This window comes from Microbacterium sp. MEJ108Y (assembly GCF_000834175.1).
Taxonomy (GTDB): Bacteria; Actinomycetota; Actinomycetes; order Actinomycetales; family Microbacteriaceae; genus Microbacterium; species Microbacterium forte.
The window spans coordinates 111629-158249 of sequence record NZ_JXQX01000007.1 but is presented as its reverse complement, the minus strand read 5'-3'; the positions used below and the strand labels follow the sequence as shown (position 1 = coordinate 158249).

The 46621-nt window shown below is 68.0% G+C and carries 44 protein-coding genes, 1 tRNA gene and 1 pseudogene (1 of these 46 only partly in view); 32 read left to right on the top strand and 14 right to left on the bottom strand.

The genetic code is table 11. From position 1 onward, the window contains the following. On the top strand, nucleotides 1–1197 hold a 1197-nt coding region (locus tag RU09_RS04095), incomplete at its 5' end, for an ATP-binding cassette domain-containing protein (RefSeq protein ID WP_042537740.1). On the opposite strand, the gene RU09_RS04090 is transcribed toward RU09_RS04095, so the two are convergent. Then, the gene (locus RU09_RS04090) at nucleotides 1187–1837 is read right to left on the bottom strand and encodes a pentapeptide repeat-containing protein (RefSeq protein WP_042537737.1); all 651 of its coding nucleotides are present in this window, start codon (nucleotides 1835–1837) and stop codon (nucleotides 1187–1189) included. The genes RU09_RS04095 and RU09_RS04090 overlap by 11 nt on opposite strands. Before the next feature lie 300 nt (nucleotides 1838–2137). On the opposite strand from RU09_RS04090, the gene ileS reads away from it, so the two are divergent. From ileS to ndk, 4 genes are read left to right on the top strand one after another with little or no spacing between them, the layout of a single operon-like run. Further along, on the top strand, nucleotides 2138–5503 hold the full coding sequence (ileS, locus tag RU09_RS04085; protein WP_042537735.1) for an isoleucine--tRNA ligase: 3366 nt from the start codon (nucleotides 2138–2140) through the stop codon (nucleotides 5501–5503). Further along, nucleotides 5500–6852: a bifunctional folylpolyglutamate synthase/dihydrofolate synthase gene (locus RU09_RS04080; RefSeq protein WP_042537733.1), complete on the top strand. Its 1353-nt coding sequence runs from the start codon at nucleotides 5500–5502 to the stop codon at nucleotides 6850–6852. Before ileS ends, RU09_RS04080 begins: the two co-directional genes overlap by 4 nt. Further along, nucleotides 6849–7262 carry a DUF4233 domain-containing protein gene (locus RU09_RS04075; protein ID WP_042537786.1) on the top strand — a complete coding sequence of 138 codons (414 nt, stop codon included), beginning with the start codon at nucleotides 6849–6851 and terminating at the stop codon, nucleotides 7260–7262. Before RU09_RS04080 ends, RU09_RS04075 begins: the two co-directional genes overlap by 4 nt. A 1-nt stretch (nucleotide 7263) precedes the next feature. After that, entirely contained in the window at nucleotides 7264–7680 is a 417-nt protein-coding gene (gene ndk / locus RU09_RS04070) for a nucleoside-diphosphate kinase (protein WP_042537730.1), read from the top strand. Nucleotides 7681–7752: 72 nt separating this feature from the next. Here ndk and RU09_RS04065 read toward each other — a convergent pair whose 3' ends face one another. Continuing rightward, a complete protein-coding gene (locus RU09_RS04065) occupies nucleotides 7753–8370 on the bottom strand; it encodes a vitamin K epoxide reductase family protein (protein WP_042537728.1) in 618 nt (205 codons plus the stop codon). Nucleotides 8371–8651: 281 nt separating this feature from the next. On the opposite strand from RU09_RS04065, the gene RU09_RS04060 reads away from it, so the two are divergent. After that, a complete protein-coding gene (locus RU09_RS04060) occupies nucleotides 8652–11222 on the top strand; it encodes an Rne/Rng family ribonuclease (RefSeq protein ID WP_042537725.1) in 2571 nt (856 codons plus the stop codon). Here RU09_RS04060 and RU09_RS04055 read toward each other — a convergent pair. Then, nucleotides 11187–11453, bottom strand: coding sequence for a DUF4031 domain-containing protein (locus RU09_RS04055; protein WP_042537723.1), 267 nt, complete (start codon nucleotides 11451–11453; stop codon nucleotides 11187–11189). The two genes, RU09_RS04060 and RU09_RS04055, sit on opposite strands and share 36 nt — an antisense overlap. A gap of 211 nt (nucleotides 11454–11664) precedes the next feature. Between RU09_RS04055 and rplU the strand changes: the two genes are divergently transcribed. The 11 genes from rplU to RU09_RS04000 all read left to right on the top strand — a co-directional run bounded on the left by rplU (nucleotide 11665) and on the right by RU09_RS04000 (nucleotide 19440). Next, nucleotides 11665–11973: a 50S ribosomal protein L21 gene (rplU, locus tag RU09_RS04050; RefSeq protein ID WP_072591411.1), complete on the top strand. Its 309-nt coding sequence runs from the start codon at nucleotides 11665–11667 to the stop codon at nucleotides 11971–11973. 18 nt (nucleotides 11974–11991) lie between these two features. Then, nucleotides 11992–12249 (top strand): 50S ribosomal protein L27, encoded by a 258-nt coding sequence (gene rpmA, locus RU09_RS04045; protein WP_028501603.1) that lies wholly within the window; start codon nucleotides 11992–11994, stop codon nucleotides 12247–12249. A gap of 140 nt (nucleotides 12250–12389) precedes the next feature. Beyond that, nucleotides 12390–13892: a GTPase ObgE gene (obgE, locus tag RU09_RS04040; RefSeq protein WP_042537716.1), complete on the top strand. Its 1503-nt coding sequence runs from the start codon at nucleotides 12390–12392 to the stop codon at nucleotides 13890–13892. Beyond that, the gene (gene proB / locus RU09_RS04035; protein ID WP_042537714.1) at nucleotides 13889–14674 is read left to right on the top strand and encodes a glutamate 5-kinase; all 786 of its coding nucleotides are present in this window, start codon (nucleotides 13889–13891) and stop codon (nucleotides 14672–14674) included. The genes obgE and proB overlap by 4 nt, the downstream gene beginning before the upstream one ends. A gap of 9 nt (nucleotides 14675–14683) precedes the next feature. Continuing rightward, a complete protein-coding gene (locus RU09_RS04030; protein WP_042537711.1) occupies nucleotides 14684–15937 on the top strand; it encodes a glutamate-5-semialdehyde dehydrogenase in 1254 nt (417 codons plus the stop codon). 66 nt (nucleotides 15938–16003) lie between these two features. Next, nucleotides 16004–16228 (top strand): hypothetical protein, encoded by a 225-nt coding sequence (locus tag RU09_RS04025; protein ID WP_042537709.1) that lies wholly within the window; start codon nucleotides 16004–16006, stop codon nucleotides 16226–16228. A gap of 6 nt (nucleotides 16229–16234) precedes the next feature. Continuing rightward, a complete protein-coding gene (nadD, locus tag RU09_RS04020; protein ID WP_042537707.1) occupies nucleotides 16235–16837 on the top strand; it encodes a nicotinate-nucleotide adenylyltransferase in 603 nt (200 codons plus the stop codon). Continuing rightward, nucleotides 16834–17979: a hypothetical protein gene (locus RU09_RS04015; RefSeq protein WP_042537706.1), complete on the top strand. Its 1146-nt coding sequence runs from the start codon at nucleotides 16834–16836 to the stop codon at nucleotides 17977–17979. The genes nadD and RU09_RS04015 overlap by 4 nt, the downstream gene beginning before the upstream one ends. Continuing rightward, a complete protein-coding gene (rsfS, locus tag RU09_RS04010; protein ID WP_042537705.1) occupies nucleotides 17979–18362 on the top strand; it encodes a ribosome silencing factor in 384 nt (127 codons plus the stop codon). The genes RU09_RS04015 and rsfS overlap by 1 nt, the downstream gene beginning before the upstream one ends. A 1-nt stretch (nucleotide 18363) precedes the next feature. Continuing rightward, nucleotides 18364–19053: an SDR family oxidoreductase gene (locus RU09_RS04005; protein ID WP_042537702.1), complete on the top strand. Its 690-nt coding sequence runs from the start codon at nucleotides 18364–18366 to the stop codon at nucleotides 19051–19053. A gap of 201 nt (nucleotides 19054–19254) precedes the next feature. Continuing rightward, nucleotides 19255–19440: a hypothetical protein gene (locus tag RU09_RS04000; RefSeq protein ID WP_228385526.1), complete on the top strand. Its 186-nt coding sequence runs from the start codon at nucleotides 19255–19257 to the stop codon at nucleotides 19438–19440. 59 nt (nucleotides 19441–19499) lie between these two features. On the opposite strand, the gene RU09_RS03995 is transcribed toward RU09_RS04000, so the two are convergent. The 3 genes from RU09_RS03995 to RU09_RS03985 all read right to left on the bottom strand — a co-directional run bounded on the left by RU09_RS03995 (nucleotide 19500) and on the right by RU09_RS03985 (nucleotide 21226). Next, nucleotides 19500–19682 (bottom strand): hypothetical protein, encoded by a 183-nt coding sequence (locus RU09_RS03995; protein ID WP_042537784.1) that lies wholly within the window; start codon nucleotides 19680–19682, stop codon nucleotides 19500–19502. A gap of 123 nt (nucleotides 19683–19805) precedes the next feature. Continuing rightward, on the bottom strand, nucleotides 19806–20921 hold the full coding sequence (locus RU09_RS03990; RefSeq protein WP_042537782.1) for an AI-2E family transporter: 1116 nt from the start codon (nucleotides 20919–20921) through the stop codon (nucleotides 19806–19808). A gap of 232 nt (nucleotides 20922–21153) precedes the next feature. Beyond that, nucleotides 21154–21226: transfer RNA gene (locus tag RU09_RS03985), tRNA-Ala, on the bottom strand. Nucleotides 21227–21319: 93 nt separating this feature from the next. On the opposite strand from RU09_RS03985, the pseudogene RU09_RS03980 reads away from it, so the two are divergent. The 6 genes and pseudogenes from RU09_RS03980 to RU09_RS03955 form a co-directional block, all read left to right on the top strand. Beyond that, nucleotides 21320–21775, top strand: a pseudogene (locus RU09_RS03980) (GNAT family N-acetyltransferase); the annotation flags it as partial. 42 nt (nucleotides 21776–21817) lie between these two features. After that, nucleotides 21818–22882, top strand: a complete 1065-nt coding sequence (locus RU09_RS03975) for an NAD(P)-binding domain-containing protein (RefSeq protein WP_042537694.1) — start codon at nucleotides 21818–21820, stop codon at nucleotides 22880–22882. 66 nt (nucleotides 22883–22948) lie between these two features. Then, the gene (locus RU09_RS03970) at nucleotides 22949–23740 is read left to right on the top strand and encodes a hypothetical protein (protein WP_042537692.1); all 792 of its coding nucleotides are present in this window, start codon (nucleotides 22949–22951) and stop codon (nucleotides 23738–23740) included. Then, a complete protein-coding gene (locus RU09_RS03965; protein WP_042537690.1) occupies nucleotides 23737–24264 on the top strand; it encodes a hypothetical protein in 528 nt (175 codons plus the stop codon). The genes RU09_RS03970 and RU09_RS03965 overlap by 4 nt, the downstream gene beginning before the upstream one ends. A gap of 45 nt (nucleotides 24265–24309) precedes the next feature. Continuing rightward, nucleotides 24310–24966, top strand: coding sequence for an SDR family oxidoreductase (locus RU09_RS03960; protein ID WP_042537688.1), 657 nt, complete (start codon nucleotides 24310–24312; stop codon nucleotides 24964–24966). A 172-nt stretch (nucleotides 24967–25138) separates the two neighbouring features. After that, complete coding sequence (locus tag RU09_RS03955) at nucleotides 25139–26158, top strand: glycoside hydrolase family 3 N-terminal domain-containing protein (RefSeq protein ID WP_082041031.1); 1020 nt, start codon at nucleotides 25139–25141, stop codon at nucleotides 26156–26158. Nucleotides 26159–26162: 4 nt separating this feature from the next. Here the strand turns inward: RU09_RS03955 and RU09_RS03950 are convergent, their stop codons facing one another. From RU09_RS03950 to RU09_RS03940, 3 genes are read right to left on the bottom strand one after another with little or no spacing between them, the layout of a single operon-like run. Then, nucleotides 26163–27038, bottom strand: coding sequence for a hypothetical protein (locus tag RU09_RS03950; RefSeq protein WP_042537683.1), 876 nt, complete (start codon nucleotides 27036–27038; stop codon nucleotides 26163–26165). A 1-nt stretch (nucleotide 27039) separates the two neighbouring features. Continuing rightward, nucleotides 27040–28065, bottom strand: coding sequence for an App1 family protein (locus RU09_RS03945; RefSeq protein WP_042537681.1), 1026 nt, complete (start codon nucleotides 28063–28065; stop codon nucleotides 27040–27042). Nucleotides 28066–28069: 4 nt separating this feature from the next. Further along, nucleotides 28070–28741, bottom strand: a complete 672-nt coding sequence (locus RU09_RS03940) for a DedA family protein (RefSeq protein WP_042537680.1) — start codon at nucleotides 28739–28741, stop codon at nucleotides 28070–28072. Nucleotides 28742–28782: 41 nt separating this feature from the next. Here RU09_RS03940 and RU09_RS03935 point away from each other — a divergent pair, with 41 nt between their 5' ends. From RU09_RS03935 to RU09_RS03915, 5 genes are all read left to right on the top strand, one after another. Continuing rightward, a complete protein-coding gene (locus RU09_RS03935; RefSeq protein WP_052492850.1) occupies nucleotides 28783–30108 on the top strand; it encodes an anthranilate synthase component I family protein in 1326 nt (441 codons plus the stop codon). A gap of 33 nt (nucleotides 30109–30141) precedes the next feature. After that, nucleotides 30142–32718 (top strand): leucine--tRNA ligase, encoded by a 2577-nt coding sequence (gene leuS, locus RU09_RS03930; protein WP_042537777.1) that lies wholly within the window; start codon nucleotides 30142–30144, stop codon nucleotides 32716–32718. A gap of 117 nt (nucleotides 32719–32835) precedes the next feature. Further along, nucleotides 32836–33435: a ComEA family DNA-binding protein gene (locus RU09_RS03925; protein ID WP_042537679.1), complete on the top strand. Its 600-nt coding sequence runs from the start codon at nucleotides 32836–32838 to the stop codon at nucleotides 33433–33435. Nucleotides 33436–33545: 110 nt separating this feature from the next. Beyond that, nucleotides 33546–33875, top strand: a complete 330-nt coding sequence (locus RU09_RS03920) for a hypothetical protein (RefSeq protein ID WP_042537678.1) — start codon at nucleotides 33546–33548, stop codon at nucleotides 33873–33875. Continuing rightward, on the top strand, nucleotides 33872–34441 hold the full coding sequence (locus RU09_RS03915; protein ID WP_042537677.1) for a hypothetical protein: 570 nt from the start codon (nucleotides 33872–33874) through the stop codon (nucleotides 34439–34441). Before RU09_RS03920 ends, RU09_RS03915 begins: the two co-directional genes overlap by 4 nt. A gap of 25 nt (nucleotides 34442–34466) precedes the next feature. On the opposite strand, the gene RU09_RS03910 is transcribed toward RU09_RS03915, so the two are convergent. Continuing rightward, the gene (locus RU09_RS03910; RefSeq protein WP_042537676.1) at nucleotides 34467–35744 is read right to left on the bottom strand and encodes an FAD-dependent oxidoreductase; all 1278 of its coding nucleotides are present in this window, start codon (nucleotides 35742–35744) and stop codon (nucleotides 34467–34469) included. 266 nt (nucleotides 35745–36010) lie between these two features. Here RU09_RS03910 and RU09_RS03905 point away from each other — a divergent pair, with 266 nt between their 5' ends. The 3 genes from RU09_RS03905 (at nucleotide 36011) to holA (ending at nucleotide 41071) form a co-directional block, all read left to right on the top strand. After that, on the top strand, nucleotides 36011–37378 hold the full coding sequence (locus tag RU09_RS03905) for a D-alanyl-D-alanine carboxypeptidase family protein (protein WP_042537675.1): 1368 nt from the start codon (nucleotides 36011–36013) through the stop codon (nucleotides 37376–37378). A gap of 341 nt (nucleotides 37379–37719) precedes the next feature. Next, the gene (locus tag RU09_RS03900; RefSeq protein ID WP_052492849.1) at nucleotides 37720–39993 is read left to right on the top strand and encodes a ComEC/Rec2 family competence protein; all 2274 of its coding nucleotides are present in this window, start codon (nucleotides 37720–37722) and stop codon (nucleotides 39991–39993) included. 40 nt (nucleotides 39994–40033) lie between these two features. Next, nucleotides 40034–41071: a DNA polymerase III subunit delta gene (gene holA, locus RU09_RS03895; RefSeq protein ID WP_042537674.1), complete on the top strand. Its 1038-nt coding sequence runs from the start codon at nucleotides 40034–40036 to the stop codon at nucleotides 41069–41071. Nucleotides 41072–41237: 166 nt separating this feature from the next. Here holA and rpsT read toward each other — a convergent pair whose 3' ends face one another. Then, nucleotides 41238–41498, bottom strand: a complete 261-nt coding sequence (gene rpsT / locus RU09_RS03890) for a 30S ribosomal protein S20 (protein ID WP_042537672.1) — start codon at nucleotides 41496–41498, stop codon at nucleotides 41238–41240. Nucleotides 41499–41736: 238 nt separating this feature from the next. On the opposite strand from rpsT, the gene RU09_RS03885 reads away from it, so the two are divergent. Then, nucleotides 41737–43002 carry an MFS transporter gene (locus tag RU09_RS03885; RefSeq protein WP_042537670.1) on the top strand — a complete coding sequence of 422 codons (1266 nt, stop codon included), beginning with the start codon at nucleotides 41737–41739 and terminating at the stop codon, nucleotides 43000–43002. Here the strand turns inward: RU09_RS03885 and RU09_RS03880 are convergent. The 3 genes from RU09_RS03880 to RU09_RS03870 all read right to left on the bottom strand — a co-directional run. Then, nucleotides 42953–43720 carry an alpha/beta fold hydrolase gene (locus RU09_RS03880; protein ID WP_042537667.1) on the bottom strand — a complete coding sequence of 256 codons (768 nt, stop codon included), beginning with the start codon at nucleotides 43718–43720 and terminating at the stop codon, nucleotides 42953–42955. The two genes, RU09_RS03885 and RU09_RS03880, sit on opposite strands and share 50 nt — an antisense overlap. Before the next feature lie 83 nt (nucleotides 43721–43803). Beyond that, nucleotides 43804–45516 (bottom strand): ABC transporter family substrate-binding protein, encoded by a 1713-nt coding sequence (locus RU09_RS03875; protein ID WP_042537665.1) that lies wholly within the window; start codon nucleotides 45514–45516, stop codon nucleotides 43804–43806. Between the two features lie 117 nt (nucleotides 45517–45633). After that, nucleotides 45634–46621, bottom strand: the 3' portion of a protein-coding gene (locus RU09_RS03870) for an ABC transporter ATP-binding protein (protein WP_042537662.1). 944 nt of this gene lie beyond the right edge of the window; only the last 988 of its 1932 coding nucleotides appear in the window; its start codon lies beyond the right edge, outside the window; its stop codon occupies nucleotides 45634–45636.

Below are 46621 nucleotides of genomic sequence, written 5' to 3'. Positions count from 1 at the left end.
GTGGGCTCGGAGATCGCCGAGCCGCTTCGTCTGCACGGACTCGCGACCGGGCGGGCCGCGTTGCGCGAAAAGGTGCAGGACCTGCTGCACCGGGTCTGGATGCCCGACGCTGCCCGGCGGGCACGCCAGTATCCGCATCAGCTCTCCGGAGGGCTCCGGCAGAGAGCGCTGATCGCCTCGGCCATCGCGGCCGAACCCGCAGTCCTCGTCGCCGACGAGCCGACCACTGCGCTCGATGCCACCGTGCAGGCGAGGATCCTCGGGCTGTTGCGAGACATCGCCGATGCGGGCACCGCCATCGTGTTCATCAGTCACGACTTCGCGGCCGTGCGCAGAATCGCGGATCGGGTGCTGGTGATGCGCAACGGCATCGTCGTCGAGTCAGGGCCCGTCGATGAGGTGCTCGAGAAGCCGCAGCACGAGTACACCCGTCAGCTCATCGCCGCCACGATCCACGAGCCTCGCGCAGAGCGTGAAGGCACGGCCGAGCCCGTGCTCGTCGCCGCCGGGGTCACGAAGGCGTTCGGCGATCTCGTCGCGGTGCAGAACGCGTCGTTCTCCGTGGCCGCCGGACGCACACTCGGCATCGTCGGGGAATCGGGATCGGGCAAGACGACGCTGGCGCGAATGATCGTGGGCGTCGAGGATGCGGACGACGGAGGCCTGCGGTGGATCGGACAGCACCGGGTGCAGCTCGTGCACCAGAATCCTCTCGGTGCCTTCGACCCGCGATGGACGATCGGGAGATCGCTGAGAGAGGCGCTCGCCGCCGGGGGTGTGCCTCGTCAGCAGCGAGCGGCTCGAGTGGTGGAGCTTCTCGCCGAGGTCGATCTCGACCCGACGCTCGCGAGCCGCAGACCCATCGCCCTGTCGGGCGGGCAGCGTCAGCGCGCGGCGATCGCGCGGGCGCTCGCCGCAGAGCCCGAGGTGCTGGTTCTCGACGAGCCGGTATCGGCTCTCGACCCTTCGGTGCGTGAGAAGGTGCTGCAGCTCCTGCTGCGCCTCCAGCGCGAACGGGAGCTGACGATGATCTTCGTGTCGCACGACCTCGATGTCGTCGGCGCGGTGGCCGACGAGGTGCTCGTGATGCAGGACGGCGTGATCGTCGAGCAGGGAGCGGTCACCGACGTGTTCGCCGCGCCGCAGCATCCGTTCACCCGGGAGCTGCTCGAGGCGAACCGGCCCGTCAGTCCATGACCTGGATGCCGATCCCCGCCGCGAGCAGCGGCGCGAGCTGCTGCACCTGGAAACCGGTGAGCGTCGTGCCTCGCAGGCTGTTCGCATCGAGGAACGCAGAGGCGTCGAGTCCGCGGAGGTCGACGTGCCTGGCCCGCATCGCCCGGGTGTCGACCTCGTCAGAACGACTGCCGGTGAAGCCCACGCGCGTGAGTTCGGCCTGAGGCATGTCGAGGGTGCGGATGCCACAGTCGCGGATCTCGATGTCGGTGGCCTTCGCCGCCCCGAGATTGAGATAGTCGATGCGCACGTCGCTGAGCAGCAGCTCGTCGATGCGAGCGCTGCTCAGATCGAGCGTGCCGATGCGGCCCCCACTGATGCGCACGCGGCGGATGCTCGCATCCCGCATCTTGAGCGATGCGATCCGCACGCCGGTGAGGTCGACGTCGATGAGCGTGGCACCTGTCAGGTCGACCGCGTCGGCATCGGCGGCGACCGTGCACTGCTCGAGCGAGGCATGGGCGAGGTCGACCGTGCCCTCGAGATCGAGACTCGCTGCGATCAGATCGGCGCTGCGATGTGCTGCGGCGGGCGTGAACTCCCGCGGAAGGTCGGGCGGCGAGACGCGGGGAGCCACGGGGGATTCGGGGGAGCGGGCCATGCTTCGAGGGTAGGGGGTGGGTGCGACAGCGCCCAGAGTGCTCAGGAGGCGCACCCCCGCCGCCGCGCGTACAATGGAGACACGAGCATCGATCCGGACATCACCGGGGAGCTCTCGGAAGAACGGTCGGGCTCGCACGGGTCGACTCAGTAGAACCGAGCGGGGCAGGCCCGTCACAGCCGCAGTGAGAGTGGCTCCGCCGTGAGGCGCGGCACGCGAGGTGGTACCGCGGTTCCCCGGGATGAGATTCCGGACGGATCGTCCTCGCAGCAGCATCCGCCACGACTCCTGCGAGACGACATGACCTACCCGCGTTCCTCCTTCGGCCCCGCCGCCGACCAGGCTGCCTCCGTCGCACCGAGCCCTCGGTTCCCCCAGATCGAGCGCGAAGTGCTCGACTTCTGGGAGACCGACCAGACCTTCCGCGCCTCGATCGAGCAGCGCGAGGGCAACGACGAGTGGGTCTTCTACGACGGCCCGCCGTTCGCCAACGGCCTGCCGCACTACGGGCACCTGCTCACCGGGTACGCCAAGGATGTGTTCCCCCGCTTCCAGACCATGATCGGCAAGAAGGTCGATCGCGTCTTCGGCTGGGACACGCACGGTCTGCCCGCTGAGCTCGAGGCCATGAAGCAGCTCGGCATCACCGAGAAGAGCCAGATCGAAGAGATGGGCATCGACGTCTTCAACGCGAAAGCGAAGGACTCGGTGCTGAAGTACACGCACGAGTGGCAGGACTACGTCACGCGTCAGGCTCGCTGGGTCGACTTCGAGCGCGGGTACAAGACGCTCGACCTCGGCTACATGGAGAGCGTGCTCTGGGCGTTCAAGACGCTGTTCGACAAGGGGCTCGCCTACGAGGGCTACCGGGTGCTGCCGTACTGCTGGCGCGATGAGACCCCGCTGTCGGCGCACGAGCTGCGCATGGACGACGACGTCTACCAGAACCGTCAGGACCCGTCGGTCACCGTCACGTTCCCGCTGACAGGCGCGAAGGCCGAGGCCCTCGGACTCACCGCCGTGCGCGCGCTCGCCTGGACGACCACGCCCTGGACCCTCCCCACCAACCTCGCGCTCGCCGTGGGACCCGACATCGAGTACGTCGTGCTCCCGGCAGGTCCCGGTGGAGCGGCGGACGTGCACCAGATCGCCGGAACGGCGGATGCCGCAGTCGAGGCGTCCTCTCATCGCTACCTCCTCGCACGCGAGCTGCTCGGCGGCTACGTCAAGGACCTCGGCTACGAGAGCCTCGACGACGCGCTCGCCGCTGTCGACGCGACGGTGCGAGGAGCCGACCTGGAGGACGTCACCTACGACCGACTCTTCGACTACTACGCCGACGCCGAGACCTACGGCACCGAGAACGCCTGGCGCATCCTGGTCGACGACTACGTCACCGTCAGTGACGGCACCGGCATCGTCCACCAGGCTCCGGCCTACGGTGAGGACGACCAGCGGGTCGCCGGTGCCGCCGGCATCCCGACGATCCTGTCGCTCGACGACGGCGGGCGCTTCCTGCCGAACGTCACAGACGTCGCCGGCCAGCTCTGGATGGATGCGAACACGCCGCTCATCCGTCTGCTCCGCGCCGAGGGACGACTGCTGCGCGAGCAGAGCTACGTGCACTCGTACCCGCACTGCTGGCGCTGCCGGAACCCCCTGATCTACAAGGCCGTGTCGAGCTGGTTCATCCGTGTCACCGACATCAAGGACGACCTGCTCGCGAACAACGAGCAGATCACCTGGGTGCCCGAGAACGTCAAGCACGGCCAGTTCGGCAAGTGGCTCGAGGGGGCGCGCGACTGGTCGATCAGCCGCAACCGCTACTGGGGCTCGCCGATCCCGATCTGGAAGAGCGACGACCCGGAGTACCCGCGCATCGACGCATACGGCTCTCTCGAAGAGATGGAGCGCGACTTCGGCACGCTGCCGCGCAACCCCGAGGGCGAGATCGACCTGCACCGCCCCTACATCGACGACCTCACGCGTCCGAACCCCGACGACCCCACCGGCAAGAGCACGATGCGCCGCATCGAGGACGTGTTCGACGTGTGGTTCGACTCGGGTTCGATGCCGTACGCGCAGGTGCACTATCCGTTCGAGAACCAGGAGTGGTTCGACACGCACGCACCCGCCGACTTCATCGTCGAGTACATCGGGCAGACGCGTGGCTGGTTCTACGTCATGCATGTGCTGTCGACCGCGCTCTTCGATCGTCCGGCCTTCACCGGTGTCAGCTGCCACGGCATCGTGCTGGGCAACGACGGCTACAAGATGTCGAAGTCGCTGCGCAACTATCCGGATGTCTCCGAGGTGCTCGACCGCGACGGCTCCGACGCGATGCGCTGGTTCCTCATGTCGAGCTCCGTGCTGCGCGGTGGCAACCTCGCGGTCACCGAAGAGGGCATCCGCTCGGGCGTCCGCGAGTTCCTGCTTCCGCTGTGGAACTCGTGGTACTTCTTCGCGACGTATGCGAACGCGGCCAAGCCGGGCGGCTACGAGGCGACCTGGCGCACGGACTCGACCGACGTGCTCGACAGGTACATCCTGGCTCGGCTCGGCGACCTCGTGCGCGACGTGCGGGCGGACCTCGAGGGACTCGACTCGACGACGGCGTCCGCTCGTCTGCGCGACTTCGCCGAGGTTCTCACCAACTGGTACATCCGCCGCTCGCGCGACCGGTTCTGGGAGGGCTCGAACACCGAGGCCTTCGACACGCTCTACACCGTGCTCGAGACCCTGACCCGCGTCGCGGCTCCGCTCGTGCCGCTCGTCAGCGAGCGCGTCTGGCAGGGGCTCACAGGCGGACGCAGCGTGCACCTGCAGGACTGGCCTGACGCCACCGCATTCCCCGCCGCCGACGAGATCCGGAATGCCATGGATGCCGTCCGCGAGCTCTCGAGCGTCGGCAACGCGTTGCGCAAGAAGGAGAAGCTGCGCGTGCGTCTGCCGCTCGCCCGCCTCACGGTCGTGTCACCGCTGGCAGGGACGCTCGGCCAGTTCGAGGACATCCTCCGCGAGGAGCTCAACGTCAAGTCGGTCGAGCTCGTCCCGCAGTCGGAGACGACTGCTGCGGACTACGGCATCAGCCACCGGCTCAGCGTCAACGCGCGTGCCGCTGGCCCGCGGCTCGGCAAGAACGTGCAGACCGTGATCAAAGCCGCGAAGGCAGGCGACTGGTCGGAGAGCGACGGCGTCGTCACCGCGGGCGGTATCGCTCTCGAGCCGTCGGAGTACGAGCTCGCACTCGAGACCGCCGGTCGTCCGGAGGGCGAGGCTCTCGCCCTCGTGCCGACGGGGGGCGTCGTGCTGCTCGATACGCAGACGACACCCGAGCTCGAGGCGGAGGGACTCGCCCGCGACGCGATCCGCGTCGTGCAGGAGGCCCGCAAGAACGCTGACCTCGACGTGAGCGATCGCATCGTGCTCGCGCTCAACGTGAGCCCGGACGACGCCGAGGCGCTGCAGGCGCATGCGGAGCTGATCGCAGGGGAGACCCTGGCCGTGGCGTTCGCTGTGCAGGCCACCGACGAGATGAACGCTCTCGTGCAGGACGTCACCAGCCCGGGAGGCGGCGTGTTCCGCAGCGGGGCGACCGCGCTGGGCGCCGACAAGCGTCCGATCATCGTCACGATCGACACGAACATCGAGGAGCCGAGCGCATGAGCGCACGTGACAGGGCGGATGCCGTCTACGAGACGCTGCTGAGCCGCGCGGGGGAGCGCTGGGTGCAGCCGCGCAAGGAGCGCACCGCGCGCATCCTCACATACCTCGACGACCCGCAGCGCACCTATCGCGTCGTGCACATCACGGGGACCAACGGGAAGACGTCGACGGCTCGGATGATCGAGACTCTGCTTCGGGCGCACGGGCTGCGCACCGGGCTGTTCACGAGTCCTCATCTCGAGCGCTTCACCGAGCGGATCATGATCGACGGCGAGCCGATCGAGGATGCCGCCGTCGCCGACGCGTGGGATGAGATCGAGCCCTTCGTCGAGATCGTCGACGCCGAGCTCGAGGCCGCAGGGGAGGAGCCGCTCACGTTCTTCGAGCTGCTCACCGTGCTCGCCTTCGTGGCCGTGGCCGATGCCCCTGTCGACGTGCTCGTGCTCGAGGTGGGCATGGGGGGCGAGTGGGACTCGACCAACACGGCGGACGGCGACGTGGCGGTCTTCGCGCCCATCGACATCGACCACGCGGATCGTCTCGGAGGCACGATCGCCGAGATCGCGACGGTCAAGGCGGGGATCATCAAGGAAGGCGCGGCCGTCGTCTCGGCGCAGCAGCCCGCAGAGGCCGCTGAAGTGCTGCGTCGCGTCGCCGCCGAGAAGAACGCCACGATCGCGTTCGAGGGTGAGGAGTTCGGACTCGCCGACCAGAAGCTCGCCGTCGGTGGACAGCTGTTGACCATCCGCGGACTCGCCGGCGCCTATGTCGAGGAGTATCTGCCGCAGTACGGTGCTCACCAGGGGCACAACGCCGCCCTCGCGGTCGCCGCCGTGGAGTCGCTGATCGGAGGCGCCGAGCAGCCGATCGCCGCCGACATCATCTCCGAGGGGCTCCAGGGAGCGACCTCGCCCGGACGTCTTCAGCTGCTGGGGATCGCTCCGACGGTGATCGTCGATGCCGCGCACAACCCGCACGGCGCCGCCGCGCTCGTTCTCGCGATGGACGACAGCTTCGACTTCGACGAGTGGGGCGTCGTGCTGGGTGTGCTCGCCGACAAGGACGCCGCCGGCATCGTCGCGAAGCTCGCACCTGCAGCAGCGCACGTCTTCGCCACCGCGCCGGAGTCCGACCGCGCGAGCGACGCGGATCTCATCGCCGACCTCGTCGAGGCGACGGGACAGCGTGCGACCGTCCATCCGACCCTCGCTGAGGCTGCTGATGCCGCACGGGAATGGGCGGCATCGTCCGATCGCCGAGCCGTCGTGATCGCCGGGTCGGTCGTGCTCGCGGGCGAGGCGATCGCCCTCGCCGAGGCAGAGGACTGGAAGTCCGGGTGGCGCGCATGACCGCCGTCTCCCCGTCTGCGCGTCCTCCGCGTCCGCCCCGCACGCTCGTGCAGAAGCTGGCGCCGATCGTGCTCGGGTTCGAGTCGATCGTCGTCTTCCTCGCGGGTCTCACGGTCTTCGGTCTCAAGTCGCTGCCTGCCGGCATCCCGCAGTGGTGGGGGATCGTCGGCGGTGCGGTCGTGGGACTCGCCTGCATCGCCGTCGCCGGGATGGTCACGAAGCCCTGGGCGATCACCGCAGGGTGGATCCTGCAGGTCGTCATCGCGCTGGCGGCTATCCTGGTGCCCGCGATCCTGCTCGTCGTCGTGGTTTTCGGCGGCATGTGGGGGTATGCGACGATCATGGGGGCCCGATTGGACGCACGACGTCCTGACGGGCCCACGACCGAGACTCAGACAGAGAGTGAATGACATGGCCACCGAAGAAACCCTCGTCCTCGTAAAGCCCGATGGTGTCGCCCGCGGCCTCACCGGCACGATCCTGGCTCGCATCGAAGCGAAGGGATACTCCCTCGTCGACATCCGCCTGGTCGAGCCCGACCGCGACCTGCTGGCCGAGCACTATGCCGAGCACGAGGGCAAGCCGTTCTACGAGCCGCTCCTCGAGTTCATGCTCTCAGGGCCGTCCGTCGCGATCCGCCTCGCGGGCAACCGCGTGATCGAGGGCTTCCGGTCGCTCGCCGGCACGACCGACCCCACCACCGCCGCACCCGGTACGATCCGTGGCGACTTCGGTCGCGACTGGGGCCTCAAGGTGCAGCAGAACCTCGTGCACGGCTCGGACAGCCCCGAGTCGGCCGCACGCGAGCTCGGCATCTGGTTCGACTGACCGATCCGCTCACGACGAAGCCCGCCGCACGAGATCGTGCGGCGGGCTTCGTCGATTCAGGGGTGAGAGGAATCAGAAGATGATGCGCGCCATCTCGCCGAGGAAGTCGAGACCCTGCAGCTGAGCCATCACGATGATGATCGCGTAGGCCAGGATGGTCGCCAGCGGAACCCAGACCATGAGCTTGTCCGCACGCGACTGGGCCTTCTCGCTCTTGGTGAACGTGCCGTTCCGAGTGAGATGCAGCATGGTCGCGAAGAACGTCGGGATGGTCACGGCCCAGGTCACCATGCACCACGGGCACAGCACTCCGAGGTTCGATGCATACAGGCTCTGGCCGATCAGCCAGCAGACGAGTCCGAATGCGAACGTGATGCCGGCACCGAACGCAGCCCAGAACCAGCGGGGAAAGCGGGCTCCAGCGAGGATCGCGACCCCGACGACCAACGGCGCCATCCACCCGGTCAGTCCGAGCAGCGGGTTGGGGAAGCCGAAGATCTCGCCCTGCCACGAGCCCAGGTTCTTGCTGCACTGGATGAAGGGGCTGACGTCGCAGGCCAGGGCATCGGTCGGGTTCTCGAGAAGCACGAACTTCTCGACCGTGAGCTGGAAGGCGGCGAACCAGCCGATGACGCTCGCGATGATCAACCACACGGCATAGACGACGGGGCGGGTGCGCTGCTCGCTCATGTCTGGATTCTCTCAGCGATCGCTATGTATCGGGCGTGAGCGCGCCGGAGAAAACGACTCAGTGCCCCGACGATGCCGCGAACCGGCGCACTTGGTGCGATAATGGCCTGTGATGCATCGCTCGACCCTGTCGCGGCGGGCATCGACGCAGACTTCGGGGCCGTATGCCCCTCGTGATCAGAGCCATGAGCCGGTCGCACACCGAATGAGTTCGCGGCACCTGCGGGTGCCGCATGAGAGTTAGCGGAACACGAAGTGTCCGCGCGAGGAGCAAGCCAGAGATGGCCGATGACAACAATGACTACGACGCCCCTACCCTCGACTTCTCTGCGGATGCTGACGCACCCGCAGAGGTAGTCGCCGACGCTCCGGAGGCCGACGGCACGTCCGATGCTTCGGAGGACGGCGCGGGTTCGACCGCTGAGCCCTCTCCGGCGGAGGAGACTCCTGCTGCGGATGCTCCTGCTGAGGATGCTCCTGCTGCGGATGCTCCTGCTGAGGACGCACCTCCTGCGGAGGCTTCCGCCGAGGCAGCTCCTGACGCTGAGGCTCCTACTCCTGCCGCTGAGGCTCCTGCCGCTGACGCTCCTGCCGCTGAGGCTCCTACTCCTGCCGCTGACGCTCCTGCTGCTGACGCTCCTGCTGCTGACGCTCCTGCCGTCGACGCTCCCGCGGCCGAAGCCTCTTCTGAAGAGACCGCTGCTGAGCCTGCCCAGGAGAAGCCCGAGGCGCCCCAGCCCCTCACGGCCGTGTCGCTGGGGCTGCTGCCCGAGGTCTTCGTCTCTCAGGTATCGACGCAGCTGCACTTCTACGCTCCCGAGGTCCTTCCGCTCCCGGCCCGTCCGGGCCGCGAGCGCGTGTTCGACCGCATCGCCGAGCGGGAGCCGGAGGAGCCGGCCGGCCGCCGTGGCCGCCGCCGTCGCGGTGGTTCCGACGATGTCGAGCAGCGCGAGCCGCGTGAGCAGCGTGACGAACCTCGCCAGCCCCGCCAGCGCGTCGTCGAGTACATCACCGAGCCCAAGGCGATCAAGGGTTCCACGCGCCTCGAGGCGAAGAAGCAGCGCCGTCGCGACGGACGGGATGCCGGTCGTCGGCGTCCGGTCGTCACCGAGGCGGAGTTCCTCGCGCGTCGTGAGTCGGTCGACCGCAAGATGGTCGTCCGTTCCAAGAACGGCCGGACGCAGATCGGTGTCCTCGAAGACGGCGTGCTCGTCGAGCACTATGTCGCGCGCAACCAGGACGCCTCGCTGATCGGCAACGTCTACCTCGGCCGCGTGCAGAACGTGCTGCCGAGCATGGAGGCCGCGTTCGTCGACATCGGCCGTGGCCGCAACGCCGTGCTCTACTCCGGCGAGGTCGACTGGGATGGCGTCGAGACCGGCAACCAGCCGCGTCGTATCGAACTCGCGCTCAAGGCGGGCGACCGCGTCCTGGTGCAGGTCACCAAGGATCCGATCGGCCACAAGGGTGCCCGTCTGACCAGCCAGATCTCGCTTCCGGGTCGCTACCTCGTGTATGTGCCCGGCGGATCGATGAACGGCATCAGCCGCAAGCTGCCCGACAACGAGCGCACGCGCCTGAAGCGCATCCTCAAGGAGGTTCTCCCCGAGTCCTCCGGGGTGATCGTCCGCACGGCGGCCGAAGGTGCCACCGAAGACCAGCTCACTCGCGATGTTCAGCGGCTCACCAGCCAGTGGGAGCACATCCGCAAGCAGGTCGAGAGCCAGCAGGCGCCGGCGCTGCTGCACGCCGAGCCCGACCTTCTGGTCAAGATCGTCCGCGACGTCTTCAACGAGGACTTCACGAAGATGCTGATCCAGGGCGAGGACGCGCAGCGCACCATCCGCGCCTACCTCGAGAGCGTCGCACCCGATCTGCTCGAGCGCGTCGAGTCGTACGAGGACGAGAGTGATCCGTTCGATGTGTTCCGGATCACGGAGCAGATCGAGAAGGCGCTCGATCGCAAGGTCTGGCTGCCGTCCGGTGGCTCGCTGGTCATCGACCGCACCGAGGCCATGACGGTCGTCGACGTCAACACCGGAAAGTTCGTCGGCTCGGGCGGAAACCTCGAAGAGACGGTCACCAAGAACAACCTCGAGGCCGCGGAGGAGATCGTCCGCCAGTTGCGTCTGCGCGATATCGGCGGCATCATCGTCGTCGACTTCATCGACATGGTGCTCGAATCGAACCGCGACCTCGTGCTGCGCCGCCTGATCGAGTGCCTCAGCCGTGACCGGACGAAGCACCAGGTCGCCGAGGTCACTTCGCTCGGCCTCGTGCAGATGACCCGCAAGAAGCTCGGCCTCGGCCTGCTCGAGACGTTCAGCGAGGCGTGCGACGTGTGCGCCGGTCGTGGCGTCATCGTGCACCACGACCCGGTCGTGAAGCACCGCTCGAGCAGCAATGGCAATGGCAACGGCAACTCGCAGTCCAACCGTCGCCAGCGCGGCGGCAACGGCCAGTCGCAGAACTCGGCGCCCGCCGCGGTGACGACGCACAGCATCCCCGAGGGGGCGAAGTCCGCGCTCGCGCAGATCGCGGCCTCGACGCGCGTTCCGAACGCCGACGAGCCGACGGAGGTCGCCGCTCCCGCCGCGGAGACGACGACGGAAGCCCCCGCCACGCAGGAGCGAGCCAAGAAGCCCCGCAAGAAGCGCGGATCCGACCGCAAGTCGCCCAAGTCCCCGGCTGAGGCGCTGCTCGATTCCGTGCTCGATGCGCTTCCCGAGCCGAAGGCTCCGGGGCAGGGACGCGGTCGTCGCCGTGTCTCCACCGCCGCGCTCACCGGCACGCCCATCTCCGTGAACTCGGAGCCGTCAGCGCCGGTCGCGGGCGGGGACTCGCAGTCCTGAGGCGATCAGTCGCCTGACCAGCTCCTTGCCGCCGACATGCTGTGCGCCGGCGGCGAGGAGCCGGGGGATGAGGTCTTCGGGGACGTCGTAGTGGTCGAGGTCGAAGGCGCGTGCAGGAACGTCGTGCGACCTCGCGAAGGCGTGCAGCTCCTGCAGGCTGTCGTCGCTGACGAGATGGGCCCACAGGCGCCCGTGTGCGGGCCAGATGGGGTCATCGACGAGAACGGTCATTCGTTCAGCCTATGACCGGACACACCAGGCGGCGCGTTTTGCCACAGTGTCCTGCATCCGGTAAAGTAGTCCCTTGGTGCGTATGCCGCGTCGTCCTGGACGGTCGAAGCGGAGAGTCTTGCGTTCGTGCCCGTCGCCCAGCGTCGCATGCAAGCAACAGTCTTCCCGTGAGATATCGGAGCCGCGAGCTCCCCAACGAAACAGGTATGAAGTGGTTTACGCAGTAGTGCGCGCCGGTGGGCGGCAGGAGAAGGTCGAGGTCGGCACGATCGTTCAGCTCGACCGTGTCAAGGCTGCCCAGGGCGAGAAGATCGAGCTGGCCGCAGTGCTGCTCGTCGACGGCGCCTCGGTGACCACCGACGCCGACTCGCTGGCGAAGGTCAAGGTCACGGCAGAGGTCATCGGCAACCTCCGCGGCCCGAAGATCATCATCCAGAAGTACAAGAACAAGACCGGCTACAAGAAGCGCCAGGGCCACCGTCAGGAGCTCACGCGCGTCAAGATCACCGGCATCAAGTAAGACCGAGGAGACCAGGACATGGCACATAAAAAGGGCGCAAGCTCCACCCGTAACGGTCGTGACTCCAACGCTCAGCGACTTGGCGTCAAGCGCTTCGGTGGACAGCAGGTTCTCGCCGGCGAGATCATCGTCCGCCAGCGCGGCACGCACTTCCACCCCGGCGTGAACGTCGGCCGCGGTGGCGACGACACCCTGTTCGCTCTGGCCGCCGGTGCGGTGCAGTTCGGCGCGAAGGGCGGCCGCAAGGTCGTCAACATCGTCGCCGCTGCTGAGTGATCACAGCACGACAGTAGTCATGCGATTCGGGGCGGGCTTCGGCCCGTCCCGAATTTGCGTTTTCGGCGGGACATGTGCTCCCGGCCGAATCGCCGGCCGAACTCTCGGTTCCGGCCGAGTTCTTTATTGAGGAGAGAGACATGGTCAGTTTCGTCGACACCGTGACGCTTCACCTGCGTGCGGGCAAGGGCGGCAACGGCTGTGTCTCGGTGCACCGCGAGAAGTTCAAGCCGCTCGGCGGCCCCGATGGAGGCAACGGCGGTGACGGCGGCGACATCGTTCTCATCGCCGACACCCAGACGGGCACGCTTCTCTCGTACCACCACTCGCCTCACCGCAGCTCCGGCAACGGCGGACCCGGCATGGGCGACCACCGTGCAGGGTTCATGGGTGAGGACCTCGAGCTTCCCGTTCCCGTCGGCACCGTGGTCAGGAACGCGGCCGGCGATGTTCTGATCGACATGATCGAGCCCGGCGAGCGATTCGTCGTCGCGAAGGGCGGCCATGGCGGACTCGGCAACGCCGCGCTGGCGACGCCGAAGCGCAAGGCGCCCGGATTCGCGCTTCTGGGCACCCCGGGAGACGAGGGCGATGTCGTCCTCGAGCTCAAGACCGTCGCAGACGTGGCTCTCGTCGGCTATCCCTCTGCAGGCAAGTCCAGCCTGATCGGTGCGATCTCGGCGGCCCGCCCCAAGATCGCCGAGTACCCGTTCACCACGCTCCACCCGAACCTCGGTGTCGTGCAGGCGGGGGAGTCGCGCTACACCGTCGCCGATGTCCCCGGACTCATCGAGGGAGCGAGCGAGGGGCGTGGTCTCGGACTGGAGTTCCTCCGCCACGTCGAACGCTGCACCGCACTGCTGCATGTGCTCGACTGCGCGACGCTGGAGCCCGGTCGTGACCCGATCTCCGACCTCGACGTCATCCTCGGCGAACTGGCCGCGTACGAGGTCCCCGAGGGGCAGACTCCGCTGCTCGAGCGACCCCAGCTCATCGCGCTGAACAAGATCGACGTGCCGGAGGCCCGCGACCTCGCCGATCTCGTGCGTCCGGACCTCGAGGCTCGCGGATTCCGCGTCTTCGACATCTCCACCATCTCGCACGAGGGCCTGCGCCAGTTGACCTATGCGCTCGGCGATATCGTCGACGCACACCGCGCAGAGCTCGCCGCGACCGAGGTCCCGCGTGAGCGCGTTGTGCTTCGCCCGCGCGGCCCCAAGAAGGGCTTCGAGATCCGGGTCGAGGGTGGCAGCTACGGCAACATCTATCGCATCCTGGGCGAGAAGCCCGTCCGATGGGTTCAGCAGACCGACTTCCAGAACGAGGAGGCCGTGGGTTATCTCGCGGATCGCCTCGAGAAGCTGGGCGTCGAAGACGAGCTCTTCCGCCTCGGTGCAGTGCAGGGATCCACGGTCGTCATCGGCGAAGGCGAGAGCATCGTCTTCGACTGGGAGCCCACCATGACGTCTGCGGCCGAACTCATGACGGCGCCCCGCGGAACCGATCCGCGCCTGGCGCCCAACGCCCGTCGCACCACCTCCGAGCGTCGTGAGAACTACTACGAGCGCATGGATGCCAAGGCCGAGGCTCGCGCCGAGGTCGAGGCTCAGCGGCTCGCGGCCTACCGCGAGGACGGGGAGTGACCGCTCGCACGAGGGCGGATCTCGCCACAGCCTCGCGGATCGTCGTCAAAGTCGGGTCCTCATCGATCAGCGGTGAGTCGTCATGGCGGATCCCCGTTCTGGTCGAGGCGCTGGCCGCGGCGCACGCGCGCGGAGCAGAGGTGATCCTCGTCTCCTCCGGAGCGATCGCCACAGGCATTCCGTTCCTGCGTCTCGACGCCCGCCCGACCGACCTGGCCACGCAGCAGGCCGCGGCCGCGGTCGGACAGAACATCCTGGTCTACCGCTATCAGGAGTCTCTGCGTCGCTTCGACATCGTCGCGGGGCAGGTGCTGCTCACGACGGGCGACCTCGAGAACCCGACCTCGCGCAGCAATGCTCGGCGGGCCATGGAGCGACTTCTCGGTCTGCGCATCCTGCCGATCGTGAACGAGAACGACACGGTCGCGACGCAGGAGATCCGCTTCGGCGACAACGACCGACTCGGAGCGCTCGTCGCGCAGCTGATCGAGGCCGACGCTCTGGTCCTGCTGAGCGACATCGAGTCGCTCTACACCAAGCCGCCGTCCGACCCGACAGCCGAGCCCATCGACGTCGTCGCCCCCGATGCCGATCTGTCGGGACTCGAGTTCGGATCGACCGTCGTCAACAGCGTCGGCACCGGAGGAGCCGCGACCAAGGTCTCGGCCGCTCGCCTGGCTGCCGCGTCCGGGATCGGCGTGCTCGTGACGAGTGCCGACCTGGTCGACAAGGCCCTGTCCGGGGCCGACATAGGGACCTGGTTCGAACCCGCGCTCTCCTAGACTGGGCGGATGACCGACCAGACCCCCCAGACGCGCCTGGAGCTCGCCAAAGAGGCGTCCCGCGCCACGGCCAGGCTGACCAGCGATGACAAGGCCCGGGCTCTCGAGGCCATCGCGGTGGCTCTCGAGCAGAATGCTGCCGCGATCATCGCGGCCAACGGTCGAGACATCGAGCGAGGTCGGTCCGACGGCATCGGGGAATCGCTGATCGACCGGCTGCGCCTCGACGAGAAGCGCGTCGCCGCTCTCGCCGCGGCAGTCCGCCAGGTCGCGGCCCTGCCCGACCCCGTCGGTCGCGTCGTCGGAGGGCATCGGATGCCCAACGGCGTGGCACTGGAGCAGGTGCGGGTGCCCTTCGGAGTGGTCGGCGCGATCTACGAGGCGCGTCCGAACGTCACCGTCGACATCGCCGCGCTCGCGCTGCGCTCGGGCAACTCCGTGGTCCTGCGCGGTGGCAGCGCCGCACGAGAGTCGAACACCGTGCTCGTCGAGATCATGCGCGGCGCGCTGCAGGCTGCGGGCGTCACGCCGGAAGCGGTGCAGACGGTCGACGACTTCGGTCGAGACGGCGCCACGGCATTGATGCACGGACGCGGGTTCATCGACGTGCTCGTGCCCCGGGGCAGCGCGGGCCTGATCGAGACCGTCGTGACCGAGGCCACCGTCCCCGTGATCGAGACAGGCGCAGGCAATGTGCACATCGTGCTCGACGAGAGCGCTCCTGACGACTGGGCGCAGGACATCGTGGTGAACGCGAAAGTGCAGCGTCCCAGTGTCTGCAACGCCGTCGAGACGGTGCTCGTGCTCCGTCAAGCCGCACCGCGGCTCGTGCCGCTCGTCGCGAGCGCACTGCAGAGCGAGGGAGTCGCGATCCACGGTGACGACATGGTGGCGGGGCTCGTCTCGAACGTGATCCCGGCGACGGAAGACGACTGGGCGACGGAGTACCTCAGTCTCGACATCGCGATCAAGGTCGTCGACACCCTCGACGATGCGCTCGACCACATCCGTCGCTACAGCACCGGGCACACGGAGTCGATCATCACCACCGATTCGCGCAACGCTGAGCGATTCCTGGCCGAGGTCGACTCGGCGGTCGTGATGGTGAACACGTCCACTCGGTTCACTGACGGGGGAGAGTTCGGGTTCGGCGCCGAGGTCGGCATCTCGACGCAGAAGCTGCACGCGCGAGGACCGATGGGGCTTTCCGAGCTGACCAGCACGAAATGGCTGGCGCGTGGGGCAGGGCAGACGCGCGGCTGAGGGCTAGACTAGGGGGCGCTGTGGCTCTTCGTGAGTCATGCCCGCCAGCCACGAAACGGAGTCAGGATGAATCTCGTCGCACAGATCGCGATGGTCGCTGCCGAAACCGAGCACCACGGCAATGTGCAGCTCGAGACGCTGATCTTCGGCGTGATCGCCATCATCGTCTTCGCCTTCCTCGGCCTGGTCACGCTGTCGTACAAGAACGTCGCCAACCGCCACTCCGCCAAGGCCGACGCCTGGGCGGCGAAGCACGGCAAGGACGGCCACGAGGCAGGGCACGGCCACTAGGCCCGTATGAACGACACGACCTCGCGTCCTGCGCGCATCGGTGTGATGGGCGGCACCTTCGACCCCATCCACCATGGCCACCTGGTCGCCGCGAGCGAGGTCGCCCACTCCTTCGATCTCGACGAGGTCGTCTTCGTCCCCACCGGACACCCATGGCAGAAGTCGGATGTCACCCCCAGCGAGCATCGCTACCTGATGACGGTGATCGCCACTGCATCCAACCCGCAGTTCACGGTGAGCAGGGTGGACATCGACCGTGAGGGGCCGACCTATACGATCGACACCCTTCGCGACCTGAAGGAGAAGCGCCCCGACGCAGAGCTCTTCTTCATCACCGGTGCCGACGCCGTGGCGCAAATTCTCAGTTGGAGGGACCATGATGAACTGTGGGAGTTGGCCCACTTCGTCGCGGTCTCGCGTCCAGGACACGTTCTGAGCACTGACGGCCTCCCCAGCGACAACGTCAGCCAACTGGAGGTGCCGGCGCTGTCCATCTCGTCGACGGCCTGCCGCGTGCGGGTCCGCGACGACGAGCCGGTCTGGTACCTCGTCCCCGACGGAGTCGTTCAATACATCGCGAAGCATCATCTGTATCGGAGCAAGGCATGAGTACATCGGATCAGCAGGGTCACGGTCCGCTGACGCGAAAGCAGCTGCGTGAGATCCGGCTGACGGGTTCCACGCCGGTCATCTCGGTGGAGGAGGCTGCAGCTGCGGCTGCCGTCGCGGCTCCACCCGTGCCGCCGAAGCCAGAGGCGCCCGAGTCGACCACGGTCGAGCCCACCCCGCCGGCCCGGTCAGGCGCGAGCGACACCGAGGGGGAGACCTCCCACGGGACTGTGGGGCTGACACGTCGACAGGTTCGCGAGCGCGAGCGCGCCGCGACGGGATCGGTTCCTGTCGACGAGTCCGATGCTCCTGAGGGATCGGCCCCCGAGAATGCGGCCGAAGAGACGCAGCCCGTCGAGCCCGCATCCGAGCCGAAGACCGAGACTCCCGCGTCCTCTGCATCCGATGATGATGACGAAGACGATGACGACACTGCTGTCGAGGGCCTCCCCGCTCCCGTCAGTGCTTCGACGTCCGTCGAGGCCACGGATGACGACGCTCAGACCGCTCCCGAAGCGGGCGACACCTCTGCGGCCGTGGCCGAACTCGGCATCGACGCAGATCCGGCCGATGCGAACGACGACGTCCTGGCCGATGTGGCCGAGTCCGATGACGTCGACATCGCCGAAGGGGAGCGCCCGACGGTGAACTCCGCCTTCGGGCAGGAGCTGCTCACCGACGGCGCAGAGACCCGCAAGCCCTTCTCACCGTCGTTCGACGAGCTTCTGACCGTCGGTGACTCGACCGGATCGCAGCATCTGGCTCCGAACACGCTCATCTTCAACCCCTCCCCGGGAGACGGGTCGCTGTCTGGCCCGGTCGCCTCCACGGGGGAGATCCTCGTGACCGGCTCGTACGAACTGCCCAAGGGCCTCGGTTCGCAGGGTCACGCGCACGGCACCACAGACGGCAAGGATGTGGACGCCGTGCTGATCGACGGCGAGCTGCCTCCGGCATCGTCGCCCACGCCGATCGCCGCCAGTGCGGCCGTCAGCACCATCAAGCCCGCCGGTGAGGTCATCCGCCCACCCGCCCCCGAAAAGGGCAACAAACTCATGCTCATCCTCGCGATCGTGGCGGGTGGTCTTGCGCTCGCGCTGGGCGTTTCCCTGATCGTCGCCTTCAACTCGAATGTGTTCTAATGCAGTCACCTGAAACCGCCGAAGAGATGCTCCAGCTCGCGGCCGACGCCGCCGTCTCGAAGGGCGGTGAAGATCTCGTCGCCCTCAACGTGTCGGAGCCTCTTCCGCTCGTCGACATCTTCCTGCTCGTCACCGGAAACAGCGAGCGGAACGTCGCCGCCATCGCCGATGAGATCGAGGACAAGCTCATCGAAGCCGGCCACAAGCGGGTCCGCCGTGAGGGTCGTGCGGAGGCCCGCTGGGTGCTCCTCGACTTCGGCGACCTGATCGTGCACGTCTTCCACCAGGAGGAGCGGGTCTACTACGGCCTCGAGCGCCTGTGGAAGGACTGCCCTGTGGTGCCGTTCGAGCTCGCAGACTCCGCTGCAGCAGACCGCGACTGACATGAGCGTCCACCTGATCACCGGTGCCGGTTCCGGCATCGGCTCCGTCGTCGCGCGCCGACTGCTCGATCGGGGCGATCAGGTCGTCGTGCTGGCCCGTGATGCGGGGCGCGCCAAGGAGATCACCGCGGCGCTTCCGGGCGCATCGGCGATCGTCGGTGACCTGGCACAGCCCGGAAGACTGTCATGGGCGCTGTCGAAGCAGGCGCTTCCCGAACGAATCGACTCGCTGATCCATGCAGCGGGCGTCGTCGACCTCGGGCCGGTGGCCGACCTGGCGGCGAACCTGTGGGAGCGTCAGCTCGCCGTGAACCTCGTGGGGCCCGCAGAGCTGACACGCCTGCTGCTGCCGCTGCTGCGTGTCTCCGGTGCTCGAGTGGTGTTCGTCAACTCCGGCGCGGGGCTTCACGCGCACGCAGGCTGGTCGGCGTACGCCGCGTCGAAGCACGGGCTCAAGGCTCTCGCCGACTCCCTGCGGGCCGAGGAGGCCGAGCACGGGGTGCGGGTCACCTCGATCTATCCCGGTCGCACAGCGACGCCCATGCAGGAGCGCGTGCACCAGCAGGAGGGGCGCGACTACGATCCGGAGCGCTTCATCACGGCTGACTCGGTCGCGACGACGATCCTCACCGCACTCGACCTCCCGGACGACGCCGCTCTCACCGACCTGACGATCCGCCCTCGCGGCTGATCCCCTTCCCTGCAGTCTCTCTCGCAGCTGTCAAGCCCCTGTGGGCCTGGGGCGGCACCGTGGATGATGTGCAGTGGGGGAGAAAGTCGTGGAGGGAATCACATGTCCGGAGATCCAGATCCTAGATACGTATTGCATCGTGTCACGCCATCGGAATGGGTGATCAACGACCGACGGTACGAGTCGCACGATCCGCGGCACGTGGTGGCGAGTGTGTACGAATACGCCGACACCGAGGTCGAGGTCGTGTGGCTTCGTGATCTTCCTCTGGCAGTGCGATACGCCACCGCCACCGAAGTCCTCGAAGAGGTCACTCGGGTGCAGGATTCGAGTCGGGCGACGAGGCCCATCGCGATCCCGCACCTGCCACCCCTTCTCTCGAACTGAACAGAGTGCGCGGCAGGTCCCGGGGAGGGACCTGCCGCGCACTTCTGCGCCAAGGGGACTCAGGAGTCCTCGCCGAGCGGTCTTTCTGCGGCCAGGCGGTCGGCGGCAGCACCGTCGACCTGGTCGGCATCGGCGTCCGTGTCGAGCACGGGCTCCCCATCGACTTCGCGGTGGGGGACACCGTCGATCTCTCCGTCATCGTCCGGCCGCGGGACGAGCGGGGGTATCGGATTGTTCGTCATCATCGACTCCTCTCGTGGGATGTGAGGGCCACGGTAGGGCGGCTCCTCGTCTGAGAGGGAGCGGGTTGACGGATGCAGTCCCGGGGGAGTACCGGGCGCCGCTGCCGGCCTTCACAGGCGGACTCAGACCGTCTCGGGGCGCTTCTTGCGGAACGGCTTCGCGGGCGTGTGCGGTCCGTCCCACACGGTGATGATGCCCCAGGCGACGGCAGCGATGGGCACCGAGAGGACCGCTCCCACGATCCCACCCAGGATCGTCCCGGTGGTCAGAGCGAGCAGGATCACGAGGGCGTGCAGCTTGAGTGAGCGAGCCATCACGACCGGTTGCAGGAAGTTGCCCTCGAGCTGGTTCACGAGCACGACGATGCCGACCACGATGAGGGCAGCCACCGGTCCGTGTGTGACGAGTGCCACGAGTGCCGCGAGGATCCCTGCCGCGGTCGCGCCGACGAGCGGGATGAACGCTGTGAGGAAGACGATCACGGCGAGGGGCAGGGCGAGCGGGATCTGGAGGATCGCCAGACCGATGCCGATGCCGAGGGCGTCGGCCGCCGCGACGATCGAGGTCCCGCGGATGTAGCCCCCGAACACATCGACCGTCTTGTCGCCGATGCGGCGGGCGCGGTCGTAGCTGGCTCCGGTGAAGGGACGCAGCAGGAACTCCCAGATGCGCGGTCCGTCCTTGAGGAAGAAGAACAGCACGACGATCATCAGCGCGAGGCCGGTGAAGAAGCTCGCGGTGGCTGAGACGCCGGCCAGCGCTCCGCGTCCGAACGATGCGCTCGTCAGGAAGCCTCCGACGCCGGCCCACACCTCATCGAGGTCGAACGACGCGAGGTTGAACGGCAGGGTGTCGAGCCAGGCCGTCACCTGGGTGATGCCGTCGGTGGCCGAGTCGATGAGGTCGTCCCACTGCGAGCGGACCGTCAGGACGATCACCCAGACGATTCCGCCGAGAATCGCGAGGATCCCGATCAGTGCGATCCACGTCGCCAGGATCGACGGCACCCCGCGACGGCGCATGAGAGCGACGAGCGGGTGGATGGCCGAGGCGAGGATCAGCGCGATCGTCACCGGGATGAACACCAGCGAGAGCTGCGTGATCACCAGGACGCCGACGGCGACCAGGGCGAGCACCGACAGCGTCTGCAGGCTTCGGGTGGCGGCGAGTCCGACACCGCGTGACCAGAGGCCGGGTTCTGCGATCGGCCGCGGGCCGTCTGATGGCGGGGACGACATGATCCCCTGTCGTCGGAACAGTCCCAGCACGTGCGTCCTCCACCTCGTCGAAGACCGTCTCACTGACGAGGACGGCCTGGCCTTTCTATCCGGAGCAGCAGGCGATGGCAAGTCCCTGGCGCTCCGCCGCGTGATGACCCGTCTATGACACGCGTTCGCCGAGCCTCCACCGACGCTGAGCAGGGGCAGACGAAAAGAAGGCCCCGCGATCTCTCGCGGGGCCTTCTGTATGTGGACCTGGGGGGACTCGAACCCCCGACCCCCTGCATGCCATGCAGGTGCGCTACCAGCTGCGCCACAGGCCCAGAACTGCTTCCTCAGTGCTCGAAGCAACTTGAACAGAGTACTACACGGATCGCGCGCAACACCAATCGACGAGGGCCTCCCGGGCGCGTCGCGTTAGGCTCGACGGCATGACGACGATCAACGCGATCACACAGGCGGACTTCGACGAATGGTCGGGTCTGTGGCGCGGATATCTGACGTTCTACGGCACCCAGCTCTCGGACGAGATCACGGCTGACACGTTCCGGCGGCTCGTCGAGGATGGGGAGCTGCACGGCGCCGTCGCCCGCGACGACGCCGGACGCGCTATCGGCATCGTGCACTGGCTCACCCACCCGGCGACGTGGAGCAGATCTGCCTACTGTTACCTCGAGGATCTCTATGTCGATACGGCATCGCGAGGCTCCGGAACGGGGCGGCTGCTGATCGCGCACGTGCGGGGCTGGGCCGCGGAGCACGGATGCGAGAAGGTCTACTGGCTGACTCAGGAGACCAACATGACGGCTCGCGCGCTCTACGACAGCGTGGCGACGCACACGGGGTACACCCACTACCAGATCGCACTCTGAGGCCTGCGGAACAACGGCGCGATCGCGGGTGTTGTCACCAGCGTGAGCATCCTGGACAGCGTCGTGATCGGCGCCGGTCAGGCCGGTCTGTCGGCCTCCTTCCATTTGACCCGTCTGGGCATCTCCCACGTCGTGCTCGACTCGGATTCCGAGCCAGGGGGCGCGTGGCGACACCGGTGGGATGCGTTGACGATGCGCGACGTGCACGGAGTGGCCGAGCTGCCGGGGGAGTCACCTCCTCCGCGTGACGGACAACGCGCCAACGTCGCCGTCCCGGCATATTTCGCCGCCTACGAGCATGCTCACGGTCTACCGGTGATCCGACCTGTCCGCGTCGACCGGGTGATCGACGACGACGGGTTCCTGGTGGTCCATGCCGGCGACCGGCAATGGCGCACCCGCACCCTCGTCAACGCCACCGGCACCTGGACGCATCCGTTCCTGCCGCACTACCCGGGCATGGAGACGTTCCTCGGCGAGCAGCTGCACACGGTCGACTATCCGGGACCGGAGCACTTCGTGGGCAAGCGGGTCCTGGTCGTGGGCGGCGGTGCGTCGGCCGTCCAGTTCCTCGGAGCCCTCGCACCCCTCACCGACACGCTCTGGGTCACGCGTCGCGAGCCGGTGTGGCGCGCCGATGACTTCACTCCCGAGGCCGGGGCAGCGGCGGTCGCTCTCGTCGAACAGCGAGTCGCACAGGGGCTGCCTCCGCAGAGCGTCGTGAGCGTGACCGGACTCATGCTGCGACCGCAGGAGCGCGAGGCCGAGCGTCTCGGGGCGTACGCCGCACGCCGTCCGATGTTCGCTCGCATCGAACCGGACGGCGTCCGCTGGGCCGACGGCTCGTTCGAGCGCGTCGACGTGATCCTGTGGGCGACAGGATTCCGACCCGCCATCGCGCACCTCGCCCCGCTGCATCTGAGCAGTGCGGCCGGCGGCATCCAACTCGACCGTGGAGGCCGCGGCACGACGGCGGTGCAGGATCCGCGGGTCCAACTCGTCGGCTACGGCCCATCGGCGAGCACGATCGGTGCGAACCGGGCGGGGCGCTCGGCGGCGAAGGGCGTGCAACGCGCGCTGGCGAGGGAATCCCTGCGCACCTCGTAGAACGGCCGGGACGGGACCGTCTCCCGGGCGCGTGATCGAGCGACACCCCGTCGCTACGCTGAGGGCATGATCCGCATCGTGCTCCTGGTCGTCTGGCTGCTGCTGTCGGCCTGGCTCGTCATCTGGACCGGAGAGGGTCTCTTCGGTGTGAACCAGCGGGAGTCGATCCTCCCGTTCTCGGGAGAGGACACCCTCGGAGGGCCGATCTTCATCGGGGTCGCATGGGGACTGCTCCTCACCTTCGGAGGCACGATGTCGGGCTTCGGTCGCCGCCGGAAGGTGAGGGGCGAGTCGCAGATCGGCGTGGGCCGCCTCGTCGAGATCTCCAGAACCGGTCTGACGGTGAACGATGTGCCCCAGTACGACCTGTTCATCCGAGTCACTCCAGGAGTGGGCGAGGACTTCGTCGGGCAGCTGCGGATGCTGGTCGATCACAGCGAGATCGGGGCCCTGCAGGTCGGGCAGCCGATCCCGGTCCGATACAGCCTCAGCGATCAGGACACGGTCGAGCTCGCCGACATCACCGACCCCGCGGTGCGAGACGCGATGCTGCAGTGGCGGATCGAACGGGGTCTGATCGACCCTCGTCTGGTGAGAGCGCGAACGAGTGGCACGCAGGTGCCGGCATCCGTGCTCGAGGTGCGCCCCACCGGACGCCGCCTCGAGGGGCAGAGCGAGCTGGCGCTCAAGGTGCTCATGGCTCCGGAGGGCGCCGCGACCTGGGAGGCCGATACGACGGTGTTCGCCTTTCCCGAGGCGATCTCGCGATTCCAGGTCGGCGCGCCGATCTGGGCCTTCTATCGACGCGAGGATCCGCACACCGTGGCCGTGACGATCGAGAAGGAGGCCGGACGATGAACGTTCTCGACACTCTGATCTGGCTGATCAACTTCCCGGCCTCGCACGGATACGCGATGGTGTTCATCGCCGGGTTCTCGATCCTCGGACTGTTCGCGGTGTCCGCACCCGGTGCAGCGCCCGGCGTCGCGCTCCGACGCCTCCGCGAGCGTGAGGGGCTGCTGCACGGTGAGAACGCGGCGCGGGGGAGGGCAGGCGGCACGGCCCTGCGGATCGTGTTCCGGATCCTCGCGTTCGTGATGGTCGCGAACCTCGTGATCGGCATCCTGAGCCTCACCGGCGTCCCCATCACGCGTGCGTACATCCATGGGCACGGTCAGCCGACCACCGGGACCATCGATGGCGACTGGGTCACCTTCACGACCTCCTCGGGCATCGAGTACACGATCGAGAGCAACTTCTTCACTCCTGCGGTCTATCCTGATCGCGACGCGTACCTGCCCTCCGGCGAGCCGGTCGTCGTCCGGTATCTTCCCGGGCACCCTCAGGCGTTCGTCATCGACAGCTCGCAGGGGCCGCGCTGAGCGCATGCCCGAGCCGACGTCGGCGCAGGCGCGTAGGGTGAAGACATGTCGCGAATCATCGTCTTCGGCGGCCACGGCCGCATCGCACTCCTCCTCGCCCCGATCCTCGTCGCCCGCGGCGACGAGGTGACCTCGGTCATCCGCAATCCCGACCATGTCTCAGAGGTCGAAGCGACGGGGGCGCACGCGCTCGTCGCGGACGTCGAGACCCTCGACACCGATGCGCTGGCGGAGATCATCCGCGGACACGACGCCGTGGTCTGGTCGGCGGGGGCCGGTGGCGGCTCTCCTGAGCGCACCTACGCCGTCGACCGCGACGCCGCGATCCGCACCATGGATGCCGCCGAGGCTGCCGGTGTGAAGCGCTATGTCATGGTCTCCTGGCTCGGCTCCAAGGCCGACCACGGAGTGCCCGAGAGCGACGGCTTCTTCGCCTACGCCGATGCGAAGTGGGCGGCAGACGAGCACCTGCGATCGACAGACCTCGACGGCACGATCCTCGGCCCCGGCACGCTCACGTTCGACGAGCCCACGGGTCGCGTCGTCCTCGATCCCGAGGGCAAGGGAGAGGTCGCCCGCGCCGATGTGGCAGCCGTGATCGCCGAGGTCGTCGGCAACCCGTCGACCTTCGGCCGCACCATCAGATTCGGAAACGGCACGGACGACACGGCGGTGCCCATCGTCGACGCCCTCAGCGCCTGAGGCCATGCGGCGGCGTCGCTTCGGGGCGGTCGGAGCGGCGGTGATCGCCGGCCTGGCTCTGGCATCCGCACCCGCGTCCGCATCGACGCACGACACAGTACGTGTCGGCGACGTCCGGTCGGCTGCCTCCTCTTCGGGGACGATTGACCACGCAGCGGCCCTCGTCTCGGAGATGACGACGGCCGAACAGGCGGCGAGCATCGTGATGGGGCACATTCCTACGACGGATGCCGCAGCCCTCCACGCGTACATGCAGCAGGGCCTCGGCGGATTCATCCTGATGGGAGCGAACATCCCCGCGACGGATGACGAGCTGCGAGCTCTCACGGCCGCTCTCACCGTCGATCCTGCACTGCCGCCGCTCGTCGCGATCGATCAGGAGGGCGGGATCGTGTCGCGCCTCGGCAGCGACGTGTTCCCGGCCTCGACCGGTCTCAAGTCGCAGCCGTTCGCGGACGCAGAGGCGGCCTTCTCCGCACGGGCCGCGCTGGTGGCGAAGGCCGGGATCACCGTGAACTTCGGCACGGTCGCAGACATCACGGCCGATTCGACCTCGTTCATCTACGGTCGCGCACTCGGAACCGATCCTCAGACTGCCGCAGAGCGGGTCGTGGCCGCCACGGAGGCGCAGGAGCAGGTCATCGCATCCACGCTGAAGCACTTCCCCGGTCACGGTGCGGCGCCGGGCGACTCCCATCAGGCGATCCCGACGACCGGTGAGACCCTTGACGAATGGCGTGCGATCGATGCGGTGCCGTTCGTCGCCGGTGTGGACGCCGGTGCCTCACTGCTCATGTTCGGTCACCTTGCCTACACGTCGGTGGATCCGGCCCCTGCGTCCCTCTCGGCGCGCTGGCACGAGATCGCCCGGGAGGAGCTGGGCTTCGACGGAGTGATCGTGACAGACGACCTCGGAATGCTGCAGTCCTCGGGGATTCCGGAGTACTCCGACCCGGTGCGCAACGCGGTGTCGGCGGTCGTCGCCGGAACCGATCTCGTGCTCATGATCGCGGGCTCCACGCCCGACACCGCCGGCCAGATCGTGCAGGGGCTCACTGCGGCGGTCGATGCAGGCTCGCTCCCCGCCGATCGCCTCGCCGAGGCGGCGACACGGGTGATGTCGCTGCGCCTGCAGTCGATGTCGGCGACGACGGACTGGGCGCTGTGCCCGGAGTGCGAGCCGGTGGGCTGACGCGTCAGCTCGCGACTGCGGCGGGCTCACCCGAGCCGAGCCACGCGTGCAGGAGTTCGCTGCGAAGACGCGTGCCTCGCTCGGCGAAGACGCGCTGCTGACGCACGTAGTCCGCTTTGCCCTCGGCGGTCTCGATCGGCACGGGCACGATGCCCCACGGTGCCAGATCATAGGGAGCGGCCTGCATGTCGAGAAGGCGGATGTCCCTCGCGAGCTCGAACGCATCGAGCAGCAGATCGCCCGGCACCAGAGGGCCGAGCTTGACCGCCCATTTGTACAGGTCCATGCCGGCGTGCAGACAACCCGGCTGCTCGAACAGAGGCTGGTCGTCGCGGGTCAGCTCTGTGCGGTTGCGCGGCACCGCTTCGGGCGTGAAGAACCGAAAGGCATCGAAATGCGTGCACCTGAGGTCGTGACTCTCGACGACGAGATCGGTGCCCGCCTGTCCGAGACGCAAGGGCACCGGATGCCTGTGTTCGTCGGCACGGTAGACCATCGCCCACTCGTGCAGCCCGAAGCATCCGAACTGACCGGGGCGCGAGGCGGTGCGGCGCAGCATCCGCTCTACCAGATCGGCGAGGTCCGCCTTCTCGCGCGCGAACACGGCGGCATCCGCGATCGCACCGTCTTCGGTCCTGCCGGGGGAGTACCAGCGCCACGTCAGCCGCTCGGGGGCCTGCTCCAGCTCGATCCCGGCGCCCGGGTGCCACCGACGCAGCTGCGCAGGCTTGTAGCTGTAATAGGTGAAGAGGAAGTCCCACACCGGGTGCTTCTCGCCTCGGGCAGCCCGCTCCCTGTGCTCTGCCGTGAGCGCGTCGGCTCTCGCCTGGTGCGCTCGCTCACGCTCCAGCCAGTCGGTCCGCGGAAGCGACGTGATCATGTCAGCGGAGGATGCCGGCTTTGCCGAGCAGGTCACGGAGTCCCGCGCCGTCTTCGGCGCTGACCCACGGGGCGACGCCTTCGGCATGCTGCTCGTGACCGGCGCGTCCACCCGCGAGAACCGCCTCGGCCGGCAGCAGTCGACGGATGGCGACGCCGGCGATCGAATCGGGGTGCTCGTCCATGAACTCCGAATAGATGGACTCGTCGTGCTGGCCGTCGTCGCCGATCAGCAGCCACTTCACGTGCGGGAACTCGGTGGCCAGGCGACGCAGGTTGGTGAGCTTGTGCTCTCGGCCGCTGCGGAACCAACGGTCGTGCGTGGGACCCCAGTCGGTGAGGAGCATGGAGCCTGCAGGGAAGAGGTGGCGCCCGAGGAAGCGCCGGAGCGTGGGGGCCACATTCCAGGCGCCGGTCGACAGGTAGACCATCGGGGCGCCCGGGTACTCGCGCAGCACCTGATCGAGAAGCACGGCCATACCCGGGACGGGGATGCGCGCGTGCTCGTCGACGACGAACGAGTTCCAGGCGGCGATGAACGGACGGGGGAGAGCCGTCACCATCACGGTGTCGTCGACGTCGGAGACCACGCCGAAGTGCGTCGACTCGGCGACGATGAACGCGGTCGTCTCGACCGGATCCTGTCCCTCGACGGAGAACGTGAACGTCTGCCACCCGGGCTCGAGGTCGGCGTGCACGACCGAGTCGATCACCCCGCCTCGGTCAGCGACGACGTAGTGCGTCGAGTCGCCGATCTGCACGGCGACCTTCGCGAAGCTCACCGGGATGCCGACGAAGCTCCGCCAGCCGCGGACGCTCGCCGGCTCGCCGTCTTTCGTGCTCCGCGCGGGCGGGACGATGAGCACGCGTCCGACGACTCGTACCCACCCGGGCCCGCCGTAACCGGGGAAGGGGAGGATGGTCGCGGTACGACCGCGACGGCGCGCTCGTCCCTCGCGCCACACGTGGAGGCGGTGTTCGAGGCGCGCGAACCAGTGGATCCGGGGCGCCGGAGGTGACGAAGCCATTGCTTCAGTCTTTCACGTCGGTCGAGTCCTTCGTGTCGGAGATGTCGAGGTGACGCGACTCGAGGCGCGAGATCACCTTCTTGCCGACGAATACAGCGATGAGGAAGAGCGCGATGATGCCGACGAAGATGTACCCCGCGTAGTGCACCCGGTCGGCGAGCTCATCGAAGCTGCCGGCGGCGAGCGACGTGATGCTCACGTAGGCCGTCGCCCAGAGCAGGCAGGCGGGCGCCGTCCACGCGAGGAACCGGCGGTACGAATAGTGACTCATGCCCACTGTCAGGGGCACGAGAGAATGCAGCACGGGCAGGAAGCGCGAGAGGAAGATCGCGATGCCCCCGCGGCGCGCGAGGTACCGCTCGGCGCGCACCCAGTTCTCCTCACCGACCCGACGACCGACCCAGGAGGCGCGGATGTGGGGGCCGATCCATCGCCCCAGCCAGAAACCGATGCTCTCGCCGATCAACGCGCCGAGCACGACGGAGACGACCATCGCCACGGCCTGAGGGAGGCTGGTGATGCCGATGGATGCGACGAGCACGACCGTGTCGCCGGGGAAGACGAGACCGATCAGAACGCTGGTCTCGAGCATCACGGCGAGCCCCGCGACGAGCGTGCGGGCGACCGGGTCGATGGACCGCATGAAGTCGATCAGCCACGGCACGAACTCGTCCACTCCTTGAGAATACGGGACTCGCCGCGGCCTAGGCTGAGAACGTGCCCGAACCTCTGAGCGCCCGCGTCCTCGGCGACCGGGTGGCGCCCGAAGCGCTCTTCCTCGCGCTCGAGCGTGAGTGCGCAGACGTGTTCTGGCTCGACGCCGGGGCCGATGCGTCCGAAGGATGGAGCTTCATCGGAACCGGCCTTGCGTCGTCATTCCCCGGGGACGTCCGACTGGACGTCGGCACTGCTGCTTCCGACGCGGGCCCGCTGCTGCGGGGAGGGTGGGTCGGGTGGTGCGATTACGAGAGCGGCGCCCGAGCAGCGGGAGCCCCCGTCTCGGAGGCGGCCGACGTGCCGGGCGGGGCCTGGCTGCGGATCTCCCGGCTGGCCGCGTTCGACCATGCGACCGGTGACGTCTGGGTGGCCGCGGCCGAGACGGATCTCGAGGAGTGGGGCGTCTTCGTGACGTACGCCGCGGCGATGACGGCACTCGACGGCGAACCGGCCCTGCATGATGGCGCGTCGAGGCACGTCGAGGCGCGGCACACTCCGACCGAGTACGCCGCACTCATCGAGCGCTGCCGCGAGCTGATCCGGGCGGGAATCGCCTACCAGCTGTGCCTGACCACGCGCTTCACCGTCCCCGGGGTGCACGACGGCGTCGCGGTCTATCGACGACTCCGCGCGGCCACCCCGGCGCATCACGGCGGTTTCATCCGCATCGGCGGTCGCTCGCTGCTCAGTGCCAGCCCAGAGCAGTTCCTCCATGCGGAAGACGGAGTCATCCGCACGCGTCCGATCAAGGGGACGCGACCCCGTGGCCGCGATGACGCGCACGACGCCGCACTCGCGTCCGAGCTCGCCGTCGATGCGAAGGAGCGCGCCGAGAACGTCATGATCGTCGATCTGATGCGCAACGACCTGTCGAGGGTCTGCGAACCGGGGTCGATCCGTGTCGACGCGCTGTGGGCGGTCGAGACCTATCCGGCGGTGCATCAGCTCGTCAGCACTGTCAGCGGCACCGCGGCCGCAGGCACGACGGCGAGTGCCCTCCTCGAGGCATCCTTTCCTGCCGGCAGCATGACAGGCGCGCCGAAGCTCTCGGCGATGACGCGTCTGCACGACCTGGAGGGCGCGCCGCGGGGTGTGTATGCCGGATGCTTCGGGTATATCGGCGATGACGGGGCACTCGATCTCGCGATGGTCATCCGCAGCATCGTCCTTGACGGTGCAGAGGCGGTCGTCGGTGCGGGCGGCGGGATCACGTGGCGATCGGTCGCCGCATCCGAGGTCGCAGAGGTCGCGACGAAGGCGCGCGCACCCCTCTCGGCGCTGGGAGCGGAAATGCCTGCGGCCTGGGCTTCCGATATCCTGAACTGATCCCCTTTTCCCTTCAGATTGGTCGTGCGTTCGTTGTCTGAGAACCTGTCCACCTCTCCCGTCGACGAGGAGACCTCCTCGGCGCACGCTATCCAGGCCAAGTGGCAGAAGTACTGGGCGGAGAACGAGACGTTCCTCACCGGCGGCGATGACGACAAGCGGCCCCGCCGCTACGTGCTGGCGATGTTCCCGTACCCCTCGGGCGACCTGCACATGGGTCACGCCGAGAACTACCTCTACTCCGACATCGTGGCCCGGTTCTGGCGCCACCGCGGGCACAACGTGCTCAACCCGATCGGCTGGGACTCCTTCGGTCTGCCGGCCGAGAACGCGGCGATCCGCCAGGGAGCCGACCCGCGCGAGTGGACGTACCAGAACATCGCCCAGCAGAAGCAGGCGTTCCAGAACTACGGCGTCTCGTTCGACTGGTCGCGCGTGCTGCACACCTCTGACCCCGAGTACTACCGCTGGAACCAGTGGCTGTTCCTGAAGCTGCACGAGCGTGGCCTGGCCTATCGCAAGAAGAGCGCCGTCAACTGGTGCCCGAACGACCAGACGGTGCTCGCGAACGAGCAGGTCGTCGACGGGCGCTGCGACCGCTGCGGCGCCGAGGTCGTGAAGAAGAAGCTGACGCAGTGGTACTTCAAGATCACGGACTACGCCGACCGTCTGCTCGACGACCTGAACCAGCTCGAGGGCTTCTGGCCGCACAAGGTGCTGCAGATGCAGCGCAACTGGATCGGCCGCTCGATCGGCGCCGACGTCGATTTCCGTATCGAGGGACGCGAGGAGCCGGTCACGGTGTTCTCGACGCGGCCTGACACCCTGCACGGCGCGACCTTCTTCGTGGTCGCTCCCGACTCCGACCTGGCGTCCGAGCTGGCGGCGGATGCTCCTGTCGAGGTGCGCGAGCGCTTCCAGAAGTATCTGGCCGATGTGCAGAAGACCACAGATGTCGACCGTCAGGCGACGGATCGCCCGAAGACCGGCGTCTTCCTCGAGCGGTACGCGATCAACCCTGTCAGCGGCGAGAAGCTGCCGGTCTGGGCGGCCGACTACGTGCTGGCCGACTACGGGCACGGAGCAGTGATGGCCGTGCCTGCGCACGACCAGCGCGACCTCGACTTCGCGCGTGCCTTCGACCTGCCGGTCAAGGTCGTCGTCGACACGACGGCTCCCATCACCGGCGCAATGCCGGTCATCGAGGTCGACGAGGAGGGCGTGCCGATCGACACCGGCGCGGCACTCGACGAGCAGAACCCCGCGACCACGGGCATCGCTCTGACCGGCGAGGGACGGATGATCAACTCCGGCCCCCTCAACGGTCTGTCGAAGCGCAACGCGATCGCCCGCGCGATCGAGCAGCTCGAGGCCTCCGGAACGGGGCGTGCGGCGAAGAACTACCGGCTGCGCGACTGGCTGATCTCTCGCCAGCGCTTCTGGGGAACGCCGATCCCGATGCTGCACGCCGAGGACGGCCGGATCATCCCCGTGCCTGAAGACCAGCTGCCGGTGAAGCTGCCCAGCGTCGAGGGACTCGACCTGAAGCCCAAGGGATCCTCGCCTCTCGGCGCGGCCGAGAGCTGGGTGCGCACGGTGGACGCCGCCAGCGGCGACCCCGTGCTGCGCGACCCCGACACGATGGACACGTTCGTCGACAGCTCGTGGTACTTCCTGCGCTTCCTCTCGCCGAACAGCGACACCGTGGCATTCGATCCGGCTCAGGCCGCCCGCTGGTCGCCGGTCGACTCGTACATCGGCGGCGTCGAGCACGCCATTCTGCACCTGCTCTACGCGCGCTTCATCACCAAGGTGCTGTTCGACATGGGGCTGATCGACTTCACCGAGCCCTTCTCGAACCTGATCAACCAGGGCATGGTCCTGCTCGACGGCGCGAAGATGTCGAAGAGCAAGGGCAACCTGGTGCTCTTCGAAGAGGAGCTCGACGCCTACGGTGCCGATGCACTGCGTGTCGGCCTCGCGTTCGCCGGCCCGGTCGAAGATGACAAGGACTGGGCAGACGTCTCGACCACGGGCGCCCAGAAGTTCCTGGCGCGTGCGCTGCGGATCGCCCGCGAGGTGTCGTCCCCGGTCGACGTGGTGTTCGCCGGAGGCGACTCGGCGCTGCGCCGTGCGACGCACAAGCTGCTCGCCGATGCTCCGGCCCTCGTCGAGCAGACGAAGTTCAACGTCCTCGTCGCGCGTCTGATGGAGCTGGTCAACATCACCCGCAAGACCATCGACGGCGCTGCAGGTGCGGCTGATCCGGCTGTCCGCGAAGCCGCCGAGACGGTCGCGGTGATGCTCGACCTGATCGCCCCGCACACCGCGGAGGAGATCTGGGAGATCCTCGGTCACGAGCCCTCCGTCGGTCTCGTCACGTGGCGGTCCGCCGACCCGGCTCTCCTCGTCGAAGACACGGTGACCGCTGTCGTGCAGGTGGGCGGCAAGGTCCGCGCCCAGCTCGAGGTGCCGGCGCGCATCGGCGAGGCCGAGCTCGAAGCACTGGCTCGCGCCGATGAGCGGGTCATCCGTTCGATCGGCGACCGCGAGATCATCAAGGTCGTCGTGCGCGCTCCGAAGATCGTCAGCATCGTCGTCAAGGGCTGATCCCGCGGTTCATCACCGCCGACTCATCCGCTCTGCACATCCGGCCGCCCGCGGGGGTTCTCCCCGATGGGCGGCCGGACGTCTTTCCTCCCTCTGCGGGCCCCTTAGCGTTGTCGGATGCCCGAGTCCCCGTCTGCGTCGACACCCCCGCGACGGCTGAGGCTGGGCGTCGGCGCAGCGATCGTGCTTGCGCTCGTCGTGCTCTCGGCCGCAGTCGGGCTCGGGTTGATGCGGGGCCAGGCCGCACCCACGGAGTCCGTGCCGCTGTCGAGCGGAGGTGAGAGGACCGCAGGCTCATCGGGCGAGCTGTACGTCCATGTGCTCGGAGCCGTCGCGAATCCTGGGCTCTACGTCCTCGACCTCGATGCGCGGTTGGTCGACGCGGTGGCTGCTGCCGGGGGAACGACCGAAGACGCCGACCTTGCCGCGATCAATCTCGCCCGCGTGCTCTCGGACGGCGAGCAGATCATCGTGCCGGTGGTCGGAGCAGCTGCTGCAGACACAGGAGGATCCACGCCTGGCGATGACCGAGTCGATCTCAACACGGCTGATCAGGCAGCGCTCGAGACTCTGCCGCGTATCGGTCCTGCGCTGGCGGAGCGCATCATCGCGTGGCGAGAGGAGAACGGGCGGTTCGCCTCGGTCGATGATCTGCTCGCCGTGCCGGGCATCGGAGAGAAGCTGCTCGCCGGCATCCGTGACGGGGTGCGCGTGTGACGCGCGAGGGATCGCCCCCGGAGCTGGTCGGGCTGCCGCACAGCTCGATCGTCCCGTCGTCGTCGTCGCACGTGGGAGTGACAGACTGAGCAGCCGGAGGGGGAGTCATCATGGCTGCGAAGAACGGGACGAAGAAGAAGGCATCCGCGAGGAAGTCCTCCGGGGGGATCGCCTCCCCGATGGATGCGGAGTCGGTCGAGCTGATCCCGCGTCGCTGGTGGTGGGTGCTTCTCTGCGCCGGGGTGCTCTCGATCGCGCTCGGCCTCGTCATGGCGGCCGTCTACAGCATCCCCTACGCGATCGATGAGCCCGGACGCATGAATCTGCCTTTCGTGGACGAGTACCCCACTGTCGTCGAGATCCTGCTCCGCCGTTCATCGCATTCTTCATCGGAGGAATCCTCACGTTCCTGGGCGAGCTCCTTCGTCGCGGGACGATGATCAAGAACGAGGTCACCAATGTCGCCGTCTTCCGACCGCTCCCTGTCGTCGTCCACGCCGCGTGGATCCTCCCGCCGTTCGTCGCGTGGCTGATCGCGATGCCCTGGGTGCTCTCTCTGCTGGTCCGGCACGCGGATGCGAGGCAGGACGCGATGATCCTCGACGCGGAATCGGATGCCGTGTTCCTCATCGGCGTCTACGGAGGCCTTGCCGCGCTGATGACCGGAGCGGTTGTGGGATCGCTGTTCAAGAAGCTCTGGTTCCTCGCCGTGGTGCGGCGATTCGGTGTTCCCGACTCGTCCTCGGCGTTCTGGTGGAGCTTCTCGTTCTACTGGCGGCTCGATGTATGGCTCGTCGCGCTGGGTGTCCTCCTGCTCGGTCTGGCGCCCCTGCCGTGGCAGCTCACCAGCGCCGGAGGCACAGCACTGACGTTGGGTGGCGGAGCGGCGCTCTTGACGCTCGGCCTGCTGACATGCACGCAGTTCTTCAGAGCGGGTATGCCGTTGGGCGTCGGCGTGTCCGTCACCGGAGGTTACCGATCGCTGCTGACGCCTCGTCGGCCGTGACCGCGAGCTGTGACGTCATCGCACGTCAGCCGTGAAGCGCAGCGGTGCTCCCCGAATACCCCGCGTCAGACAGCACCGCACGCGCGGCACGCTCGCCAGACGCGAGGGCGCCTTGAATCGACGCGGTGTCTCGATGGTCCCCTGCGACGTACAGGCGCTCGGCGTAGCGCGGCGGTCGCGCTGCTCCGAGGGGTGCCGGTTGGGCCGGGAGCGCGTCTTCGATGTCGTCGCGCCGTATCAACTCCCATGTGCTGGTGTCTGCACCCCAGATCTCACTCAGGTGGCGGCGGACTTCGTGCTCTTCGGCCGGATCGCCGCCGCGTGGCAGCAGGCATGTCGCGGCGATGAGGTGGCGTCCGGCCGGCGCGTACGAGGGCACTGTGTGCGTCATCACGACGGTGTTGACGACGGGGCCGCGGTCTCGGCGTCCATCGACGGTGAGCAACGCGGACCCGGTCGGTGGTTCGGCGGCGGCGAACCACCATGTCTGCAGGCCGTTCGTGACGGGAGCGAGAAGTCCGGTGAGACCGGCGACGTCGTCGGGACCGACCGCGACGACCACCCGAGCGGCTCCGACGGAGTCGCCGTCGGCCAGTGCGACCCGGACGCCATCGCCGCGCGCCGATATCCGCTCCGCACGGGAATCCAGACGGATGTCGGCGCCCGCCGTGCGTGCGCGGGCGGCGAGCTGCTCCGGGACCGCAGCTATCCCTTGTGCGGGCAGGCCAGGGCGGCCGAGCGCGAAGTACCGCACGAGCAGCCGGGCGAACGCGTTCGACGTCTCGAACTGGCTCTCCGCCAGGACCCCGGCGAGGAACGGCTCGAGCACGGCGGTGCGGAGCGGGCCGCGGAGCCCCACGGCATCCCAGCCCTCGCGCACCCTGACATCGTTCCGGGCGAGCCGAGAGAGCGGACGCACCAGAGCCGGCGCGGCCCAGCGTGCCAGCGCGACGGCATCCCGACCGTTCACCAGGCCGCTGCGCAACGACGTGCCGATCGACAGCGGGTGCCGCAACGGATGCCGCAGCTCGGCCATCCCATCCGCGGTTCGCACCCCCACACCGACCGGGAAGGTCCCCAGCGCGAGCGCGTCGAGATCGACGCTGCGGCGGAGCGCCGGGTAGGCCGGATTGAGCACCTGGAAGCCGCGATCCAGCCGGAACCCGTCGATGATGTCGGTGCGCTGGCGTCCCCCCACAGCATCCGCGGCGTCGAGGACGACGACATCGAGTCGCCGTGTGGAGAGCAGCCCGGCGCATCGGAGCCCCGCGAGTCCTGCGCCGATCACGATCACATCATGCATTCGCGACTTCCTTCCCTCGGCGGATCGTCGCCGGACCCCGGCCGATCGCCGCGCCCCGGCGTATCGCCGCGCGCCCATCGCCGTCGATTCGATCCAGCGTCCGCTCCATGGCACCAGCGTACGGGGACGCCCAGGCGGGCAGCGTGATTCGGCGTCTTCCGCACATCTGTCCCCCGAACGGCCGATACCGGAGGCTGGGGACGTGCGAGAGGATGAGATCTTCTGAAGATTGCGAGCGACAGGTGGGGCGCGATGAGGGTCACTCGATGACGGCACCCGAGCAGCCGGTGGATGGGCTGTCCGATTTCGCGGAGCTCATGGCGCACGAGCAGGAGTTCAGCGGCGATCGGATCGACCCGGCGGTGCGCAGAAGACGCACACGACGAGGGCTCATCATCACCGCTGTCTGCCTCGTCGCGCTGCTGGCCGTGACCGGAGGCTACGTCGGGTGGGCACTCACTGCGCCGGTGAATCCGCCGGCGGTGACCACTCGCGCACCGCAGGTCCCGGTCGGGGAGGCTGCTGCCATCGCCACGCATACGGCCGCGGCATCGGCGATCAGCATCGCCGGCGCCGATGCCTATCTGGGCGAGGGGGCAAGCGGGACCTGGTCGGCGACAGGGACGGGCGAACCGCTTCCGATCGCGAGCATCACCAAGCTCATCACCGCCCTGGTCATCCTCGACGCGGCGCCGCTCACCTCGGCGGATGACGCAGGGCCCTCCATCACGTTCGGCAAGGCAGACCACGATCTCTACGACGTGTACTACGTGCAGGGAGCGACCATCGCTCCGATGCCCACCGGCACCTCGATGTCGCTGCACGATGCCCTGGCCGTCATGCTCATCCCCTCGGCGAGCAACTACGCCGAGGCGCTGTCATCGCAGATCTTCGGCTCGCAGAACGCGTTCCTCGCCGCGACGCGCGACTGGCTCGCAGCGCACGGACTCTCTGGAACGACGGTCGCGGAGCCCACGGGCATCAGTCCACGCAACACGAGCACGCCCGCCGACCTGCTGGCCATCGCGAAGCTCGCTGCCGCGCATCCGGCGATCGCGAAGATCGTCGCGACATCGTCGGTCTCGATCCCCGGCGCCGGTCCGCTGCACAACACCAACGATCTCCTCGGCACCGCGGGGATCACGGGTCTGAAGACCGGGAACCTGGGCGAGGGCACGCACAACCTGCTGTACACGGCGACACTCGACGTGGGCGCGGCCGATCCGCTGGCGGTCACCGGCGTCGTCCTCGGGGGATCATCGCACGCAGCGGTGAACGCCACGGTGATCGCCGTGCTCGAGAGCATCCGCTCCGGCTTCCACCAGGTGCCCGTCGCGACCGAGGGCCAGGAGGTCGGATCGATCTCGACGCCCTGGGGGTCTGCCGCCAAGATGGTCATCGCCGAAAGCGCGTCGATCTTCACCTGGTCGGACACGCCGATCGAGCTGACGATGGACATCGACACCCCACCCACGTACCGCGACGGCACGGTCGTGGGCAGTGTCACCTGGACAGCCGGACCGAATACCGTCACCGCTCCCGTGGAGATCGCGGGGAGCATCGACCAGCCCACCGAGTGGTGGCGGCTCACTCACCCGTCCGAGCTCGGCTCCCTGATGGATGCCGGGGACTGAAGCTGTTCAGCAACACGGGGACTGCAACCATGGCGATCTCGCACCCGATCCTCGTGCTGGGACATTGACAGCAGTGCTGGCTGTGCCGCCTCCCCTCAGCTAGCACCAAGTGTGGCCGCGCGCACTCCTCGAGGTCGTGCAGGAGCCGCCATGGAGTCGCTCGATGCTTCTGCACACTGCGGCGTCGTCGACGCTTGTGCACAGTGCTCGGGTCCATGTCGGCGAGGTTGCTTCGGGGGATCCTAGGTTCTTCTGATGGGAGCATCCGCGACGAGGGCGAGCAGCCGAGGGATGCTCCCTGTGATCCACGACGTCGTGCTCGCGTGAGGCGGGATCTGCGGATGCTGCCCATCGCGGTGGCTGTGTGGACGGTCGCGCTCCTCTGCGTGTTCGTCCCTGCTGCGGCAGGATGGTGCGCGCTGGGGAGCGGATGCGGCGCGATCGTGGTGCTGGGAATCGTGCTGAAGCTCCGGGAACATGCTGCGTCGAGGGCAGGACTGATCGTGGTGCTCCTTGCCGCCGCTGCGGCCGTCTCCATCGCAGTCATGACCGCGATGCCGGCTCGCGACAGCGCCGCGTCTTGGGATGGGCGGGTGGTCGAGGCGACGGGGGAGGTCACGTCGTCGGCATCGGTGGGTCGGGACGGGCGATTGTGGATGGAGGTGCAGCTCACGGGCATCGGGTCACCGGGGTCGGCGCGTGGGGCATCGGCGCAGGTGCGGGTCGGCATCGATCCGGCCGACGGGTTCGATCTCGGTGCGACGATTCGGGTGAAGGGTGAGGCAGCGGCGACGTATCCGGGGGAGAGGGCGGCGCTCGTGGTGTTCGCGAGCACCGCGTCGGTCGAGGTTGCGGCGTCGGGCGCGTTCGCGGTGGCGGCCGATGCCCGGAGCGCCTTCATCGAGCGGTCCACACGTCTCCCTGAACCGGGAGCAGGCCTGCTGCCGGGACTCGCCGTGGGCGACACCCGGGCGGTCTCGACCGAGCTGAACGACGACATGCGCACGAGCGGGCTGAGTCATTTGACGGCGGTCTCCGGAGCGAACTGCGCGATCGTCGTCGGGGCCGTCTTCTGGCTGGCCGCGCTGTGCGGGGCCGGACGTGCGACCCGGGTCATCGCAGCCGCCATCGCGCTCGCGGGATTCGTCGTGCTCGTGACACCGGAACCCAGCGTGATCAGGGCGGCGGTCATGGCCGGCGTCGCGATGCTGTCATTGATGCTCGGTCGGCCGAGCGCGGGGGCCGGAATGCTGGCGCTCAGCGCGAGCGGCATCCTCATCGCCGACCCGTGGCTGGCCTCCACTGCGGGGTTCGCACTGTCGGTTGCCGCATCGGGGGCGCTGATCATGCTCTCGCCGTCGCTCACCCGAGGGTTCGCACGGTGGATGCCGCAGCCTCTCGCTCTCGCGATCGCCGTGCCGACGGCAGCGCAGCTGGTGTGCGGTCCCGTCATCGCCCTGTTCGCCGAGCAGCAGTCGCTCGTCGGTCTGGCGGCCAACCTGCTGGCCGCGCCCGCAGCACCCATCGCCACGATCATCGGTCTGCTCGCATGCCTCGCGGCACCGCTGCCGCTGCTCGCAGATCTTCTGGCCGCCTCCGCGTGGTTGCCGGCCGCCTGGATCGCGCACACGGCAGGCATCACCGCGCGACTTCCGTACGCGCAGGTCGCGGTGGTTCCCGGCATAGCGAGTGCAGCGCTCGTCAGCATCGTGAGCGCGGCGGTCGGGGTGATTCTGACCGGCGCATACCGCACTGTCCCGCTCGTCAGAGGCGCTTCAGCATCCGTCATCGCAGTGATGCTCGCTCTGGGCGGCGCCCACGTCGCCCTGAATGGGCCGCTCGCCAGCGCCACCAGCCCGGATGGCTGGTCGATCGCCGCCTGCGACGTCGGCCAGGGTGATGCGCTGCTCGTCAGGTCGGACAGCCGGATCGCGCTGATCGACACGGGCCCGGAGCCCGAACCCCTGGCAGCGTGCCTGCGCAGTCTCGGCATCGAGCACATCGACCTGCTCGTCCTCACACACTTCGACCTCGATCACGTGGGCGGCGTCGACGCCGTGCAGGGGAGAGTCGGGGCGGTGCTGCACGGACCACCGGGGGAGAGCGGCGATGAGCGGATGCTGCAGCGGTTGGCTGACGGCGGCGCGGCGGTCACCCTCGCGACGGCGGGGACGCAGGGCGAGCTGGGCACCGCATCGTGGCAGGTGCTGTGGCCGCAGCGCGGATCCGAGGTGTTCCCGCCAGGAAACGATCAGAGCGTGGTCCTCGAGGTCGAAGGCGGCGGTGTGCCGCGGGCTCTCTTCCTCGGTGACCTTTCGGCAGAGGCTCAGCGGATGCTGGCGCGCACTGCGCATCTCAGGGGCAGCTACGCCGTGGTCAAGGTGGCGCACCACGGCAGCGCCGACCAGGACTTCGCGCTCTATCAAGACCTGCGTCCGGTCGTCGCCCTGTTCAGCGCCGGCATCGACAACGACTACGGGCATCCGCGCGCAGAGTCGCTCGCGTCGCTCGAGGCGGCGGGAGCGCGCGTGCTGCGCACCGATCAGCAGGGCCGACTCCTCGTCGGTCTCGACGGGGACGAGCTCCAGCTCTGGACGGAAAGGCAGCCGCCCTGACCACGAGGGCGACGTCTGCGGCCCCCGGTAGTCTTGAGGCATGGCTGCTTCTCGTACCCCCTCCCGCGGCGGAGCGAAGGCAGCCAAGATCGCGCAGGTCTCCTGGCGCGAGCCGCGCCCCGCTCCCGTGGTGCTCGTGTTCGGCCCCGAAGAGGTCTGCGCAGAACGTGCGATCGCCGGGGTCCGCGACTACCTCCGCACCGAAGACCCTGCGCTCGAGGTGACCGATGTCCGCGCTGACGACTACGCGCCCGGCACCCTCCTCTCGTTGACGTCGCCGTCGCTCTTCGGCGAGCCCCGTCTCGTGCGCGTGTCGGGTGTCGAGAAGTGCTCGGATGCCTTCCTGCAGGAGGCTGTCTCCTACCTGGATCACCCCCAGGAGGGAGCGACGGTCATCCTCCGGCACACGGGCGCGAGCGTTCGAGGCAAGAAGCTGCTCGACGCTGTGCGCGCCGGCACGGGCGACGGCATCGAGATCCCGTGCCCCGCGGTCAAGCGCGACAGCGATCGCGTCGACTTCGCCGCAGGGGAGTTCAAGGCGGCCAAGAAGCGGATCGCACCGCCCGCGCTGCGGGCCCTGGTCTCGGCGTTCGCCGATGACCTCACTGAGCTTGCGGCGGCATGCCAGCAATTGATCGTCGACGTCGAGGGCGACATCACTGAGGACGTCGTCACGAAGTACTACGGCGGGCGCGTCGAGGTGTCGGCCTTCGTCGTCGCCGACACGGCGATCGCCGGACGCTACGGCGAAGCCCTGGTCGCGCTGCGCCATGCGCTCGCATCTGGCGCCGACCCGGTGCCGATGGTCGCCGCCTTCGCGATGAAGCTGCGTACGATGGCACGCGTCGCCGGCAACCGCGAACCCAGCCGTCAGCTCGCCCAGCGGCTCGGCATGAAGGACTGGCAGGTCGACCGCGCGCGGCGCGACCTCGCCGGGTGGAACGAGCGATCACTCGGCATGGCCATCCAGGCGACGGCGCGCGCCGATGCCGAGGTCAAAGGCGCGGCGCGCGACCCGATCTTCGCGCTGGAGCGCATGCTCACCGTCATCGCGACACGTCAGCCGTTCGGCGAGTGAGCGTCATCGCGGCGGCGCGGCACCGTCGCTGACATCTGTACTCCGCGCGACGTCGCACGAGCGCTGTCGCGCCTGCCCGACGTGTCGCGTGGGTACCTGCGCACGCGAAAGAGCCCGCCCCGCGAACGGGACGGGCTCTTGTCACACCGTCAGGCGTGGAATCAGCTCAGAGAGCGGAGACCTGCTTGGCGATGGAGGACTTGCGGTTCGCAGCCTGGTTCTGGTGGATGACACCCTTGCTGACGGCCTTGTCGAGCTTGCGGGAGGCGGCCTTCAGAGCCTTCTCGGCTGCAGCCTTGTCACCGGAGATGACAGCAGCGCGCGTCGCGCGGATGTGCGTCTTCAGCTCGCTCTTCACGGCCTTGTTGCGCTCGTGAGCCTTGTCGTTGGTCTTGTTGCGCTTGATCTGCGACTTGATGTTTGCCACGTGTGGACGCTTTCTGTACGGAGTTGTTAGGAAATGCCGGCAGAAGAAGAGGGCTTCCACTCGGCGGTCGTGAGGGAAGAACCCACACGCAAGCCAAGAACCAACTCTACCAGCATCGGGGCGGTTCGCCCTAAACGGGGGCCGCGTCCTCTCGTGCAGGATGCGGCATCGGGGCGTGCGGGTGCACAATCATCAGTATCCCGACACTCGCGTCGCGAGATCGACGTCAAGGAGCGACATGAGCCCCGCCCTCCCCGCTGTCTCGCCGATGCCCAGCTTCCGCAGGGTCGGGCCGCGATGGATGACCGTGTTCACCCTCGCCTGGCTGGCCATCTGGACCGTGCAGCTCACGCCCGTTCAGCTTCTGCTGCCACTCCAACTCGACACCGCGGAGGACGACTGGATCAGCGGCGTCATCTCCTCGGGGTTCGTGCTCGGCATCGGCGGTCTCGCCGGCATCGTCGCAGGCCCGGTGGCCGGCGCTCTGTCAGACCGAGCACGAGTCGGACGCCGACGCCGGCGCCCCTGGGCGATCGGGGGCGTGCTCGTCACCGCGGTCTTCCTCATCGTCACCGGCTTCAGCGAAGGTCCCTGGGCCGTGGGCGCCGCGTGGGTCGGGGTGTCTATCGGCGTCTCGGTGTCGTCGGCCGCCTTCACCGCACTCATCGCCGATCAGCTCCCGACGACGCAACGGGGCGCGGCAGCCGCGGCCGTGGGATCGAGTCAGGCGGTGGGGATCGTCCTGGGGGTGGGTCTCGTGGTGCTCCTCGGCCTCGGCATCCGCGACGGCTACCTTCTGCTCGCCGCGGTGATCGCGGCCGTGGGAACGGCCGCGGCGCTGCTTCTGCCCGACCCGCCGGCGCTCGTCCGCACCCAGCCCGGCAAGAGCGATCGTCGTCTGCTGGCATCGCTGCGCGATCGGGACTTCGCCTGGATGCTGTCAGGCCGCCTCGTGACCAACATCGGCAACGCGCTGGGCACCGCGCTGTTCCTCTTCTTCCTGCTTCACGGCCTGCACCAGGAGACGACGGTGGCGCAGGACAACCTGCTGCTCCTGATCGTGGTCTACACGCTGTTCGTGGTGCTCGCGTCGGTCTTCACCGGCGTGCTGTCCGACCGCACCGGCAACAGACGCACCCTCACCATCCTGGCCACGTTCGTGCAGGCGGCCTCGGGCATCGTGATCGCCCTGGTCCCGACGTTCGAGGCGACGATGGTCGCGGCGGCGCTCATGGGGCTCGGCTACGGCGCGTTCTCCACCGTCGGACTCGCCTTCGCTGCCGATCTGCTTCCCGACGAGAAGGACCACGCCCGCGACCTCGGCATCGTGTACGTCACCGCCGCCCTCGGCCAGCTGATCGGCCCTGTGCTCGGCGCAGGCCTCGTCGCGCTCGTCGGCGGGTTCTGGCTCGTGTTCGTCGTCGCCGCCGTGCTGTCGCTCGTCGGCGGCGGGCTCACCGCTCTCGCGAGGCAGCCTGCGCGGGATCCGCTGCCGCAGCCGTAGCTTCGGACTCGATGGTCGCGACGGCCAGTCGCAGGACGGCGTTGAAGATCTGCGGACGCATCGCGGTGACGAGGTGGGTGGTGCGAGGCACGACGATCAGCTCGGCGTGCGGCGCGAGCCGTCGGAAGAGGGCTTCGTTGACCCGCAGCTGATCCCACTGCCCGTTCACGAACCACAGCGGCACCTCGATGCGAGAGACGGCGGTCGCGAGGTCGAGGGTGGCGAGGTTCCGAAGAGCGGTGTCCTGGGTATCCAGGGCGTAACCTCCCGCGGCGAAGTCCCCGCGCGTCTCGATCGGGATCGTCGCGGCGAGGAACCGCCGTGTGAGCCACATCCCTCGATCCGGCAGACGGTCGACGGCCCGGGCGATCGCACGATACGCCGCAAGCCCCGCGCCGCGGGGGAGCGACGTGCAGGACGCGGCCACCAGTCCGGCGACTCGGGGCGTCTCGACGCCGCCGACATAGGCGAGCGACAGCAGGCCGCCCATCGAGTGTCCGACGAGCAGTACGGGCCCTCGACTGGCGGCGTCGCGCACCGCGACGTCGATCGTGTGGAGAGCCTCGTGCAGGGTGAAGTCCTCGTTCATCCGCGTGCCGTGGCCGGGAAGATCGACAGCGATGGCAGGGATGCCCTGGTCGGCGAGGAACTCGAGTTGCGAGCGCCACATCGTCGCGGACGTGCGGATGCCGTGCACGAAGACGATCTGGACGCTCACGCCTTCAGCATAGAGAAAGGCGGGGCCGGTGGATGAACCACCGACCCCGCCGCGAAGCCCTGACGAGTCAGGCTCCGAATAGATTACTTCTCGTATCCCACGTTCTCCACCGGCGTGATGCCGAAGAGGTCGAGGCCCACGTAGGGCTCGGGCGTGAGGTTGGCGAGACCCTCCTTGACGGTCCAGATCTCCGGGCCGTTGAGAACCGGGATGACGCCCCAGGTCTTCGCGAAGATCTCGGACTCCATCTCCATGGCCTTCTTGGTCTGCTCGACCGGGTCGGAGATCGTCTCGAGCTCATCGTGGATCATCTTGTCGATCTCCTCGGTGCCGGTGCCCGAGAGGTTCAGGCCGCTGTCCGAGCAGTACAGCTGGCAGAACCAGGCAGCACCGAACGGGTCGGACGACGTGAAGTTGAGGAAGAAGATGTCACCGTTCTGCGTGGTGTAGTCCTCTGCGAAGTCCGCCGACGGACGCTGGTCGATGACGACCTCGACACCGACCTCCTTCAGCTGAGCCTGAACCGCGAGCGTGCGGGCACGAGCGGTCTCGGTGTCGGAGTGGTTCGGGAAGACGAGCGACAGGCGCTGGCCGTCCTTCTCGCGGATGCCGTCGGCACCGGCGACCCAGCCGGCCTCATCGAGGAGCTTGTTGGCGCCCTCGGTGTCGCCGTCCTTGCGGCCGGCCTCTTCCAGCGCGTTGATGTAGTTCGGCTGGAAGGAGAACAGCGTGAGGGAACCGGCGGGCTCCTCCGTGTAGTTCAGACCGTTGAAGACGATGTCCTTGACCTGCTCGATGCTGATGGCCTCGAACACGGCCTTGCGGACCTCGAGGTCGGCCAGCACGGGGTTGGTCGAGTTCAGCGTGAAGATCGCGTTCGCGGTGGCCTGACCCTTGTAGGTCTTGACGCCTTCGAGGCCCTCGACCTGTGCGAGCAGCTCGGCGCTGCCGGTCTCGGCCATGTCGACCTCGCCGTTGCGCAGTGCGTTGACCGCCGCGGTCGGCTCCATCTGGATGAAGGAGACCTTGTCGAGCAGCGGAGCGTTGCCCCACCACTTCTCGTTCGGGACGAGGGTGACGACGCCGCCGGTCTTGTCGAAGTTCTCGACCGTGTAGGGGCCAGCGCCCCACTCCGGGTGCCAGTCGCCGAGGAAGGCGGTGTTGAAGAGTTCAGGCGTGTTGACCGCCGGGTGCAGCAGCTGCGAGTAGACCATCTCGGGCCAGGCGAACTCGCCCTTGAAGGTGACGATGACGTCGCGGTCGTTCTCGCCGGCCTCGACGGACTCGATCTCCTTCCAGCCGTCGGTCGCGTTCGGCTGGTACTCCTCGTTCTCGCCGTTCTGGGCTTCCCAGGTGGCCTTGAACGCGGTGACGTCGATCGGCGTGCCGTCGTTCCAGACCGCCTTCTCGTTGACCTTGAAGTGCAGGACGGTCTTGCCGTCCTCGACACCGAAGGAGTAGTCGTCGAGGTACGCGTCGTTCTTCTTGACGGTGCCGTCAGGATCCATGAGCAGGATCTGCGGGCGGAACCACGTGCCGACCTGCGTGACGCGCGCGTCGCCGTCGCTGTGGAAGTAGTTCAGCTGCTCGGCGATGTTCGAGATCGGGATGCGGAGCTCGCCACCCTCTGCGAGGTTCTCGCGGGGCTGCGGGTTGTAGTCCGCGCCCTCGACCGTCTGAGCTTCGCCTTCGCCGCTGTTGCCGCCGCCGTTGCCTGCCGGTGCACACCCGCTCATGACGAGTGCGAAGGCGGCGCCGAGAGCAGCGATGCCCATCAGCTTCTGATGCCGTTTCATGGTACTCCTTAGTGCCTGTCGGCCTTACTTGGGATAGGGGCAGACTAACCCCGCAACTCGCGGGCGAAACCCCAGGGACACGGAACCGTTACCGGACTGTGCACATCGGTAAACAGGTCAGCTGGCGGCGATCGCCTCGGCGTCGAAGCCCTCGACCGGGAGGATGATCCGCTCGCGGGTGCGCTCGATGTCAGGGTCGGGAATCGGGATCGCCGACAGCAGCGCCTTCGTGTACGGATGCTGCGGATCGTCGAACACCTGATCGACATCACCGTGCTCGACGAACGATCCCTTGTACATCACGGCGACCCGGTCGGCGATGTGCCGCACGACCGCGAGGTCATGGGCGACGAACAGATACGACAGGCCGAGCTTGGCCTTCAGCTCGTCGAGCAGGTTGATCACGCCGGCCTGGATCGAGACGTCGAGCGCCGAGACGGGCTCGTCGAGCACGACGATCTTGGGGTTCGTCGACAGTGCTCGTGCGATGCCGATGCGCTGACGCTGGCCGCCCGAGAACGCCTGGGGGAATCGATCGCTGTGCGCGGGGTCGAGACCGACGAGCCCCATGAGCTCTTCGACGCGGTCGAACACATCGTCCTTGCTCATGCCGATCGCGAGCATCGGCTCGGCGATGATGTCCCAGACGGTCATTCGAGGGTCGAGTGCCCCCATCGGATCCTGGAACACGATCTGCAGGTCGCGGCGGAGCTTGCGCTCCTCTGCACGGTTCTTGATGTCGGCGACGCTGGTGCCGCCGATCCGGATGTCGCCGTCCTCCTGCTCGACCAGGTCCATGATCTGCAGCAGCGTCGTGGTCTTGCCGCTGCCGGACTCGCCGACGATCGCGAGGGTCTCACCCTGGCGGATGTCGAAGCTGATGCCCTTGACAGCGTGCACCTCGCCGACCTTGCGCTTGAAGAATGCGCCCTTCATCAGCGGGAAGATCTTGTTGAGGTTGACCGCCTCCAGCGTGATCGGGCGATCCTCGCGCGGCACCTTGGCGAGCGTGCTCTCGGGGATCTCGGGGATCGGGAACACCGGCAGCCCGCCGATCTTCCCATCGTCGTCGATGTCGTTCGCGCGGATGCAGGCGACCGAGTGA

Bases quoted from the DNA above. Each gene is read 5' to 3' on its own strand.
- RU09_RS03905 (WP_042537675.1), top strand. From the start codon at position 36,011: ATGACGGCACCCGAGCAGCCGGTGGATGGGCTGTCCGATTTCGCGGAG.
- RU09_RS04030 (WP_042537711.1), top strand. From the start codon at position 14,684: ATGACCGACCAGACCCCCCAGACGCGCCTGGAGCTCGCCAAAGAGGCG.
- RU09_RS04080 (WP_042537733.1), top strand. From the start codon at position 5,500: ATGAGCGCACGTGACAGGGCGGATGCCGTCTACGAGACGCTGCTGAGC.
- rpmA (WP_028501603.1), top strand. From the start codon at position 11,992: ATGGCACATAAAAAGGGCGCAAGCTCCACCCGTAACGGTCGTGACTCC.
- holA (WP_042537674.1), top strand. From the start codon at position 40,034: ATGGCTGCTTCTCGTACCCCCTCCCGCGGCGGAGCGAAGGCAGCCAAG.
- RU09_RS03900 (WP_052492849.1), top strand. From the start codon at position 37,720: ATGCTGCCCATCGCGGTGGCTGTGTGGACGGTCGCGCTCCTCTGCGTG.
- RU09_RS04025 (WP_042537709.1), top strand. From the start codon at position 16,004: ATGAATCTCGTCGCACAGATCGCGATGGTCGCTGCCGAAACCGAGCAC.
- RU09_RS04015 (WP_042537706.1), top strand. From the start codon at position 16,834: ATGAGTACATCGGATCAGCAGGGTCACGGTCCGCTGACGCGAAAGCAG.
- RU09_RS04090 (WP_042537737.1), bottom strand. From the start codon at position 1,837: ATGGCCCGCTCCCCCGAATCCCCCGTGGCTCCCCGCGTCTCGCCGCCC.
- RU09_RS04075 (WP_042537786.1), top strand. From the start codon at position 6,849: ATGACCGCCGTCTCCCCGTCTGCGCGTCCTCCGCGTCCGCCCCGCACG.
- ndk (WP_042537730.1), top strand. From the start codon at position 7,264: ATGGCCACCGAAGAAACCCTCGTCCTCGTAAAGCCCGATGGTGTCGCC.
- RU09_RS03885 (WP_042537670.1), top strand. From the start codon at position 41,737: ATGAGCCCCGCCCTCCCCGCTGTCTCGCCGATGCCCAGCTTCCGCAGG.
- RU09_RS04055 (WP_042537723.1), bottom strand. From the start codon at position 11,453: ATGACCGTTCTCGTCGATGACCCCATCTGGCCCGCACACGGGCGCCTG.
- RU09_RS04060 (WP_042537725.1), top strand. From the start codon at position 8,652: ATGGCCGATGACAACAATGACTACGACGCCCCTACCCTCGACTTCTCT.
- RU09_RS03925 (WP_042537679.1), top strand. From the start codon at position 32,836: ATGCCCGAGTCCCCGTCTGCGTCGACACCCCCGCGACGGCTGAGGCTG.
- RU09_RS04005 (WP_042537702.1), top strand. From the start codon at position 18,364: ATGAGCGTCCACCTGATCACCGGTGCCGGTTCCGGCATCGGCTCCGTC.
- nadD (WP_042537707.1), top strand. From the start codon at position 16,235: ATGAACGACACGACCTCGCGTCCTGCGCGCATCGGTGTGATGGGCGGC.
- RU09_RS03910 (WP_042537676.1), bottom strand. From the start codon at position 35,744: ATGCATGATGTGATCGTGATCGGCGCAGGACTCGCGGGGCTCCGATGC.
- RU09_RS03970 (WP_042537692.1), top strand. From the start codon at position 22,949: ATGATCCGCATCGTGCTCCTGGTCGTCTGGCTGCTGCTGTCGGCCTGG.
- RU09_RS03960 (WP_042537688.1), top strand. From the start codon at position 24,310: ATGTCGCGAATCATCGTCTTCGGCGGCCACGGCCGCATCGCACTCCTC.
- RU09_RS03995 (WP_042537784.1), bottom strand. From the start codon at position 19,682: ATGACGAACAATCCGATACCCCCGCTCGTCCCGCGGCCGGACGATGAC.
- RU09_RS03965 (WP_042537690.1), top strand. From the start codon at position 23,737: ATGAACGTTCTCGACACTCTGATCTGGCTGATCAACTTCCCGGCCTCG.
- rsfS (WP_042537705.1), top strand. From the start codon at position 17,979: ATGCAGTCACCTGAAACCGCCGAAGAGATGCTCCAGCTCGCGGCCGAC.
- RU09_RS04065 (WP_042537728.1), bottom strand. From the start codon at position 8,370: ATGAGCGAGCAGCGCACCCGCCCCGTCGTCTATGCCGTGTGGTTGATC.
- RU09_RS03950 (WP_042537683.1), bottom strand. From the start codon at position 27,038: ATGATCACGTCGCTTCCGCGGACCGACTGGCTGGAGCGTGAGCGAGCG.
- RU09_RS03920 (WP_042537678.1), top strand. From the start codon at position 33,546: ATGGCTGCGAAGAACGGGACGAAGAAGAAGGCATCCGCGAGGAAGTCC.
- RU09_RS03955 (WP_082041031.1), top strand. From the start codon at position 25,139: ATGACGACGGCCGAACAGGCGGCGAGCATCGTGATGGGGCACATTCCT.
- obgE (WP_042537716.1), top strand. From the start codon at position 12,390: ATGGTCAGTTTCGTCGACACCGTGACGCTTCACCTGCGTGCGGGCAAG.
- RU09_RS03915 (WP_042537677.1), top strand. From the start codon at position 33,872: ATGATCAAGAACGAGGTCACCAATGTCGCCGTCTTCCGACCGCTCCCT.
- RU09_RS03875 (WP_042537665.1), bottom strand. From the start codon at position 45,516: ATGAAACGGCATCAGAAGCTGATGGGCATCGCTGCTCTCGGCGCCGCC.
- RU09_RS03990 (WP_042537782.1), bottom strand. From the start codon at position 20,921: ATGTCGTCCCCGCCATCAGACGGCCCGCGGCCGATCGCAGAACCCGGC.
- RU09_RS03945 (WP_042537681.1), bottom strand. From the start codon at position 28,065: ATGGCTTCGTCACCTCCGGCGCCCCGGATCCACTGGTTCGCGCGCCTC.
- ileS (WP_042537735.1), top strand. From the start codon at position 2,138: ATGACCTACCCGCGTTCCTCCTTCGGCCCCGCCGCCGACCAGGCTGCC.